At 60.5% G+C, this 57,417-nt stretch carries 51 protein-coding genes (2 of these 51 running past the window's edge); 25 read left to right on the top strand and 26 right to left on the bottom strand.

Features of this window, described 5'->3' with window-relative positions; genetic code table 11:
• The 7 genes from IB238_RS17985 to IB238_RS17955 form a co-directional block, all read right to left on the bottom strand.
• Positions 1-707 carry the 5' portion of a hypothetical protein gene (locus IB238_RS17985; RefSeq protein ID WP_192250059.1) on the bottom strand. It extends 445 nt beyond the left edge of the window, so only the first 707 of its 1,152 coding nucleotides appear in the window; its start codon is at positions 705-707; its stop codon lies beyond the left edge, outside the window.
• 21 nt (positions 708-728) lie between these two features.
• Complete coding sequence (locus tag IB238_RS17980; protein ID WP_192250056.1) at positions 729-2,486, bottom strand: hypothetical protein; 1,758 nt, start codon at positions 2,484-2,486, stop codon at positions 729-731.
• A 5-nt stretch (positions 2,487-2,491) separates the two neighbouring features.
• Positions 2,492-3,817: a hypothetical protein gene (locus IB238_RS17975; protein WP_192250053.1), complete on the bottom strand. Its 1,326-nt coding sequence runs from the start codon at positions 3,815-3,817 to the stop codon at positions 2,492-2,494.
• Positions 3,818-4,135: 318 nt separating this feature from the next.
• Entirely contained in the window at positions 4,136-5,026 is an 891-nt protein-coding gene (locus IB238_RS17970) for a hypothetical protein (protein WP_192250050.1), read from the bottom strand.
• Between the two features lie 501 nt (positions 5,027-5,527).
• Positions 5,528-7,186 (bottom strand): FMN-binding glutamate synthase family protein, encoded by a 1,659-nt coding sequence (locus IB238_RS17965; protein WP_192250047.1) that lies wholly within the window; start codon positions 7,184-7,186, stop codon positions 5,528-5,530.
• 150 nt (positions 7,187-7,336) lie between these two features.
• Positions 7,337-7,543 carry a hypothetical protein gene (locus tag IB238_RS17960; RefSeq protein ID WP_192250045.1) on the bottom strand — a complete coding sequence of 69 codons (207 nt, stop codon included), beginning with the start codon at positions 7,541-7,543 and terminating at the stop codon, positions 7,337-7,339.
• A 213-nt stretch (positions 7,544-7,756) separates the two neighbouring features.
• Positions 7,757-8,299 (bottom strand): NUDIX hydrolase, encoded by a 543-nt coding sequence (locus tag IB238_RS17955; protein WP_246723719.1) that lies wholly within the window; start codon positions 8,297-8,299, stop codon positions 7,757-7,759.
• Positions 8,300-8,822: 523 nt separating this feature from the next.
• Here IB238_RS17955 and IB238_RS17950 point away from each other — a divergent pair.
• Both IB238_RS17950 and abc-f read left to right on the top strand, forming a co-directional pair.
• Complete coding sequence (locus IB238_RS17950) at positions 8,823-10,106, top strand: cystathionine gamma-synthase family protein (protein WP_192250042.1); 1,284 nt, start codon at positions 8,823-8,825, stop codon at positions 10,104-10,106.
• Between the two features lie 110 nt (positions 10,107-10,216).
• Positions 10,217-11,839, top strand: coding sequence for a ribosomal protection-like ABC-F family protein (gene abc-f, locus IB238_RS17945; protein ID WP_192250040.1), 1,623 nt, complete (start codon positions 10,217-10,219; stop codon positions 11,837-11,839).
• A gap of 213 nt (positions 11,840-12,052) precedes the next feature.
• On the opposite strand, the gene purH is transcribed toward abc-f, so the two are convergent.
• The 4 genes from purH to htpX all read right to left on the bottom strand — a co-directional run bounded on the left by purH (position 12,053) and on the right by htpX (position 17,991).
• Positions 12,053-13,663 (bottom strand): bifunctional phosphoribosylaminoimidazolecarboxamide formyltransferase/IMP cyclohydrolase, encoded by a 1,611-nt coding sequence (purH, locus tag IB238_RS17940; RefSeq protein ID WP_192250037.1) that lies wholly within the window; start codon positions 13,661-13,663, stop codon positions 12,053-12,055.
• Between the two features lie 107 nt (positions 13,664-13,770).
• Complete coding sequence (locus IB238_RS17935) at positions 13,771-15,456, bottom strand: heparinase II/III family protein (protein WP_192250034.1); 1,686 nt, start codon at positions 15,454-15,456, stop codon at positions 13,771-13,773.
• Between the two features lie 154 nt (positions 15,457-15,610).
• Positions 15,611-16,930: an RsmB/NOP family class I SAM-dependent RNA methyltransferase gene (locus IB238_RS17930; RefSeq protein ID WP_192250031.1), complete on the bottom strand. Its 1,320-nt coding sequence runs from the start codon at positions 16,928-16,930 to the stop codon at positions 15,611-15,613.
• Between the two features lie 95 nt (positions 16,931-17,025).
• On the bottom strand, positions 17,026-17,991 hold the full coding sequence (gene htpX / locus IB238_RS17925; protein WP_192250028.1) for a zinc metalloprotease HtpX: 966 nt from the start codon (positions 17,989-17,991) through the stop codon (positions 17,026-17,028).
• 133 nt (positions 17,992-18,124) lie between these two features.
• Here htpX and IB238_RS17920 point away from each other — a divergent pair, with 133 nt between their 5' ends.
• Complete coding sequence (locus IB238_RS17920; RefSeq protein ID WP_192251270.1) at positions 18,125-18,322, top strand: DUF1674 domain-containing protein; 198 nt, start codon at positions 18,125-18,127, stop codon at positions 18,320-18,322.
• 51 nt (positions 18,323-18,373) lie between these two features.
• Positions 18,374-18,838 carry a thermonuclease family protein gene (locus IB238_RS17915; protein ID WP_192250026.1) on the top strand — a complete coding sequence of 155 codons (465 nt, stop codon included), beginning with the start codon at positions 18,374-18,376 and terminating at the stop codon, positions 18,836-18,838.
• A gap of 62 nt (positions 18,839-18,900) precedes the next feature.
• Here the strand turns inward: IB238_RS17915 and acs are convergent, their stop codons facing one another.
• Complete coding sequence (gene acs, locus IB238_RS17910) at positions 18,901-20,856, bottom strand: acetate--CoA ligase (RefSeq protein WP_192250023.1); 1,956 nt, start codon at positions 20,854-20,856, stop codon at positions 18,901-18,903.
• A 222-nt stretch (positions 20,857-21,078) separates the two neighbouring features.
• On the opposite strand from acs, the gene IB238_RS17905 reads away from it, so the two are divergent.
• Positions 21,079-21,780 (top strand): DUF1013 domain-containing protein, encoded by a 702-nt coding sequence (locus IB238_RS17905; protein ID WP_192250021.1) that lies wholly within the window; start codon positions 21,079-21,081, stop codon positions 21,778-21,780.
• A gap of 134 nt (positions 21,781-21,914) precedes the next feature.
• Here the strand turns inward: IB238_RS17905 and IB238_RS17900 are convergent, their stop codons facing one another.
• The gene (locus tag IB238_RS17900; protein ID WP_192250019.1) at positions 21,915-23,822 is read right to left on the bottom strand and encodes a propionyl-CoA synthetase; all 1,908 of its coding nucleotides are present in this window, start codon (positions 23,820-23,822) and stop codon (positions 21,915-21,917) included.
• 215 nt (positions 23,823-24,037) lie between these two features.
• A complete protein-coding gene (locus IB238_RS17895; protein WP_192250017.1) occupies positions 24,038-24,697 on the bottom strand; it encodes a YggS family pyridoxal phosphate-dependent enzyme in 660 nt (219 codons plus the stop codon).
• Positions 24,698-24,890: 193 nt separating this feature from the next.
• On the opposite strand from IB238_RS17895, the gene leuS reads away from it, so the two are divergent.
• The 3 genes from leuS to holA are packed head-to-tail and all read left to right on the top strand — an operon-like array spanning position 24,891 to position 29,061.
• Entirely contained in the window at positions 24,891-27,509 is a 2,619-nt protein-coding gene (gene leuS, locus IB238_RS17890) for a leucine--tRNA ligase (protein ID WP_192250015.1), read from the top strand.
• The gene (lptE, locus tag IB238_RS17885) at positions 27,496-28,020 is read left to right on the top strand and encodes an LPS assembly lipoprotein LptE (protein WP_192250013.1); all 525 of its coding nucleotides are present in this window, start codon (positions 27,496-27,498) and stop codon (positions 28,018-28,020) included. Before leuS ends, lptE begins: the two co-directional genes overlap by 14 nt.
• 6 nt (positions 28,021-28,026) lie before the next feature.
• Positions 28,027-29,061 carry a DNA polymerase III subunit delta gene (gene holA / locus IB238_RS17880; protein ID WP_192250011.1) on the top strand — a complete coding sequence of 345 codons (1,035 nt, stop codon included), beginning with the start codon at positions 28,027-28,029 and terminating at the stop codon, positions 29,059-29,061.
• A gap of 22 nt (positions 29,062-29,083) precedes the next feature.
• On the opposite strand, the gene IB238_RS17875 is transcribed toward holA, so the two are convergent.
• The 8 genes from IB238_RS17875 to hemE form a co-directional block, all read right to left on the bottom strand.
• On the bottom strand, positions 29,084-29,977 hold the full coding sequence (locus tag IB238_RS17875; RefSeq protein WP_192250008.1) for a ParB/RepB/Spo0J family partition protein: 894 nt from the start codon (positions 29,975-29,977) through the stop codon (positions 29,084-29,086).
• A gap of 20 nt (positions 29,978-29,997) precedes the next feature.
• Complete coding sequence (locus IB238_RS17870) at positions 29,998-30,792, bottom strand: ParA family protein (protein ID WP_192250006.1); 795 nt, start codon at positions 30,790-30,792, stop codon at positions 29,998-30,000.
• An 11-nt stretch (positions 30,793-30,803) separates the two neighbouring features.
• Positions 30,804-31,439, bottom strand: a complete 636-nt coding sequence (locus IB238_RS17865; protein WP_192250003.1) for a 16S rRNA (guanine(527)-N(7))-methyltransferase RsmG — start codon at positions 31,437-31,439, stop codon at positions 30,804-30,806.
• Complete coding sequence (mnmG, locus tag IB238_RS17860) at positions 31,436-33,319, bottom strand: tRNA uridine-5-carboxymethylaminomethyl(34) synthesis enzyme MnmG (protein ID WP_192250000.1); 1,884 nt, start codon at positions 33,317-33,319, stop codon at positions 31,436-31,438. Before mnmG ends, IB238_RS17865 begins: the two co-directional genes overlap by 4 nt.
• Before the next feature lie 95 nt (positions 33,320-33,414).
• Positions 33,415-34,740, bottom strand: coding sequence for a tRNA uridine-5-carboxymethylaminomethyl(34) synthesis GTPase MnmE (gene mnmE, locus IB238_RS17855; RefSeq protein WP_246723718.1), 1,326 nt, complete (start codon positions 34,738-34,740; stop codon positions 33,415-33,417).
• Positions 34,741-34,938: 198 nt separating this feature from the next.
• Positions 34,939-36,204: a transcription termination factor Rho gene (gene rho / locus IB238_RS17850; RefSeq protein ID WP_192249995.1), complete on the bottom strand. Its 1,266-nt coding sequence runs from the start codon at positions 36,202-36,204 to the stop codon at positions 34,939-34,941.
• A 190-nt stretch (positions 36,205-36,394) separates the two neighbouring features.
• Positions 36,395-36,886, bottom strand: a complete 492-nt coding sequence (hemJ, locus tag IB238_RS17845; RefSeq protein ID WP_192249992.1) for a protoporphyrinogen oxidase HemJ — start codon at positions 36,884-36,886, stop codon at positions 36,395-36,397.
• Positions 36,887-36,936: 50 nt separating this feature from the next.
• On the bottom strand, positions 36,937-37,971 hold the full coding sequence (hemE, locus tag IB238_RS17840; RefSeq protein ID WP_192249989.1) for a uroporphyrinogen decarboxylase: 1,035 nt from the start codon (positions 37,969-37,971) through the stop codon (positions 36,937-36,939).
• Positions 37,972-38,374: 403 nt separating this feature from the next.
• Between hemE and IB238_RS17835 the strand changes: the two genes are divergently transcribed.
• Genes IB238_RS17835 through dnaQ form a run of 5 tightly spaced genes read left to right on the top strand, consistent with a single transcriptional unit; the run spans position 38,375 to position 41,977 of the window.
• The gene (locus IB238_RS17835; RefSeq protein ID WP_192249986.1) at positions 38,375-39,196 is read left to right on the top strand and encodes a pyruvate, water dikinase regulatory protein; all 822 of its coding nucleotides are present in this window, start codon (positions 38,375-38,377) and stop codon (positions 39,194-39,196) included.
• A 29-nt stretch (positions 39,197-39,225) separates the two neighbouring features.
• Positions 39,226-39,825 carry a Maf-like protein gene (locus IB238_RS17830; RefSeq protein ID WP_192249983.1) on the top strand — a complete coding sequence of 200 codons (600 nt, stop codon included), beginning with the start codon at positions 39,226-39,228 and terminating at the stop codon, positions 39,823-39,825.
• Positions 39,818-40,678 (top strand): shikimate dehydrogenase, encoded by an 861-nt coding sequence (locus tag IB238_RS17825; RefSeq protein ID WP_192249980.1) that lies wholly within the window; start codon positions 39,818-39,820, stop codon positions 40,676-40,678. The genes IB238_RS17830 and IB238_RS17825 overlap by 8 nt, the downstream gene beginning before the upstream one ends.
• Positions 40,675-41,274, top strand: coding sequence for a dephospho-CoA kinase (gene coaE / locus IB238_RS17820; RefSeq protein ID WP_192249978.1), 600 nt, complete (start codon positions 40,675-40,677; stop codon positions 41,272-41,274). The genes IB238_RS17825 and coaE overlap by 4 nt, the downstream gene beginning before the upstream one ends.
• Positions 41,267-41,977 (top strand): DNA polymerase III subunit epsilon, encoded by a 711-nt coding sequence (dnaQ, locus tag IB238_RS17815; RefSeq protein WP_192249975.1) that lies wholly within the window; start codon positions 41,267-41,269, stop codon positions 41,975-41,977. The genes coaE and dnaQ overlap by 8 nt, the downstream gene beginning before the upstream one ends.
• A gap of 63 nt (positions 41,978-42,040) precedes the next feature.
• Here the strand turns inward: dnaQ and secB are convergent, their stop codons facing one another.
• Both secB and IB238_RS17805 read right to left on the bottom strand, forming a co-directional pair.
• Entirely contained in the window at positions 42,041-42,526 is a 486-nt protein-coding gene (gene secB, locus IB238_RS17810) for a protein-export chaperone SecB (RefSeq protein WP_192249972.1), read from the bottom strand.
• Positions 42,527-42,616: 90 nt separating this feature from the next.
• Entirely contained in the window at positions 42,617-43,075 is a 459-nt protein-coding gene (locus IB238_RS17805; RefSeq protein WP_192249969.1) for an FxsA family protein, read from the bottom strand.
• Positions 43,076-43,243: 168 nt separating this feature from the next.
• Between IB238_RS17805 and IB238_RS17800 the strand changes: the two genes are divergently transcribed.
• From IB238_RS17800 to IB238_RS17775, 6 genes are all read left to right on the top strand, one after another.
• Entirely contained in the window at positions 43,244-43,945 is a 702-nt protein-coding gene (locus IB238_RS17800) for a Tim44/TimA family putative adaptor protein (protein WP_192249966.1), read from the top strand.
• A gap of 11 nt (positions 43,946-43,956) precedes the next feature.
• On the top strand, positions 43,957-45,072 hold the full coding sequence (locus tag IB238_RS17795) for a murein transglycosylase A (RefSeq protein ID WP_192249963.1): 1,116 nt from the start codon (positions 43,957-43,959) through the stop codon (positions 45,070-45,072).
• Positions 45,059-45,625: a Smr/MutS family protein gene (locus IB238_RS17790; RefSeq protein WP_192249960.1), complete on the top strand. Its 567-nt coding sequence runs from the start codon at positions 45,059-45,061 to the stop codon at positions 45,623-45,625. The genes IB238_RS17795 and IB238_RS17790 overlap by 14 nt, the downstream gene beginning before the upstream one ends.
• The gene (locus tag IB238_RS17785; RefSeq protein ID WP_192249957.1) at positions 45,622-46,002 is read left to right on the top strand and encodes a helix-turn-helix domain-containing protein; all 381 of its coding nucleotides are present in this window, start codon (positions 45,622-45,624) and stop codon (positions 46,000-46,002) included. The genes IB238_RS17790 and IB238_RS17785 overlap by 4 nt, the downstream gene beginning before the upstream one ends.
• A 132-nt stretch (positions 46,003-46,134) precedes the next feature.
• Positions 46,135-48,570: a DNA topoisomerase (ATP-hydrolyzing) subunit B gene (gene gyrB / locus IB238_RS17780; RefSeq protein WP_192249954.1), complete on the top strand. Its 2,436-nt coding sequence runs from the start codon at positions 46,135-46,137 to the stop codon at positions 48,568-48,570.
• 210 nt (positions 48,571-48,780) lie between these two features.
• Positions 48,781-49,734 carry a glutathione S-transferase family protein gene (locus IB238_RS17775; protein WP_192249952.1) on the top strand — a complete coding sequence of 318 codons (954 nt, stop codon included), beginning with the start codon at positions 48,781-48,783 and terminating at the stop codon, positions 49,732-49,734.
• A gap of 21 nt (positions 49,735-49,755) precedes the next feature.
• Here IB238_RS17775 and IB238_RS17770 read toward each other — a convergent pair whose 3' ends face one another.
• The gene (locus IB238_RS17770; protein WP_192249950.1) at positions 49,756-50,361 is read right to left on the bottom strand and encodes a nitroreductase family protein; all 606 of its coding nucleotides are present in this window, start codon (positions 50,359-50,361) and stop codon (positions 49,756-49,758) included.
• Positions 50,362-50,503: 142 nt separating this feature from the next.
• On the opposite strand from IB238_RS17770, the gene IB238_RS17765 reads away from it, so the two are divergent.
• From IB238_RS17765 to IB238_RS17755, 3 genes are all read left to right on the top strand, one after another.
• Positions 50,504-51,910 carry a pyridoxal-dependent decarboxylase gene (locus tag IB238_RS17765; protein WP_192249948.1) on the top strand — a complete coding sequence of 469 codons (1,407 nt, stop codon included), beginning with the start codon at positions 50,504-50,506 and terminating at the stop codon, positions 51,908-51,910.
• Between the two features lie 35 nt (positions 51,911-51,945).
• Positions 51,946-53,400 carry an NADP-dependent succinate-semialdehyde dehydrogenase gene (gene gabD / locus IB238_RS17760; protein WP_192249946.1) on the top strand — a complete coding sequence of 485 codons (1,455 nt, stop codon included), beginning with the start codon at positions 51,946-51,948 and terminating at the stop codon, positions 53,398-53,400.
• 75 nt (positions 53,401-53,475) lie between these two features.
• Complete coding sequence (locus IB238_RS17755) at positions 53,476-54,279, top strand: HpcH/HpaI aldolase/citrate lyase family protein (RefSeq protein WP_192249944.1); 804 nt, start codon at positions 53,476-53,478, stop codon at positions 54,277-54,279.
• 31 nt (positions 54,280-54,310) lie between these two features.
• Here IB238_RS17755 and IB238_RS17750 read toward each other — a convergent pair whose 3' ends face one another.
• Positions 54,311-55,189, bottom strand: coding sequence for a GntR family transcriptional regulator (locus IB238_RS17750; RefSeq protein ID WP_192249942.1), 879 nt, complete (start codon positions 55,187-55,189; stop codon positions 54,311-54,313).
• Between the two features lie 257 nt (positions 55,190-55,446).
• Here IB238_RS17750 and IB238_RS17745 point away from each other — a divergent pair, with 257 nt between their 5' ends.
• From IB238_RS17745 to IB238_RS17735, 3 genes are all read left to right on the top strand, one after another.
• Positions 55,447-56,466 (top strand): aldo/keto reductase, encoded by a 1,020-nt coding sequence (locus IB238_RS17745; RefSeq protein ID WP_192249938.1) that lies wholly within the window; start codon positions 55,447-55,449, stop codon positions 56,464-56,466.
• A 23-nt stretch (positions 56,467-56,489) separates the two neighbouring features.
• Positions 56,490-56,936, top strand: coding sequence for an RbsD/FucU domain-containing protein (locus tag IB238_RS17740; RefSeq protein WP_192249935.1), 447 nt, complete (start codon positions 56,490-56,492; stop codon positions 56,934-56,936).
• Positions 56,937-57,256: 320 nt separating this feature from the next.
• Positions 57,257-57,417, top strand: the start of a protein-coding gene (locus IB238_RS17735) for an ABC transporter substrate-binding protein (protein ID WP_192249932.1). Its footprint extends 829 nt past the window's final position; only the first 161 of its 990 coding nucleotides appear in the window; its start codon is at positions 57,257-57,259; its stop codon lies beyond the right edge, outside the window.

The raw sequence follows: 57,417 nt of genomic DNA, 5'->3' as shown, positions 1-57,417 counted from the left end.
TCGAGCCCGGAGCGCCGCACGACGGCCATACTACCGAAGGTCTCGCGAATGCCGTCCGGACGCAGAACTTCCGACACGCGCTTGTCCTCGAAGAACCGAGAGACATGCTGGCAGAAATTGCTGAGAAGAGCGTGGAATGCGATGTTCGGCTCGGCGCCGGAAGGTGGCGCAGCCTCGGTGTAACCGAAGACCTTGCGATAGGCCGAGCGCCGCTCCCGCTGCGTGTATCGCAGCACACGCTTGCGGTCATACTGGTAAAGGGCCAGGGCACCGCGACCGTCGGAAAGGCGGATTTCGCCCGACTGGAACAATTGCTGCAGCCTCAGAATGGCCCGGAACACGCCCGCGCGCTCGTGCTGGTAGATGTAATAGAGGTCGCCAACAGCCGTCAGCCGTTCGCGGCTGATTTGGTCGTCATAGGCAGGAACCAGCGAGGCTGGGCGAACCTCGTTCAGGGTGGACGCGACCTGGTCTCCGAGACCGATCATGCGGCCGAGGCCGCCGTCGTTGGTCGGTTGGCCGGGCGCGCCCTTGAGCGCATCAAAGATCGCCTCCTCGGCCTCCGTGATGTACTGGTTGATTAGCTCGGCTTGCGCGGGTGTTTTCGCCAGTTCGTCCCGCGCGTCGCGAACCATTTGCGACCGCAGACGCTGCAGCCGGCCAAGCAGATCGTTGAGACCACCCAAATTCGTCAGATCGGTTGCCATCTCGCGTCCTCCCAGGCCCTCTCAAGCACTTGCCGAAGCCATCGCATCGGCAGCTTGGAAAGCCTTGTCCAGCAGGTATTTCAGCTCGATCAACTGCCGCAATGGCCCGGGCAACAACCGGACCGAGAAGCGCAGGACATTGGCATCGGATACAAACAGACCGGCCGCCTCTTTGAGGGAAAGAAGCTCGCCACGGAGTATTTTCAGGTCTTCCGAGTACAGGTTGGCGGCGCTGTTTTCGGGGCGTGCAAACGGTTCGGCGACCGCACGCACCCAGCCAAGAAACTGTCCCAGGGACAGACCGACGGTCCCCGACGATCCTTCCTGAGCCGGAACGAACTGAAGGTCCTGTTCGATCGCGTCAGTACCGGTGCGTTCGAGCTGATCCTCGAGCGCGATGGCCGCACCGAGCGTCGCCGTCAGCGCCAGTTCAAGGCGAGCCGCATTGACGCCACGCTGGGCTCCCTCCTGAACCAAAAGGACCCTGCTGCCGATCGAGCAAAGAAGGCGGAAGATGGCCCGCAGTTCGGCGGTGACCTCCTCCTCCCGGACCGCCGAAACAGGCGGCGCCATGAGGTCGCTGTCGATCACACCGGCAAGTTCCCCAATGAGGTCGTGCGGGTTGTTGCTCTCGAAGCGGCTGGGCCAGTTCGCAACCGTATGGATCTCGCCGAGCTCCAGATATTCGAGGATGGTCCTGACCACCCGACGAAACTGAAAATTGGCCCTCGCCCGATTGATCCCGAGCGGATCACGCGCCGTCTCGACCAGGCTGTCGAGCTCATCCTTTATCCGCCGGCGCATCGCTGCGGGGTCGAAGAGCCCCCGAACCGTCTCGAAGCGGTTCATTGCCGGCAGCCGCGCGATCGTCGCAACCAACGCATCCGCATCCGAACGCAGCATGGTGGCACTGACGAGAGCATCGCCTCTCAGGAGTTGCGATGGCTCCGCCGTACTATGCGCCGGCACCGCATCGGTCCGGTAGTAGACGCGGAAACCATCGCGCTCCTTCCATGCAAAGTTGCGCATCAGGCCGTCGATCAGCCGGTTGCGCGCCACCTCGACCTTGTCTTCGTGACCGAACTGGACGCCGTCGTGCGGCAGGCTGAAAGCATCGAGAGTCGCCATCATCTGGTCGCTGACCGTCTCAAAGCGTCCGCTCGCCCGGCCGGTCTCCGTCGGTCGGGCGGAAACCGTCTGGAAGCTCGCCATCATCACGGCCAGGTCACGGATGGCTTCGGCAGCAGGTTGCTCGTTCGTCTCGCGCGACACCGGACGAGCCGAGCCGGTCAGGTCCGGCACGAGTTTGATGACAGTATCGAGGAGATCGCCAACCGCCTCCGACAACTCGGACAACACATTGTCCAGGTCATCGACCGCTTTATCCAGTTCACTTCCCGGCCCATGCCGCGATTTGGGATCTGCGATAAGTCTTTTCAGATCCCCTGTGATGTTGTCCTGGATTTCGGGTGTCGTGATATCGGAATGGACTGTACGGATCAGCGCCAGGACGCTCTGGAGAGCAGAGGCGGCACGCTCGTCTCCAATTGCAACCTGAGCATTTCGTGCATGATCGAGGGCTTCCGGCGTGCGGCGCGCCAGTTGGTCGAAGGATACCGAAAGGTCCTTCGGATCAAACGACGTCCTCACGGGCTCAATGAACGCATCAAGGTTGCCCAGGCACACACCCACCTTGTCCAAGGCCTCAGCAAACGTTCGCAAGGCGCCACGCGGCTCGTAAGTCTCGCCCTCGATTGTCTTCGTTTCGATCCCGGCCATTGCGGTCACCTCCCCAACGTCTTATAGAAGTTGCGATGGATGATCTCCGGTGCGACGTTCTTGCGGATCAGCGCAATGCGCGCTGCCGCGATCAAGAACCGTTCCGGAAGTATCCCTGTATCGGTCCCTGACTCGAGCCGCGTCGCGGCCTCCCGCACGAGCGTTGCGTGCGTCGGCTGAAAGCGTACCACGTCCGCGAGCGCTCGTCCTCCATATTCCTTGAAGGTCGTGAAGCACATCGCGTCGAGCGCCGCGTCTATCTGTTTCGGCAGCTTCGCGCGCACCCATCCCGGCACCAGCTTCCAGATGGAGGCGGGATAGAGCATGTCCCAGGCACGTCGGAATGCCTGTGCGTCCTCGCCAAAGCCGATGCGTTCCAGCAGGCGGATGTTGAGCGGTACCCTGATGATCGGCGTCGGATGTACAGCTTCGTCGGAGTAGGCCGCGGTCTGCTGGCGGGAGCGTCCGACAACGTCCATGAGCGAGCCGACATAGGCCGGCCCGATCAGCAGCACGCCCGCGAGGTCCGCATAGGCCTCCTTGTGCCATCGCGCCCAAACCTCCGCGTTTTGCTCCGGCAGCTTGTGTTGCTGGAACGCGAGCTTGATGCGATAGGGCATGACCTCCCAGAGCTCAAGATCGTTCTGCAGATTGTGCGCGACCTCATGCGGCACTGCTCCCAGCGACCAGGGGTTGACCAGCCGGTGAAAAGGGACCTTGACCAGCGGAAACGGGTTTTGCCGTTGGCCGAGTTTGGACAACTTGACACCGCGCCGGAATGTCGCCGGGCCGAAACCCGCCTCCATGTAGGCAAAGGGAACCGGAGAGGGAATCGAGCGCGGCTTGCCGAGGCCGAGATAGACGGCCTGATAGCAATCGAGCGCAATCCGGTCGATCCCGCGAAGCCAATGCCGGAATGGCCCGGTACGCTGGCCGAACAGATTGAGATAGAACTCCCAGATCTTTTCCGTCTCGCTGGCTAGCGCCTGGTTGCGCTCCTTCAGTTGGAGCAGAAGGGCGCGGCCGGCATCGCCCGCTTTCGAGATATTGCCGGCGACCGCCGCAAGCCGAGCATCCTCGACCATCTGCCGCTTGCGGGCTTCCTCGATGAGGTGGTTGACGGCTTGAATGTGCGCACAGCTCGGCGATTCAGGACCGGAGCCGAACTCGTCCTCCCGGAATGCCCTCAGACCCGTAACGAACCGCCGGGCATTGACCGCCGTCCGTGTGGCGAAGAAAGGCAGTGCATTGCCGGCCGCGGTCGCTCCCAGGCAGGGCTGGCTCTTCGATCTTGCCGCTTCCGGTATTGCCGCCACGATATTCATAGCCATACCTCTGGGTCGAGACTTCGTTGAAACGGCTCTTGCGGCAAAGCTGGCAGCGATGATGGCAAGCTTTGCAAAGGCCGGATGCGCCGTGGCCGGTATACGCGTCCGGCAGACGCCGCAGCAGGAGAGGATTCGCGCACCTTTCAGCGGCCACGACGAGCTTTCTCACGAGCTCGGAGCGTATCCCAGGTGCGCTGGCCAGGCGACCTGGATGACCCCGGCCAGGCCGTGCCGCCTGTTCACCGCGTCGACTGCAAAGGCCGGAGGCGCATGGCTCGTTGCGTACATCGTCGTTCTCGCCAGCCTTTGCGGCTCCGGAGTTCAGTAGAAGCGTTCGGCCCGGGCAACCGCGCGGCGATCGATCTGCCGCTTCTTTGCGGCATTGCCTGCAAGCGCCTTCGCGATGGTGTTCGGGTTGGTCAGCGTGCGGTTTGCTTGCTTGGCCATGACGCGAAGGGCCGTTCGCGGCGTCACGGGTTTTCCCGTTTGCGCCTTGCGGGTGAGTGTCGCAATGGTTCGACGTTGGATCGTCGGTAGTGTCCGGATCAGTGTTCGGGCCCGCGGATCGTTCGTGGCGGCCAGTCGCCGAGCCACGTCCGCACTTGCCTTTGCCAGAACAGGCGTCACGGTCTTGACGGCGAGTGGCGCCCGGCTGGAGATCGTTATTGTGATCGCTGAACCCAGTGCGAGTGCATCGCTGACGGGAGCTTTCGACGCAGCGACAGCCATTGCCTCGGACAGTTGGTCATCGATTGCCGGAACGCGGATCATCGCATTCATCTCCTCCTCCGTCTCGATCTCGTTGTCAGCTTCCAGTGAGCGCACCACGGAACCGAGCTTGCCGCCGATGGCTGCGCCGGCTGGTCCGCCGAGCGCCCCGCCGATCATGGTTCCGATCTGCGGGGCGAACTTCTTGGCAATTGGCGCGACGACCTTGGCCGCCTTCTTCGCCGCCTTCCACACAGCGCCCAGAAACTGGTCGCCATCTGCCTCCATGGCATATTCTTCCTCGAAATCATGTCCGTCGGCTGAGAACTCTTCGAAGCTTTCGACGTCGAAGAAGTTACCTTCGGTTACGCCGATATCTTCCTGGTCAAAGGCTTCGAAGTCGCTGAGGGCGTCACCGGCCTCGGCGCTGAGGAAGCCTCCCTCATAGCTATCAGCCTCGAGGAATTCACCAAGACCGTCGATCGAGCCCACACCCTGTGCCATTTCAACCTCCTTCGAATGTGGGCCGCTGCGACCCGAAAAGAGACGGAGGAAAGTGATACTCCCTTTGCGGGAGTGGCGTTAGAGACAAGCATTCAGTAGCCAACTTGAGGTAGTGCAAAATCGACGGAGCACACCAACCCACGCGAGCATTTGTTTGCGCGGGACATTCTAGCCCATGCTGCAACCGAGACGCAGCTTTGTGTCCCACAATCGCGTCTAAATCGTGCCGTGCAGGATGTCCTGAAGGCGCTCTGCTAATGCGCAGCCCTCCGTCAAATTGCTATAAGAACGTTGCTGCACGTCAGCCGCCTGTCGATCCGCTGAAGCGACTTTGCCTTGAAGGGCAGAACACGGCATGTCCTTGCGCCGTGTCTAGGGTGTGCGCAAGGTTTTGCGGCATTGTAGTGTAGAGGCTTCGATGTAGCCCACTGCAATGCGCTCGGCTCATGAGAGCGTTGCCCTCAGTTGCAGGGGATGTACGTTCGCCCATCGCTGGGAACCTCACGCGGCCTTGCGCTTTCGAAACGGCCCATGCGGGATTTCGGGCGGCGCGAAGCTGTCAGCGCCGGCGCGGTCCCAACGATCGTACCAGTCGGCCAGTTCGGGGACTTCATTGCCGGACACGAGGAACCCTTGGGGCAGATAGGGGTAGGCTTCGTTGCCGTCGAGGAACTCGTTGTCCTTCTGCCGGAACATGAAATGGTATGGCATGAAGTCGCTGGGATTGCTCAGGCCGGCGGCACCCGCGATCTCGCCCAACGCCCGCATGGTGTTGCGATGGAAGCGGGCAACACGGTCACTCTTGTCGCCGAGGTCGATCGCGCGCTGGCGCACGGGGTCCTGAGTGGCGATCCCCACCGGACACTTGTTGGTGTGACAGGACTGCGCCTGGATGCAGCCGATGGCGAACATGAAACCACGCGCCGCATTGCACCAGTCCGCGCCAAGCGCCAGCGTGCGGGCGATGTCGAAGGCGGACACGATCTTTCCGGCAGCACCGATCTTGACCTGATCGCGAATACCCGCGCCGCGCAGCGTGTTGTGAACGAAGGTGAGGCCTTCGAGCATCGGCATGCCGACTCGGTTGGCGAATTCGACCGGGGCAGCGCCCGTGCCGCCTTCCGCGCCGTCGACGACGATAAAATCGGGAACGATGCCTGTCTTGAGCATGGCCTTGACCATGCTCATGAATTCCCGGCGGTGCCCGATGCACAGCTTGAAACCGACCGGCTTGCCGCCCGAAAGCTCTCGCAGCTGACCGACGAACTGCATCAGGCCGATCGGCGTGGAGAACGTGCTGTGCGCGGCGGGCGACGTGCAGTCGATTCCCATTGGAATGCCGCGCGCCTCGGCGATCTCGGGGGAAATCTTCGAGGCTGGCAACATGCCGCCATGACCCGGTTTCGCACCCTGGCTTAGCTTGATCTCGATCATCTTGACCTGGGGATCGGCAGAAAGCTCAGCGAATTTTTCCGGAGAAAACTTCCCGTCCTCATCGCGGCAGCCGAAGTAGCCGGATGCGACCTGATAGATCAGATCGCCACCGCCTTGCCGGTGGTAGCGGCTGATGCTGCCTTCACCGGTATCATGGGCGAAACCACCCTTTTTTGCCCCGGTATTCAGCGCAAGGATGGCATTGGCCGAGAGCGAGCCGAAGCTCATGGCCGAGATATTGTAGAGGCTGGCGTCGTAGGGTTGCTTGCAGGCCGGACCGCCGACGCGCACCCGGAAGTCCGTATCGGCGATGGTGACCGGTATCGCCGAATGGGTAAGCCAGGCATATCCGGAGCCGTAGACATTCTCGATGGTGCCGAAGGGCCGCTTGTCTTCCACGCCCTTGGCGCGCTGGTAGACGAGGCCGCGATCCTGTCGGTTGAATGGAACGGCGTCGTTATCGCTTTCAATGATGTACTGGCGAATCTCCGGCCGGATGCTTTCCAAGAGGAAGCGCAGGTGCCCGACGACCGGATAGTTGCGCAGGATCGCGTGCTTGTGCTGGCGCAGATCGTGAATGCCGAGAAGGAACAATGCACCGCAGATCGCAGCGGCGATGAACAGCCAGCCGCTATACAGCAAGCCACCGCCAAGCGACGCGAGCGCGGCCGTCCCGACGCCGATGAACACTGCATAACGCTGATTGGAAACGAGAGCCTTTACCATGATGTCTGGTCCGAAAAATCGCTGGTATCGAGGGAAATTCACGTGCAAGGCACGACGGCGAACGACACGACCGCTCCCTATAAACATCGTTTGTAACCGAAATGCTTATGGGATGGTGAAACACTGTTCGTTCGCCGCCGTCTCAGGTCCTTAGAAGCTGACGCCTTCCAGTTTCCCGATCAGCGTGTTGCGGTCTTCGATGGACTTCAGCCGTACCGTCAGGGCCGTGCTCTTGACCGGCACCTGGGGTGGCAGGGACACGGCGACGCCCGGCATGTTCTGTTCCGCCCATTGCTTGAAGCGGGGCAGCTTGTTTGGGCCGCTGATGGGGAAACTATGGGTGTATCTGAAGCTCATTGCTGGCTCTTTCTGGAAATGGGCAACGGGCCGATGCATGGCCGGCGTTGCTCTGCAGATATCAATATCGGTTCGGAGCAATATCCTGACGCCACTCTTGCCGTCGCAGTTAGTGGCGCCAGGCAATCAGCGTTCGACGCTGACCCTGCGAATGGGGATGGGAGAGATCCGCCGGCGGCGGCGTGCGAAACCTGTCAGAAACATCGGCGCCTCTCAGCTCCCAACATTGTGCTGTTGGTTGAGCTGCAGCCTCCGCCTACCAGACCGGCTGGATGGCTCCAGCCGCTCCGGCGCGGCATCGAGTACCCTCACAAACTCGGCGAGCTCGACATCGTCGAGCTTGTCTGCTGCGGCGCCTAAGGAAAACCACCGCCGCTGCCTTTGCCCCTTCTCGCGCCAATGGCTCAACGTGCCCCGCACGTTCATGCCAAACACCGCAACACGGCAGGGGACCTCCGAGCCGTCGTCCAGGGCTTTCATGTATCGATATGTGGTCACCGGTTCAGGCGAGATGTCACCGATGACGCCCGCCTCCTCGAAGGCTTCCCGCGATGCTGCGACGAGGGGCGGGTATCCCTTCAACGGCCAACCCTTGGGCACGATCCATCGACCTCGCCTGCGCGACGTGATGAGCAATATCTTCGGCTCGCCATCACGCCGGATGCGCCAGGGAAGAACCCCGACCTGCTGCAATTCGTCCATGCCCATGCCGCCGGATCTGGCGTCGCGATCGCTGGTTCTCGTCGTTGGATTCATTGTCCGGCTCCTTCGCCGAACCGCGAAGAAACCGGCGGATGCACGGCTCGCTCGCGAACAACGCCGGAAGCGCGACGGGCGGCAATGGCGTGGACTGGCGTCTTGCACCAGGGGCAGCGGATGGCTGCGCCCGGAAGGTGACGGTTACAGGTGACGCAGATCAGGCGGGACCGAAATAACGACATGGATACGCTCCATCAGTGCGCCGTATAGACGGCGCGAAATGAACCGCACTGTTCGAAAGCGTGGTTCCCGGAGCGGCGGGGTCTGTGGCGGCGTTACAGGTTCAAGGCTGCCAGCTCCGGGTAAGGGAGCGTGCTTGATCGATGAGCCTCGAAATCCTGACAAACGTATCCATATGCATGGACTGCACATGGCCGTTGAATGCGGCAATTTCAAGAGGCATTCTCGGTATCTGCTGACGTCGCAGACGCGATGCTGTTGTGGAACGACATCGAGCATCTTCAGGCCGTGGCTCTGCGTCCGAGATGCACGAAACGCGAAATACAAAGGAGACGTTGCAATGACCGCACCCCGCCCGTCCAAGACGCGCATCGGAAACCACGACCTGCATCCTGAAACGCAGATGCTGAATTACGGTTACGATCCGGAATTGTCCGAAGGCGCGGTGAAGCCTCCCGTGTTCCTGACGTCGACCTTTGTATTCCGTTCGGCCGAGGAGGGGCGGGATTTCTTCGACTATACCGCCGGACGCCGCGAACCGCCGGCCGGCACCACCGGCGGTCTGGTATATTCCCGCTTCAACCACCCCAACAGCGAAATCGTCGAGGACCGGCTTGCAATCTATGAGCGGACCGAAAGCGGCGCGCTCTTTTCCTCCGGAATGTCCGCAATCGCGACCACGCTGCTGGCCTTTGCCCGTCCGGGTGACGTGATCCTGCATTCTCAGCCGCTCTACGGTGGAACGGAAACACTGCTCAGCAGGACCATGCTCAACCTTGGCGTCCAAGCCGTCGGGTTCGCAGACGGCCTCAACGAGACAGCGTTGCAGTCTGCTGCCGAAGAGGCGATGACGAAGGGTCGCGTTTCGGTCATTCTTATCGAAACACCGGCCAATCCCACCAACAGCCTGGTCGATATAGCCTTGGTTCGCGGCATTGCAGAGGCCATCGGCCAAAAACAGGGAGGACGGCCGATCATTGCCTGCGACAACACGCTGCTCGGCCCCGTCTTCCAGCAGCCGATTGAACATGGTGCCGATATCTCACTCTACTCGCTGACCAAGTATGTGGGTGGCCATTCCGATCTGATCGCCGGAGCGGCGCTTGGCCCCAGATCAGTCATGAAGCCCGTGAAAGCACTGCGCGGCGCGATCGGCACGCAGCTTGATCCGCATTCCTGCTGGATGCTCGGCCGCTCGCTCGAAACGCTCTCGATCCGCATGGAAAAGGCCAACGGCAATGCACGTGCAATCGCCGACTTCTTGCATGACCATGCAAAGGTGGAGACGATCCACTATCTGGGCTACCACGACCCCGAAAGCCCGGTCGGCAAGGTTTTCTCCCGCCAGTGCACCGGAGCAGGCTCCACCTTCTCCTTCGACATCCGCGGTGGCCAGCCCGCCTCGTTTCGCTTCCTGAATGCCCTGCAGATATTCAAGTTGGCTGTCAGCCTCGGGGGCACGGAGTCGCTGGCAAGTCACCCAGCAAGTACAACGCATTCGGGCGTGCCGGTGGAGGTGCGTCAACGCATCGGGATTTTCGATTCGACAATTCGGCTGTCGATCGGGATCGAGCATTCAGACGATCTGATCGCTGATCTGGCGCAGGCACTCGAAAACGCGTGATGGTGATGTCACATTGACTGCGGTGTGAGCGGTATCAACGCGCTTGTCCGCGTGACAGCGCCGCCGGCCCGTGGCATAGGTGCCCCGCAACCCACCAGGCCGTCTCTCCAATGATCCGTATCGACAATATCAGCAAGTCCAGCAGCCACCGCATTCTCTACATCGAAGCCTCCGCGGCATTGAACCGTGGCGAAAAGATCGGGCTTGTCGGCCCGAACGGCGCCGGAAAAACGACGCTCTTCCGGATGATCACCGGCGAGGAACTGCCCGACGAGGGGCAGGTCTCGGTCGAGAAGGGTATGACGATCGGCTATTTCGACCAGGATGTCGGAGAAATGAGCGGTCGTTCAGCCGTTGCCGAGGTGATGGAAGGGGCGGGCCCTGTGAGCGTCGTGGCAGCGGAGCTGCGGGAACTGGAAGCAGCCATGTCGGATCCCGACCGCATGGACGAAATGGATGCGATCATCGAACGCTACGGCGAGGTGCAGGCGCGCTACGAGGAACTCGATGGCTATGCCTTGGAGGGACGCGCGCGCGAGGTTCTGGCCGGGCTCAGCTTCAGCCAGGAGATGATGGACAGCGACGTCTCAAAGCTCTCAGGTGGCTGGAAAATGCGCGTGGCGCTTGCCCGCATTCTCCTGATGCGACCGGATGTCATGCTGCTCGACGAGCCGAGCAACCACCTCGACCTCGAAAGCCTGATCTGGCTGGAAGACTTCCTGAAGGGTTACGACGGCGCGCTGCTGATGACGTCGCACGACCGCGAATTCATGAACCGGATTGTCACCAAGATCATCGAGATCGATGCGGGTGCGCTGACGACCTATTCCGGCGACTATGGTTTCTATGAGGAGCAGCGGGCGCTGAACGAGAAGCAGCAGCAGGCCCAGTTCGAACGCCAGCAGGCAATGCTCGCCAAGGAGATCAAGTTCATCGAGCGGTTCAAGGCGCGGGCATCCCACGCCTCGCAGGTCCAGAGCCGGGTCAAGAAGCTGGAGAAGATCGACCGCGTCGAGCCACCGCGCCGACGCCAGACCATTGCCTTCGACTTCCTGCCGGCGCCGCGCTCCGGCGAAGACGTCGTCAATCTCAAGAGCGTCCACAAGGCATATGGCAGCCGCACGATCTATGACGGTCTCGACTTCATGGTGCGCCGGCGCGAACGCTGGTGCATCATGGGCATCAACGGCGCCGGCAAGTCGACCTTGCTCAAGCTGGTCACCGGTACCACCATACCGGACAAGGGGAGCGTCTCGCTCGGCGCCAGCGTCAAGCTCGGCTACTTTGCCCAGCATTCGATGGACGTTCTCGATGGCGACAGCACCATTTTGCAATGGCTTGAGGAGCGTTTTCCTAAGGCAGGCCAGGCACCGCTGCGCGCTCTGGCCGGCTGTTTCGGCTTTTCCGGCGATGACGTCGAGAAGCGATGCCGCGTGCTTTCCGGCGGCGAGAAGGCACGGCTGGTGATGGCGGCAATGCTGTTTGATCCGCCGAACTTCCTCGTTCTCGACGAACCGACCAACCACCTTGACCTCGACACGAAGGAAATGCTGATCAAGGCGCTATCGGCCTACGAGGGCACCATGCTTTTCGTCTCGCACGATCGCCATTTCCTCGCTGCGCTTTCGAACCGGGTGCTCGAATTGACGCCGGACGGGATTCATCAGTATGGCGGCGGCTATACCGAGTATGTCGAGCGCACGGGACAAGAAGCGCCCGGCCTGCGTGGGTGATATATGCGCTTCCGTCATGCGGAAGCGCAGCGCCGGCTCCCAAGCAGTCGGTGTGGCGGTACGATGGCGTACCACGATCTAACGGACGCGCTCTGCGCGCCCTATCTCATTGTTTTTGCGCATGCCTGTGTCCCGAAGCCGGTTCCTGCTTTCGGGAGAGACATCTGAGACCTCCGGCGCAATTGAGCGCCGGAGTCACGCTTTCCGCTGCGCTTAGTGGCGGAAGTGGCGCATGCCGGTGAAGACCATCGCAACGCCGGCTTCGTCGGCAGCGGCAATAACCTCGGCATCGCGCATGGAGCCGCCTGGCTGGATGACCGCCGTGGCGCCGGCTGCAATGGCTGACAGAAGCCCGTCCGCGAATGGCAGGAAGGCCTCGGAGGCCACGGCCGAACCGCGCGTCAGCGGCTCCGCCAGTCCCATCGCCTTCGCCGCTTCTTCCGCCTTGAGCGCGGCGATGCGGGCCGAATCGACGCGGCTCATCTGACCGGCGCCGATGCCTGCCGACTGACCATCCTTGGCGTAGACGACCGCGTTCGACTTGACGTGCTTGGCGACCTTGAACGCGAACTTCATGTCCTCGAGTTCCTGTGCCGTCGGTGCTCGCTTGGTGACGACCTTCAGGTCCAGATCTTCCACCATGCCGTTGTCACGACTCTGCACCAGAAGGCCACCCGAGACCGTCTTTGCCGAAAGGCCAGGGGTTCGCGGATCCGGCAAGCCGCCGGTGATGAGGAGGCGCAGGTTCGGCTTACTTGCAATCACGGCACGCGCGGCCTCATCGGCGTCCGGCGCGATGATGACCTCGGTGAAGAGCTTGACGATCTCCTCGGCCGTTTCGCCATCAAGCGTGCTGTTCAGCGCGATGATGCCGCCGAAGGCAGAAACTGGGTCGCAGGCAAGCGCCCGCTTGTAGGCTTCCTTCAGGGTCGGAGCCGTCGCAACGCCGCAGGGGTTGGCGTGCTTGATGATGGCACAGGCCGGACCGTTCTGCGGCAGGAACTCGGCAACGAGCTCGAATGCCGCGTCGGTGTCGTTGATGTTGTTGTAGGAAAGCTGCTTGCCCTGCAGCAGCGTGGCTGTCGCAACCCCGGGGCGATTTTCGCCGGTGACATAAAATGCCGCCTTCTGGTGCGGGTTTTCGCCGTAGCGCATCTCTTCCTTCAGGACGCCACCAATCGTGCGGTATGCCGGCGTGCCGATATCGAGCGCTTCGGCAAACCAGTTGGAGATGGCGGTATCATAGGCTGCGGTGCGCGCGTACGCCTTGGCCGCCTGACGCTGGCGGAAGGCGTACGAGGTCGCACCCGTCGCAAGCTCCCCGATCAGCGCCGAATAGTCGGCAGGATCGGTCACGATCGTCACATAGGCATGGTTCTTGGCCGCGGCGCGGATCATCGCCGGGCCGCCAATGTCGATATTTTCGACCGTCGTCGGGTAGTCGCCGCCCTTGGCGCGAACCTCTTCGAACGGATAGAGATTGATGATAGCGAGGTCGATTGCGCCGATGCCGTGCGTCTTCATGGCTTCGACGTGCTCCGCATCGTCCCGGATCGCCAGCAAGCCGCCATGGACATTGGGGTGAAGCGTCTTGACGCGACCGTCCATGATCTCCGGAAAGCCGGTGATCTCGGAAACGTCGGTGACGGTCAGGCCTGCGTCGGCCAGGGTCTTGTGGGTTCCACCAGTGGAAAGAAGGCGGATACCCTCTTTTGCCAGCGCGGCTGCAAGTTCAACGATCCCGGTCTTGTCGGAAACAGACAAAAGCGCGGTCTTGATCTGCACGCGATCGGGTGCTGGGATTTTCTTGGAAGCAACGGCCATGGGGTATCTCCGGGAGTAGGGGGCCGACGTCCGAGCAAGCCGCCGGCGGAGTGCATGTGCCCCGTTAACACACGAGCGCAGGCGAGGAAACCGCCAATCTTGAGGCTTCAGCGGCGATCCCGTCGCATGAGCCATTGCAGCTCCGGAACACTTGCGAGCGGCATGGTGAGCGTCAGCTGTCGCGCGGCGCGCACACCCGTCGGATCGGCGAGAAAGACATCCTCTTCTTCCACGACGGCTACGTCGAGGCAGGTGAATACCCAGCTATCGCCATCATGGGCGACCAGCCGAACTTCATGTTCGCCCACGGGGACGATGCGGATCGATGGATGAACATGAAAGCGTACGACCGCGACGCTCTTGCCGCCGGCGGGCACGGTCCCATCGGGCTTCATGAACCGTTCGCGTCCGCGAATTTCCGTTCCCGCTGCGTTCAGATAGATATCCCGCTCGTAAAGCAGGCCGAAGTTCGCCAGGTATCCGTCATGGCTGGCCTTCAGCCCCTCGGCGCCGTCACCTCCCTCGTAACGCGCCGCGTCAATTTTCGATATGCCACCGAAAATGACCGGACCGAGATAGCGCGAGGCAGAGATTCGGGCCGAGGATGTATCATTCAAGGTGGCCACGGAATGGGCGGCCGTTGCGCGCGACAATTGCCGGATCGCTTCCCCGGCAAAGCGCGGCAGGCCGGAGTTCACGAAATAGCGGTTCCGTCCTGACGACATTTCCAACGAAAGGCAACCGGCGGTCGCCGAGGTCGAAAGGGGGACCGAGAGTGGCTTTCCGGCATCGACGATGATCGTGGTGTCACCGGCTTCGATCCTTTCGTAGCCGGTCTGCGGCAGGCCGCGAAACGGCGCGCCTGAGGTCTCGTCGTATCGAAGGACCGACAAAAGTTCGTTTGCAAGCGTGTAGGTCGCCCCATTGAACAATGCGAGTTCGCCGCCCTGATGTCGGAAAAAACGCAGCGCCGGATAGATACGATCGATACAGGGGATGAGCCGCTGGGGAACGTGGTGGCCCAGATTGACGTAGGTCTGCCGGAGCGGCAACAGATCGAACAGCAAATCCAGGCCGACGCGCGGATTGCGCGACACATGGCCACCATCGGCCAGGATCTGCCGGTCCAGTTCCCGGTCGAGATGCCGGGCGGCGCGACGGACGGCCGCGCCCGAATTGGGCATGGCGATCGACGCCATGGCGAGCGCAATCCGGACGTGCAGCTTCGTCTCCCCTTCACGCGTTGTGTCGGCAATGTGGCGCAGGTAGCGAACCTGGAAAGCAAGGCTCTTCAAGAAGCGGCGATAGAAGGAATAGTCGGCGTCGCGCAGGACGACGGGAGAATGGGACAACCAGGCGATGATGCGCTCGGCGATCACCTCCGGTCGCCAGGCGATCCCGGCGAGAACCCGCCCGTGTATCTCGATCCAGTCGCCGATAACCGCGCGAACGACAGGCGAAGCATCTTCCTTTTCGGCCACGCGCATGTGACGAAGCCAGGCAAAGGCATGCAGTCGCCGGGCAAACTCTTCTGAGGGGAGTTCTAGCGAAAAGGGCGTTTCGCCCTCGCAATCGAGCATCCGACCCGCCAGCGGAATTCGGCCGGCGATGATTTCCTCCGCGGTGAATGCGTCTGCAGGCCGCAAATCGGTCGGCGCGACCAGCAGCCTGTCTGGAGTGCGGCCGGCAAAGCGCAGCGCCGAGACGCGCCCCACAGCCAGTCGCCGCGAAAAGCGCCTCCACGTCTCACGTCCATACAAGTAGACGAGCCGTTGCTGGTCCGAAAGCCGCATTCTTAACAAACTCTTTCCCGCATCCTATTGGTAGGCACAGGATTCCGCTGCGTCAATTCGCAGACCAATGCCGGTTGTTGATGGCCAAACCGTCGAGTCGAGTATTTTGCAGCCCGGTAATCGACTTCTGCGCTGCAATGCAGCGCAGTTTTCTTCAAGCATCCCGCTTTAGCAGAACAGCATAAAAGCCGTCCAGCCCGCCCGCGATCGCCTGGTCCCCCGGCAACATCGCCGGCGTCGTGCGAAACTCGCCGAGTGGCGAAACGGCCTCTTCCAATCCGGGCCATGGGGCGGGGTCGATGGCAACGCGCGACCAGCCGGGCACGTCGGCTAGGACGCTCGCGGTCACCTCCTCACCCTCGAGCGGATCGAGCGAGCAGTTGGAGAAGACGAGATGGCCGCCGGGCTTTACCAGCGTCAGCGCGTGCCGCAGAAGTTTTTCCTGCAGTTGCGCCAGCTTTTCGATATCCTTCGGGCCCTTCGTCCAGAGCACGTCCGGATGACGCCGGATCGTGCCGGTCGAGGAGCAGGGCGCATCGAGGAGAACGGCATCGAAGAGATCCGTTGGGCGGAAATCCAGCAGGTTCGTCTCGACCGTCGTGGCCGACAGGCCAAGGCGGTCGAGATTGGCATCGAGGCGCTTCATTCGATTGGCGGATTGGTCGAGGGCAGTGACCCGAGCACCGGCGAGCGCGAGCTGCGCCGTCTTGCCGCCTGGAGCGGCGCAGAGATCTGCCACTCTTTGACCGTTCAGAATTGGAAATAGCTTCGCTGGTATCGAGGCTGCGGTGTCCTGCACCCACCATTCCCCCTCCGCAAAGCCGTCGAGATCGGGAATCCGGCCAGCGAACGCCGAAAGGCGTACCGAACCGGTCGACAAAACTTGTCCACCGAGTCTCGTTGCCCACGTCTGCGGATCCGATTTGACGGTGAGATCGATCGCCGCCGGCGCGAGCAGCGATTCTGAGATCCGCGCCGCATGCTCGTGCCTGTAAACCTGCACCAGGCGGTCGAAAAACCAGGACGGCACGACCGGAACGGCCTGCGTGGCCGTCAATTGCTGCGCCTTCTCACGGGCGAGCCGCCGGAGCACGGCATTCACCAGACTTGCGAATCGACTGCTGCGCGGATCGCTCCGTGCCTGCTCCACTGCCAGATCAACGGCGGAATGATCAGGCACGTCCAGGTAGAGTATTTGCGCAGACGCTACCGTTAGGACATGGTAGAGATTGCGAGCGCCGTCCGGGAGCGGTGTTTCGACCAGCGAATGTATGATGGCCTGAATCCGCGGCAGGTGCCGGAGGGCAGAATTGAGTATCGCCCGAACGAGCGCGCGGTCAGCCTCGTTCAGCGCCCGGTAGCCGGGATTGCCGTTCTCTGCGTCGAGCATCCCGTCGAGCGAAGTTTGCCGGTCGACGACCGCTGCAAGCAATTTGGCGGCAACCTGGCGCGGCCTGAGACCGGCCTTTTCCATTTCCGGCAGTTGGCTGTCGGCCCCACTCTTGCTCCGTGGACGCGTGTTGCGTGATTTTTGTTTCGGTTGCGAATCGTTTCTGCGGTGATCGGATGTCAAGACCAGGGACCTTTTGGTGGTTGTGAACCACCGCGTCCCCAGCCGGTCGACGGAACGGAACGCGATTTGCGCTCGGCCTTAGCAGGCGAGGCCTGCGGCGTCGAGGTCTGCTGCATTTCTGTCGCCAGCGCTTCGAGCGCGGCAATGCGGTTGCCAGTATCCGGATGGGTCGAAAACAGGTTGTCCATCCGCGCGCCCGACAGCGGGTTGATGATGAACATGTGCGCCGTCGCCGGATTGTGTTCGGCTTCCTCATTCGAAATGCGGCCTGCAGCCATTGCAATCTTTCGAAGCGCGGATGCGAGCCACAGCGGATTGCCGCAGATTTCGGCGCCGCGGCGATCCGCTGAGTATTCGCGCGTCCGGCTGATTGCCATCTGCACCAGCATCGCGGCGAAGGGAGCGACGATCATCGCGACCAGTACACCGACGAAGCCCAGTGGGTTGTTGTTGTTGTTCTCGCGATTGCCGCCGAAGAACATGGCAAAATTGGCAAGCATGGAGATCGCACCGGCAATTGTTGCCGTGATCGTCATCGTCAGCGTGTCACGGTTCTGGACGTGGGCAAGCTCATGCGCCATGACGCCCGCAACTTCCTCATAGGAAAGCGCCTGGAGAAGGCCGGTGGATGCGGCAACCGCTGCATTCTGCGGGTTGCGCCCGGTCGCAAATGCGTTTGGCTGTTCGCTGTTGATTACATAGACGCGGGGCATTGGGAGGCCGGCGCGTGCGGCAAGGTCACGGACCATGCCGTAGTACTCGGGCGCGCTGCGCTCGTCGACCTCCTTGGCGCCGTACATCGACAGCACCATCTTGTCGGCATTCCAGTACGAAAAGAGGTTCGTGGCCGCAGCAATAACAAGCGCAATCATCATGCCGCTCTTGCCACCGATCAGGAAGCCGACGGCCATGAAGAGGGCCGTCAGAAAGGCCAACAGCATCGCCGTGCGGACGAGGTTCATAGGACGTCTCCGGTGTGTGGTGCGGCTGCGGCGATGTTTCACGTGAATCAAAGCTTTGCCGCTATTGGTATTGTGCCTATATGATGGGGAACCAGGGGCCTTTCTTCAATATGGCCGGACACGAGTGAGCAAGATGCACGGCGATAACGACAATTCCAGCGGCGGCAACCGCGTTCTCCCCCCCGCGGCCATCCGTGCATTGAGGGAGGCAGAAGAACGCCGGGCTACGGAGAAGGCTCAGGTGATGCCGCCGGAGATCGGTGGGCGGGGCGGTCTCGACCCAGCACGCTTCGGCGACTGGGAAATCAATGGCCGTGCCATCGATTTCTGATAGGTCTACAATCCTATTGTCATCGAACGGGAAGCGGAATATATTCCTTTCATGGAATCGTTTCGCCACCTCGTAGCTCCTATTGTCCTTGCGACCTGCCTGATAGGCGGAACGGAGATAGCGCTTGCTGCAGAAGGCGTGGCTGGCCCTGTTATCGCGGACGTCATCCGCGTCGTGGATGGTGACACTATTCTGGTTTCCGCTCGCCCGTGGCCGCAACAGACCGTCGAAGTATTGGTTCGGTTGCGCGGCATCGACGCTCCGGAACTGAAGGCCAAGTGCAGCGAGATCCGCCGTGCCGCGAGAACGGCGAAGGATCGCCTCGACCAGCTGGTGGGAGAGGGCCGATCCGTGCTGCTTACGAACGTCTCCGGCGACAAATACTTTGGCCGCGTCGTGGCGGACGTTCGCCTCGCAGACGGGACGAATCCGGCTCAGGACCTGGTCGCCGCCGGCCTGGCCACCGCTTATCACGGTGGCCGCAAGCTTCCCCCGCACTGCCAGCGGCCCGTATGATACTTAATGCGAGAACGGCGACCCTGAGGTCGCTGTTCCATGCAAAAATGTTGGCCTGTTCCTTAGCCGGCAGCCTTGTTCTGACGATTGGCAATAAGATCATCCACGACCGCCGGATCGGCAAGGGTAGACGTATCCCCCAATGCGCCGAAATCGTCCTCGGCGATCTTGCGCAAGATGCGGCGCATTATCTTGCCGGAGCGGGTCTTGGGCAGGCCGGGCGCAAACTGGATCTTGTCCGGCGTTGCAATCGGCCCGATCTCCTTTCGGACGTGCTTGATCAGATCCTGGCGAAGCGTGTCCGTACCTTCCTCGCCCGCCATCAGCGAGACGTAGCAGTAGATGCCTTGCCCCTTCAGACCGTGCGGATAGCCGACGACGGCAGCTTCAGAAACCAGGTGGTGCGAGACAAGCGCAGATTCGACTTCCGCCGTGCCGAGCCGGTGGCCGGACACGTTCAGCACGTCGTCGACGCGGCCGGTGATCCAATAATAGCCGTCCTCATCGCGTCGGCAGCCGTCACCCGTGAAGTACTTGCCCTTGTAGGTCGAGAAGTAGGTCTGGATGAAGCGCTGATGGTCACCATAGACAGTGCGCATCTGACCCGGCCAACTGTCGGTGATGCACAGATTGCCGTCCGCTGCACCCTCGAGCACATTCCCCTCGTTGTCGACGAGTTGCGGTTTGATGCCGAAGAACGGCCGCGTCGCCGAACCCGGCTTCAACTCGGTCGCCCCGGGGAGGGGGGATATCAGAATGCCGCCGGTCTCGGTCTGCCACCAGGTATCGACGATCGGCGAACGGCCTTCGCCGACTGTGTGGTAGTACCATTCCCAAGCTTCCGGGTTGATCGGCTCGCCGACGGAGCCGAGCAGGCGCAGAGACGAACGCGAGGAGCGCTTGACGAAGGCGTCGCCCGCGCCCATCAGCGCGCGGATTGCCGTAGGCGCCGTGTAAAAGATGTTGACCTTGTGCTTGTCGACCACTTCCCAGAAGCGGCCCGCATCGGGGAAGTTCGGCACCCCCTCGAACATCAATGTCGTCGCGCGGTTCGCCAGCGGACCGTAGACGATATAGGAATGCCCCGTCACCCAGCCGACGTCAGCGGTACACCAATAGATGTCACCATCCTGGTAGTCGAAGACGTACTTGTGGGTCATCGAGGCGTAGACAAGGTAGCCGGCGGTGGTGTGCAGCACACCCTTGGGCTTTCCGGTCGAGCCTGACGTGTAGAGGATGAATAGCGGATCCTCAGCCTTCATTTTCGCCGGCGGGCAGTCACGCGGGACGCTCGCAACTTCCTCATGGTACCAGAGGTCGCGGCCCGGCGCCCAGCCGGTCTTGCCGCCCGTACGGCGAACGACCAGCACCTTATTGACGATCACGAACTGCTTGGCGGCGATATCGATCGCCGTGTCAGTGTTTTCTTTCAGCGGGATCGGCTTGCCCCCGCGCACGCCCTCGTCGCAGGTAATGACGAAGGTCGATTCGCAGTCAACGATACGTCCGGCAAGGGCATCGGGCGAAAAGCCGCCGAACACCACCGAGTGGATGGCGCCGATTCGCGCGCAGGCGAGCATCGCATACGCCGCTTCCGGGATCATCGGCATGTAGATCGTGACGCGGTCGCCCTTCTTGACGCCGTGCTTTTTCATCACGTTTGCCAGCCGGCACACGTGCTCATGGAGCTCGTTATAGGTAATCTTCTTGTCGATGTAGGGGTTGTCGCCTTCCCAGATGATCGCCACCTGGTCGCCATGCGCCTTCAGGTGCCGGTCGATGCAATTGTAGGAGACGTTGGTGATGCCATCCTCGAACCACTTGATCGGAACCTTACCTGTGAAGGACGTGTTCTTCACTTTCGTATAAGGCTTGAACCAGTCGATCCGCATTCCGTGCTTGTCCCAGAAGCGCTCCGGATTCTCGACACTTTCACGATACCATTTCTGATAGGTATCGTTGTCGATCAGCGCGCGGTTTTTCGCGGATTTCAGGACCGGATAGGTCTTGGCAGACATGAATTCCTCCTCATACGCGTGGTCGGGCAGACTCCTCCAGCCCGATCGATCAAGGCATACATATCAGGTCAAACCCTTACGGCAATTAGACAAAGGTCATTTGTCATTTGAAGAATTGCATTTCCGCGACAACGACGCTATAGAGGTGCACAATTCCCGGAAATCAGTGGTTTATACCCACGGCCCGCGACCCCGGCGCGGACGTACAGAAGGATTGTATCCATGGCTCAACAACTGCTCATGCCAAAGGCGACTGCCGTCTGGCTGGTCGACAACACGGCGCTGTCGTTCGACCAGATCGCCCAGTTCTGCAAACTGCACCCGCTCGAAGTCAAGGCGATCGCCGACGGCGAATCGGCTCAAGGCATCAAAGGTCTCGACCCGATCGCCACCGGCCAGCTCTCCCGCGACGAGATCGCCCGCGCCGAATCCAATCCGAATCACAAGCTCAAGCTTTCCGAGCCGAAGGTCCGCGTGCCGGAATCGAAGCGCAAGGGACCCCGCTACACGCCCGTCTCCAAGCGCCAGGACCGCCCCAATGCAATTCTCTGGCTGGTGCGTAATCACCCCGAATTGAAGGATGCCCAGATCTCGCGTCTCGTCGGCACCACCAAGTCGACGATCGAACAGATCCGCGAACGCACCCACTGGAACTCGGCCAACCTGACGCCGATGGATCCAGTCACCCTCGGCCTCTGCTCGCAGATCGACCTCGACCTTGAAGTCGAACGCGCCTCGAAGGGCCGGCCGCTGCCGACCGCCGCCGAACTCGGTGCAACGCTCGAATCCGCGCATGAAACGGAAAAGCTGCCCTATAGCGAACACGAGCGCGAAGAAGAGAAGGAAATCGACGCAGACGCCGTCTTCGCCAAGCTGAAATCGCTGAAGTCCTCACGCACCGAGGACGAAGACGAAGACCTCTGAGTTATCGTTTTCCTCATGCAAAAAGCCCGGCCGCAAGGACCGGGCTTTTCTTTTGGGGAAGGGCGTGAAGGGTGACAGCGACGCAAATGCCCGCCGACCGTGGTGCGCCTCGTCCAGAGGGCGAGTGACGCCCACTAGACCCCAATGCCATGCGCGTGCAGCGCCTCGCGGATCTCGTCGAGAATGGCCGGATCGTCGATCGTCGCAGGCATCTTCCAATCCTCGCGATCAGCGATCTTCTGCATCGTTCCACGCAGGACTTTGCCGGAGCGCGTTTTCGGCAGACGCTTGACGCAGACAACCGTCTTGAGGGCAGCGACCGGGCCGATCCGGTCGCGCACGAGCGCAACAACCTCGCCCTCGATGAGCGATGATTCACGTGAAACACCGTTGTTAAGTACGAGGAAGCCGGCTGGGATCTGTCCTTTCAAGGCATCGGCAATACCGATGACGGCGCATTCGGCAACGTCCGGGTGGCTGGCGCAGACTTCTTCCATTGCGCCGGTGGAGAGGCGGTGACCCGCAACGTTGATGATGTCGTCTGTGCGCGCCATGATGAAGACGTAGCCGTCGTCATCGATATAGCCTGCGTCCGAGGTCTTGTAGTAGCCGGGAAATTCGGCAAGGCAGGCGGCGCGGAAGCGCTCGTCGGCGTTCCAGAAGGAGGGGAGGCAGCCCGGGGGCAGGGGAAGCTTGACGACAATGTTGCCGAGCGTACCTGGATCGACCGTGTGGCCGGCATCGTCGAGCACATCGATCGAGTAGCCGGGGAGGGGAACCGTCGGCGAGCCATGCTTCACCGGCAGAAGCCCCAGGCCGCGCGGGTTACCAGCCATCGGCCAACCTGTTTCCGTCTGCCACCAATGATCGATCACCGGCACTTGCAAAACCTTTTCCGCCCATTGCAGCGTGTCCGGATCGGCCCGCTCTCCGGCAAGGAAGAGGGCGCGCAGCGAGCTCAGGTCGTACTGCGCGATCAAGGCCGCCGACGGGTCTTCCTTGCGGATGGCGCGAAACGCTGTCGGCGCAGTAAAGAGGATGCTAACGCTGTGCTCCTGGATTACGCGCCAGTAAGCACCGGCGTCCGGCGTGCCGACCGGCTTGCCCTCGTAAAGCACGGTGGTGCTTCCGTTCAGCAGGGGTCCATAGACAATATAGGAATGGCCGACCACCCAGCCGATATCCGACGCTGCCCAGAACACCTCACCGGGCTCGGCGCCATAGAAATGCTTCATGCTCCACGCAAGCGCCACCATATGCCCACCATTATCGCGCAATACGCCCTTTGGCTGGCCCGTGGTCCCGGAGGTGTAGAGGACATAGAGCGGATCTGTCGCGCGCAGCGAAGCGCAAGGCACAGCCCGGCCGCTTTGTCTCGCTTGAGCGACGGTCGTCGTGAAGTCGACATCGCGTCCCTCGACAAGCGAAGCCGCCAATTCAGGGCGCTGGAGAACCAGGCAACGCTGCGGTTTGTGGCCGGCCATCTCGATTGCCGCATCAAGCAGCGGCTTGTAGGCGACGACGCGGCCGGGTTCGATGCCGCAGCTCGCCGTCACCACAAGCTTCGCCTTGCAATCGTCGATGCGGGTCGCGAGTTCATTCGCCGCAAACCCACCGAAGACGATCGAATGGACCGCGCCGATGCGGGCGCAGGCGAGCATGGTGAAGACTGCCTCGGGAACCATGGGCATATAGATGATGACACGATCGCCGCGCTCGATCCCCAAATCGATCAGCACCGCCGCGATGGCCTGGACTTCGGCCAGCATCTCACCATATGTGAAACGACGCCTCTGGCCGCTGACGGGGCTGTCATAGATCAGCGCAGCCTGGTCGCCCCGGCCGGCCGCGACATGGCGGTCGACGCTATTGTAGCAGGTATTGACCTCTCCATCGGGAAACCAGTGTCCGTAGACGCCCCGCTCGCCATCAAATGCAATGGACGGCGTCTTGAACCAGTCGATAGCGCCGGCGGCGTCCGCCCAGAATCGGGACGGCTCGGCCTTCCATTGCGCGTAGGTGGCTGCGTAGGTGCTCGCCATGATCATGCTCCTCCGGAATACACTTGGCCGTCGATGACGGCCCCTCCGGAGGAAAGAATAGGGAACTGCCTCCACGCAGGGAAGTCAGACCAATGGGCTAGAAATGCCGCGGATTTCCCGTTCTTATTGGTCAAGCATCATGGCACAGCCGCCCACCGGTTGCGCAGATGTGGGCCGCGGGGCGCGTGCAATACGGTAGCGCCCGGAACGCGTGACTACCGCGAACCGAAAATGGCGGATCCCACGCGCACGCTCGTCGCGCCAAAGGCGATGGCCGTCTCATAGTCCCCCGACATTCCCATCGACAGTCGCTCGACGCCTGCTTCCTTTGCAAGCTTGGCAAGAAGAGCGAAATGGGGACCCGGATTTTCGTCGACGGGCGGGATACACATCAGCCCCTCAATCTCGAGCCCGAGCTCCGACCGGCAAAACGCAACGAACAAAGCGGCATCGTCAGGCGCAATTCCGGCTTTTTGCTCTTCTAGCCCGGTGTTGACCTGAACGTAGAGGCGCGGGCGACGGCCCTGGCGCTCAATCTCCGCAGCAATTGCTCTGGCGATCTTCTCCCGATCGACTGTTTCGATGACGTCGAACAGCGCCACTGCCTCCGCCGCCTTGTTGGATTGCAACGGACCGATCAGGTGGAGCTTCAGGTCAGGCGTTTCGTCGCGAAGCCCAGGCCACTTGCCCTGTGCCTCCTGGACGCGGTTTTCGCCAAAGACCCTCTGACCCGCCGCAATCGCCGGGCGTATTGCATCCGCATCGAAAGTCTTCGACACGGCAACGAGCGTGACCGCGTCCGCATCACGTCCGGTGGCCAGAGCGGCCTTGCGGATACGATCGCGAACCTCGTTGAGACGCTCTTCCAATTCCATGCCCGGGCCTCCAATATTTGAACCGGTATCGGACCTAGCGAAATCGTGACGGCTTGCCAAGACAGCGAGATCACCGATCGGACTCTACCGCGCGAAGGGCCGTCAAAACTTGACGCTCTCGCGGTTTCATGGTGAAGGTCTCGGCACAAATTTTCATGGGCTTTGCCCACAGCTTTCCGGACATATCGAAGACATGGCAACTGAACGTTACAACCCCCGCGATGCCGAGCCCCGTTGGCAGGCAAAATGGAACGAAGAGAACGTCTTCCTGACGAAGAACGACGATCCGCGGGAGAAGTACTATGTCCTCGAAATGTTCCCGTATCCGTCCGGGCGCATTCACATGGGCCATGTTCGCAACTATGCGATGGGCGACGTGGTTGCCCGCTACAAGCGCGCCCGCGGCTTCAACGTGCTGCACCCGATGGGTTGGGATGCCTTCGGCATGCCGGCCGAGAACGCAGCCATGGAGCGAGGCGTTCATCCCGCGACCTGGACCTACCAGAACATCGCCTCGATGAAAGCCCAACTGAAAGCCATGGGGCTTTCTCTTGACTGGTCGCGCGAGTTCGCGACCTGCGACGTCGAGTATTACCAGCACCAGCAAAGCCTGTTCCTGGATTTCCTGGAGAAGGGGCTCGTCTACCGCAAGCAGTCGAAGGTCAACTGGGACCCCGTCGACAATACGGTACTGGCCAACGAACAGGTGATCGATGGACGCGGCTGGCGTTCCGGCGCTCTGGTGGAGCAGCGGGAATTGACGCAATGGTTCTTCCGCATCACCGATTTTTCGGACGACCTGCTGCAGGCGCTCGAGACACTCGACCAATGGCCGGAAAAAGTCCGTCTGATGCAGAAGAACTGGATCGGCCGCTCGGACGGCATGCTGATTCGCTGGGAGATCGCCGATCGAGCCGGCCTCACCGATGCGAGCGAGGTGACAGTCTACACGACACGTCCCGATACATTGTTCGGCGCTTCGTTCCTCGCCATCTCCGCCGATCATCCGTTGGCGAAGGACGCCGCAAGCCGGAACCCCGCTATCGCGTCCTTCTGCGAGGAGTGCCGCCGCGCGGGAACCTCGCTTGCTGCACTCGAGACAGCCGAGAAAATGGGAATGGACACCGGCATCCGGGTCCGCCATCCGCTCGACCCGAACTGGGATTTGCCCGTCTATGTCGCCAATTTCGTGCTGATGGACTACGGCACCGGCGCCATCTTCGGCTGCCCCTCGGGCGACCAGCGCGATCTCGATTTTGCGCGCAAGTACGGCCTGCCGGTCGTGCCAGTCGTGATGCCTGAAGGCGCAGATCCGGCCGCATTTGCAATTGACGACGAGGCCTATGTCGGCGATGGGGTGATGATCAATTCCCGCTTCCTGGACGGCCTCTCGACCCAGGCTGCCTTCGAAACCGTGGCAAAGCGCTTGGGCGAAACAATCATCGGCAATGCCCCTCAAGGCGAGCGCAAGGTGAACTTCCGTCTGCGCGACTGGGGCATCTCGCGCCAGCGCTATTGGGGCTGCCCGATTCCGATCATTCATTGCGAAGACTGCGGCGTGGTGCCCGTGCCGAAAAAGGATCTGCCGGTTAAGCTGCCGGACGACGTCTCCTTCGACAGCCCCGGCAATCCGCTCGACCGTCATGCCACGTGGCGGCACGTCAACTGCCCGCAATGCGGTAAGGACGCGAGGCGTGAGACGGATACGATGGACACGTTCGTCGACTCGTCCTGGTACTTCGCCCGTTTCACCGCGCCCTGGGAGAGCCGGCCGACCGATCCGGCTGCTGCCGACTCCTGGCTGCCGGTCGACCAATATATCGGCGGCATCGAGCACGCGATCCTGCACCTGCTCTATTCCCGTTTCTTCACCCGCGCGATGCAGGTGGCCGGTCATCTCGACGTGAAAGAACCCTTCAAGGGTCTTTTCACCCAGGGCATGGTCGTGCACGAGACCTACAAGCGGGGCCGTGAATGGGTGACGCCGGCGGAAATTCGCATCGAGGAACTCGACGGCAAGCGCCGCGCAGTTCACATCGAATCCGGCGAAGAAATTACGATCGGCTCGATCGAGAAGATGTCGAAGTCGAAGAAGAATGTCGTCGATCCGGACGATATCATCGCCTCCTACGGTGCAGACACCGCCCGGTTCTTCGTCCTGTCCGATTCCCCGCCCGACCGTGACGTCATCTGGTCCGAGGCCGGTGTTGAGGGCGCGCACAGGTTCGTCCAGCGCGTCTGGCGCTTGATCTCCGAGGCGTCGGCCGCGTTGAAAGCTTCGCCATCCCGAGCGGGCGTCGACGGCGAAGCATTGGCGGTGTCGCGTGCTGCCAACAGGACCTTGAAGGCAGTCCAGTTGGACTACGACAAGCTGGCGTTCAACAAGGCCGTCGCCCGGATCTATGAGTTCGTCAATGTCCTCGCTGCGCCGCTGACATCGGTTGCCGAGGGCAAGGCGAACGACGACATGATCGGCGCCGTGCGCAACGCTGCCGAAATTCTGATCGCGATGGTGGCGCCGATGATGCCGCATCTGGCTGAGGAATGCTGGAAGGTAATTGGCGGAGAGGGCCTCGTCGCCAGCACCGCATGGCCGGCTTACATCGAGGCGCTGGTTGCCGAGAACGATGTTACCCTCCCGGTACAGATCAACGGCAAGAAGCGCGCCGATTTGACAATTGCGCGCGATGCAGATCAGATGGCCGTCGAAGCAGCTGTGCTGGGGCTGGAACAGGTTCAGGCCGCGCTTGGCGGTAAAACACCGAAGAAGATCATCGTCGTTCCGCAGAGGATCGTGAATGTTGTTGTCTGACGGAAGGCGCATGAGAAGACTCGCGATTTCAGCATTCAGCCTCGTCGTTCTCGCAGCTTCTGCTGGTTGTCAGGTTCGGCCGTTGCATTCGGCTGGATCGTCCACCAATGGGACAACTGCTTCGGTGTCGATTTCCGAGGCTGAGGACCGAGTCGAGCAACGAGTCCGCAACGAACTGGTGTTCCTTCTGAACGGCGGTGCGGGCGAGCCGACCACGGCGGCTTATCAGCTGGAATTGAACGTCGCCTCGCGTGACATCGACGTTCTCGTGTCTTCGTCAGACGACGTCGCGCGCGCCGGCCGCGTCGTGATGACTGGCGACTACAATCTTGCCCGCTCCGACTCCGGCGAAACTATTCGCTCCGGGCGACGGCAAGTCGTGGCGCTCGTCGATTTTCCGGTCCAGGAATTCGCCAAACTTCGCGCCATTCGCGATGCTGAGAACCGGGCGGCGCGCGAGTTGGCTGAACTGCTGCGGGCGGATATCACTGCAACGCTTGCCACGCGTTAGCCGGCTATGACTGAGATCAAGTCGCACGAGTTCGAGGGGTTTCTGAAAAGAGCGCCTCGATCTGGCGGAATTTTTCTGGTCTATGGCCCGGATAGAGGGCTAGTCTCCGAACGGGCAGCGCATCTGGCCCGCTCAACTGGCGTTGCGCTCGACGATGCGTTCTCGACCATCCGGATGACGGCCGGCGATCTTATCGGCCAGCCAGGGCGATTGCTCGACGAAATGAACTCAATCGGACTTTTCGGCGGGGACCGTCTTGTCTGGATCAAGGACGCCAGCAACGAGCGACCCCTCGTGGAAGCGATTGATCTCCTCGGCAAGGAGGCGCCAAAGGGTTGCACGTTGATCATTGAGGGCGGGGATCTGAAGAAAGGTGCCGGCCTGCGCAAGTCTGTCGAAACATCGCGTATTGCAGTCGCGATTCCCTGCTATGCCGATGACACACGCGCCTTGAACAGCCTGATCGACGGTGAGCTTGAAGAAGCGGGATTGCGCATTTCGCCAGTTGCCCGACAACGGCTGATGGAATCGATCGGGGGAGACCGAATCGCTTCGCGCAACGAGATACGAAAGCTTGCTCTCTACTGTCACGGACGCGAAACCGTCGAGGAGGGGGACGTCCTTGCAGCGATTGGTGACGCGAGCGCAATTTCCGTCGATGACGCGGTCGATGCGATCCTGAAAGGCGAGCAGGCCTCGTTTCTCAATGCCATGCAGAAGATCATGGCCTCCAAGACGCCGGTATTTCTCGTCCTTCAGGCCTGCCTTAAGCAGTTCCAGCTTCTCGAGTTGATGCGGGCGGAAATGGACGAGAAGCGCGCCGACGCTTCACTGGTCGTCGGAACGCTCGGCCGTCAGCTCCATTTCCGACGCAAACCAGTTATCGAGTTGGCACTCAGAAGATGGAAAATCGAAGCGATCCGCCGCGAGATGGGAAGGCTTCAGGCTGCTATTCTTCAAAGCCGCCAGCGACCCTCGCTGGAAGGGACGGTCGCATTGCAGACACTGCTATCAACCGTTCTCCAGTCTGCGCGCGGCTGAACGCGCGCAGAGATTCCGGCAGTTACCGGCGCTCCAAAAGTCGGCAAATTTCTTCAAGCTGTTCGAGCGTCTTGTAATTGATGCGCAAGTATCCGCCGCCCGCCTTGTGGCTTACCGACACGTCGAGGCCGAGACTGTCGGACAGCGTCCGCTCCAACGCCAGCGTGTCGGCGTCCTTTTCTTCCTTGTGCGACGGCTTGCGTGTGTGGTCCGGATCGGACTGTGCCTTGATGTCGTTCTGCGCCAAGCGCTCGGCGTCGCGGACGGACATGCCTTTTGCTACGATCGATTTTGCGAGCGCCACGGGATCCGACGTGGGGACCAGCGCGCGCGCATGGCCGGCAGAAAGCGCACCAGAGGCCAGCATGTCACGCACCGGCTCGGGCAGCTTCAGGAGGCGCAGGCTATTTGCCACGTGGCTGCGGCTCTTGCCGATAATTTCGCCGAGATCGTTCTGCGTATAGCCGTGCTCAGCAATCAACTGATCGTATCCGAGCGCCTCTTCAAGAGGGTTCAGATCCGAACGCTGAACGTTTTCGACGATCGCAATCTCCAAAGCAGTACGATCATCCACATCCCGGACGATCACCGGAATCTCAACGAAGCCAGCAAGCTGCGCTGCACGCCAGCGCCGCTCGCCGGCAATTATCTCAAATCGTTCCTGGCCGATCGTACGCACAACGACAGGCTGCACAATGCCATGCTGACGGATCGAGGCGGCCAAATCGTGCAACTCGGCTTCGTCAAAATAACGGCGCGGATTGCGCGGATTTCTACCAACGAATTCGATCGGCGCCAGGCGATCTGGATTGATCGGCGCCGACGGAGCGGCCCCCGTCGGCATCGGCTGATCCATCTCGCCGATCAGCGCGGCCAGACCACGGCCGAGACGGCGCTTCGAATTGTCGTCACTCATGGGTCTACTCTCAACAAAATTTACGCAGCTTTCCGCTGCCGTTCGCGCTGGATGACTTCGGACGCAAGCTGCAGATAGGCCTGGCTGCCGGCGCATTTCAGATCATAAAGGATAGCCGGCTTCCCATATGATGGGGCCTCAGACACGCGGACATTCCGGGGAATAAGGGTGTGATACACCTTCTCTCCGAGATGAGAGCGGACATCATTAACCACCTGTAAAGCAAGATTATTCCGCGAATCGTACATTGTCAGCACGATACCCTGGATATCCAGGGACGGGTTCACCGAACGCCTGATCTGGTCGACAGTCTCAAGCAATTGGCTCAAACCCTCAAGCGCAAAGAACTCGCATTGCAGCGGCACGAGCACTGAATGGGCTGCTGTCATCGCATTCATCGTCAGCAGATTAAACGAGGGCGGGCAATCAACGAGGATGTAGGAGTATGCCGCCGCATCGTCGGAAAACAGCGCACGCCGAAGGCGAAACACCCGATCGCTCTCACCGGCAATTTCCATTTCGATGCCAAGCAGATCCATTGTTGACGGTAGAATGGACAGGTTCGGCACAGCTGTTTGCTGGGCGATCTCAGAGATCCCATGCGTGCCGACCAACAGGTCGTAAGAAGAGAGCTTGCGGTCGCGACGGTCGATACCGAGCCCTGTGCTGGCATTGCCCTGCGGGTCGAGATCAACGATCAGCACACGCTCGCCAATCGCTGCAAGGGCGGTCGCCAAATTGATCGCGGTAGTGGTTTTACCAACCCCGCCCTTTTGGTTCGCAATGGTAATGATCCGGTTGGATAAGCTGGCCATATGATCCGCCGTCACTGAATGATCCGCGAAAGGTTCGTTATTTCCAGCACGACAGAATCGCGCTCAACGACACTTTGATGTTGTACCAGATCAAAACTCCAGCGACCAACGGCTTTATCCACTTCAACCTGGTAATCCCGGCCTTTGTGGAAATAGGCGCGACAGTTTGGATTGTTTATCATCCAGGGTTCGCTGAACTGCAGCAACAATGATAGATCAGCAAGGGCGCGAGCCGAGATTGCATCGCATTGTGGTATTAGGGCGGGCGCGCTTTCGATTCGAATCGGATGAACGCTGGCCCGGGCGCCAGTTTCGGCGATCGCTGTTCGCAGGAAGGCCGCCTTTTTATTGTTGCTCTCGATGAGATGGACCCAGCCGCCATCCGATTCATTCAGCAGGATCGCCGTAATCATGCCCGGGAAGCCGCCGCCACTTCCGAGGTCAACCCAAATCTGTGGGTTCGGATTGAGCTGGAAGATCTGCGCACTGTCCTGAATGTGGCGCGCGCCAAAGTCACCCAAGGTTGAAGGTGCTACGAGATTGATTGAACGCGCCCATTTTTCGAACAGGGCGATGAACCTCTCCAGGCGATTTTTTGTTTCACGTGAAACATGCAAGGATTCTAAAGCAAGAACTGTATCGGTCATCTGGCCGAGGCCCTTCCGTTGGAACGCTCGGTAACCAGTTCGTCTCGGCGCAAGGCATTGAGCAGCAGCGAAATCGCCGCAGGCGTCATTCCGTCTATGCGCGCAGCCTGTGCGACGTTCGCTGGACGGTCCCGCATTAGCTTGGTGCGCAACTCATTCGAAAGACCCGGCAGGTCGTCAAAGCTAAAGTCGAGCGGAATGACCCGCTGCTCCTCGCGCCGTACATCGGCAATGTCAGCTGCCTGTCGATCCATGTAGACGGCATAGCCGGCCTCGATCTCAAGGGCCTCACGCGTGCGAGAGGGCATCTCTGCTAACTCCGGCCAGATCGCCTGCAGAGATTGAACAGAATGTTCTGCGTAGGACAATAATTCATAAGCGCTGCGACGCTGCCCATCCTGGTTAAGCCGCAGGCCATGTTGCATGGCCTGGCTGGGTGTGAGCGATAGTGACCGCAATACATTCCGGAACCTGTCGAGCTCGGTTTGCCAACGCTGAAATCTATCCCGTCTAGATGCGCCCACGATGCCCAACTCGACAGCGAGGGGGGTGAGGCGAACATCGGCATTGTCCGCCCGCAGCGACAGACGGTATTCCGCCCGCGAGGTGAACATGCGATACGGCTCGGTCACGCCGCGGGAGGTCAGGTCATCAATCATGACACCGATGTAGCTCTGCGTGCGGCTAAAATAGTAGGGCGTCAGGCCACCGACCTTTCGAGCCGCGTTGAGCCCTGCCACAAGTCCTTGCGCGGCTGCTTCTTCGTATCCCGTCGTTCCATTGATCTGTCCCGCCAAAAACAGGCCAGGCATCTTGATGAGTTCCAACCCCTGCGTCAGTTCACGCGGATCGACGTGGTCATACTCAATCGCGTAACCGGACTGAAGGATTTCCACATGCTCCAAACCGGGAATGGTGCGAATGAACGCCTCCTGCACGGAAGCGGGGAGGGAGGTCGAGATACCGTTCGGATAGACGGTGTCGTCATCGAGGCCCTCGGGTTCTAGAAAGATCTGGTGCCCATCGCGCTCTCCGAAGCGAACGATCTTGTCCTCGATCGACGGGCAATAGCGAGGACCCACGCCCTTGATCTGACCAGAATACATCGCGGACTGGCCGATGTTCTCCTCGATGATTCTGTGGGTCTCACTCGTCGTCCGGGTAACGCCGCATTCGATTTGCGGATTCACGATACGGTCGGTCATGAAGGAGAACGGAACCGGATCTTCGTCCGCAGCCTGCCGACCGACTTGATCCCAGGCTATGGTTTTTCCCGATAACCTCGCCGGTGTACCCGTTTTTAGTCGGCCTAACCGCAAACCAAGGCGTGAGAGTGTCTCTGATAGACCCAGCGACGGCTGTTCGCCGACCCGACCAGCGGGTACGGTCTCTTTTCCAATATGAATTAGCCCGCGCAGGAAGGTGCCGGTGGTCAGGACGACAGCCCGGCAGCCGATACGCCGGCCATCAGCAGTGACAACGGCTCGTATCTCGTCCTTCTCAATCTCGATATCAAACGCATCACCCTCGATTACATCGAGATTCGCAGTCGACGCGATCGCTGATTGCATGGCTTCACGATAAAGCCGGCGATCGGCCTGCGTGCGAGGGCCACGAACCGCCGGACCCTTACGGCGGTTGAGCATGCGAAACTGGATGCCTGCCTGGTCGGCGATGCGCCCCATGAGGCCATCGAGAGCGTCCACCTCGCGAACGAGATGCCCCTTGCCCAGCCCACCGATGGCCGGATTGCACGACATGACGCCAATGGTCTGTCGAGAATGGGTGAGGAGCGCTGTGCGCGCTCCCGCGCGAGCGGACGCGGTTGCAGCTTCACAGCCGGCATGGCCCCCGCCAATAACTACAACATCGTAGGTCATGCGTCCTTCCTACCTGGTGTACCGATAACACCGGAATCGTTTCACGTGAAACACTACAGGAGACTCGCCTGCGTTGCATCCTTGTTTCACGTGAATCATTTGCCGATACAAAATTCCGAAAAAATGACGTCGAGTAGGCCTTCGACATCAATACGCCCAGTAATGTAACCGATCGCGTTGGCCGCCAGACGCAGGCTTTCTGCCTGTAGTTCCAGAACGTCCGCATCCTGCGATAGCGCGTCTTCAATAGAGCGGAGCGCAGAGCGGAGCGCCTCATTGTGCCGTTCCCGCGACGGCACCGCAAAGGCGGAACCGTCGGTTATCAACGGCAGATGCCGGCGGATTAGGTCAAGCAACGCGTCCATACCTTCGCCGGTGCGGATCGAGACCGCGATGACGCCGCTGTCGAGGTCGGTTCTACGCGCCATGTCCGCCTTAGGCGCAATGTAAATCGTCGGTGCGCCAGTTTCTTCCGTCATTTCAGGAACAGTCTCGGCACTGTCCAGAAGCCGCAGGACGAGATCGGCGCGGGCGACTGCCGACTTGGCGCGTCGAATTCCCTCCAGTTCGACAACTTCGGCCGTATCACGGATACCCGCAGTATCAAGAATTCGGACAGCAAAGCCGTCGAGGTCAAGATCAACCGAGACAATGTCGCGCGTTGTTCCAGGTATGTCGGTGACGATCGCGACATCACGCTTCGCTAAATAATTGATGAGGCTGGATTTTCCGGCATTTGGCGGTCCGGTTATGACCACCGTCAACCCGTCGCGAATGATCTCGCCGGCCCGCGCACCCTTCAGATGGGCCCCGATCTCAGTGCATAGTGCTTGAAGATCCGCCCGAATTGTTTGCCCAACCGAGCCCGGCACATCCTCCTCGTCGGCAAAGTCCAGCTCGGCTTCGATCATCGCCCGCGCATGCGTCAAGCGGCGCGTCCAGTCATCATAAAGTTTCGATACGCCGCCGGCGGCGTGCTCCAGCGCCAGGCGACGCTGCATCTCGGTTTGCGCTGCAACGATATCCGCCAAGCCCTCGATTTCGACGAGATCGAGTTTTCCGTTGTGAAAAGCCCGTCGGCTGAATTCACCCGCTTCTGCCGGTCGCAGGCCGGGGACCTCAGCCAACGCGTCCAAGACGGCTCGCACCGTGGCTCGTCCCCCATGGATATGAAGCTCAGCGGATTCCTCTCCGGTAAACGAAGCAGTTCCAGGAAAGTAGAGAACCAATCCCTGATCCAGGACCTCATTGTTTCGAGAACGAATCGATCGAAGCACAGCCCGGCGTGGCGCGGGAACGCTTCCGACCATCGATGTGAGGGCCTCAATGCAAGCGGGACCACTAATCCTGACAATCGCAACGCCGGAGGGAAGTCCGCCGCTCGAAAGCGCGAAAATGGTATCGGTACCAATCATTGCCATCACAGGAACGGGAAAGGAGTTCTTGGGTGCAGCGGCCGGGTAGCAGCTCGATCTGTCGCCATTTTTCAGCCGTTCGATACACTATGTGACGCTGGAGGTCCAGCATGAGACTCCGACACGAGGACCAGGCCCAAAAACAAAAAATGGTGGGCTCGATAGAGCGCCCACCATTGGATAGTATCCGGCTTCGAATCCGGCTCAGGTATTCATCGAGTCGAAGAAGTCGCCGTTGTTCTTCGTCTGCTTGAGTTTGTCGATGAGGAATTCGATGGCATCCGTCGTGCCCATCGGTGCCAAGATTCGACGCAGGACGAAGATCTTCTGCAGGTCCTGACGCGGAACAAGCAGGTCTTCCTTGCGGGTGCCGGACTTAAGAATGTCCATCGCCGGAAAGATACGCTTGTCGGCGACCTTGCGATCCAGCACAATTTCGGAGTTGCCGGTACCCTTGAACTCTTCAAAGATGACTTCGTCCATGCGGCTGCCCGTATCGATGAGGGCCGTCGCAATGATGGTCAGTGAACCACCTTCCTCGATATTGCGTGCTGCGCCGAAGAAGCGCTTCGGACGCTGCAAGGCATTCGCGTCGACGCCGCCCGTCAAGACCTTGCCCGAGGATGGCACGACCGTGTTGTAGGCGCGGCCAAGGCGGGTGATCGAATCAAGAAGAATAACCACATCACGGCCGTGTTCAACGAGGCGCTTGGCCTTCTCGATGACCATCTCCGCCACCTGCACGTGACGCGTCGCCGGCTCATCGAACGTCGAGGAAACGACTTCGCCCTTCACCGAGCGCTGCATGTCGGTTACTTCTTCGGGCCGCTCGTCGATCAGGAGCACGATGAGATAGCATTCCGGATGGTTTGCTGTGATCGAATGCGCAATGTTCTGCAGCAGCACGGTCTTGCCGGTGCGCGGCGGTGCCACAATCAGGCCTCGCTGACCCTTGCCGAGCGGCGCCACCAGATCGATGACGCGGGGAGAAAGATCCTTTGACGTCGGAACGTCCAGTTCCATCTTGAAGCGCTCATTCGGATAGAGCGGCGTCAGGTTGTCGAAATGGACCTTGTGGCGGATCTTCTCCGGATCATCGAAGTTAATCGTGTTGACCTTCAAAAGCGCAAAATAGCGCTCACCTTCCTTCGGTCCACGGATCGGACCCTCGACCGTGTCGCCCGTCTTCAACGAGAAACGCCGGATCTGCGAGGGCGAGATGTAGATATCATCCGGACCCGGCAGGTAGTTCGCGTTGGCCGAACGAAGGAAGCCAAAGCCGTCCTGCAGTACTTCGACCACGCCCTCGCCGATGATCTCGGTATCCTGCGTCGCAAGCATCTTGAGGATCGCGAACATCAGTTCCTGCTTGCGCATCGTGCTTGCGTTCTCGACCTCGAGCGACTCGGCAAAAGCCAGCAGATCGGTCGGCGTTTTGTTTTTCAGTTCTTGTAGCTTCATTTCAGCCATGAAGGGGGACCATGCGTGATATCGGGATGGAAAACTGGCGTGCGGGTCAAGACTGAACTGCTGGGGGAGTGCAGTTCACGAAGCGGATACACATGCCACGAAAGATGAGATGAGCGGAAAATAGCGATTCACGTGAAACCCCGCAAGGGCCTCAGGCGATTTCCGGACAGGAATCGACACCCGGCGATCTTTAACCCGAGAACGGCTTCACGACAACCATTATTACGATCAGCACCATCAGAAGCGCCGGCATTTCGTTCAGGAACCGCCATTGGCGTGCACTGAAGCGATTAGCATCTTGAGCGAAGGCCACGATGCATCGTCCGAAAAAGACATGAACGGCCGTCAACACTACCACGAAGGCAAGCTTCGCGTGCAACCAGCCACCTTGGAAACGGTAGACTGACCATGCGAGATAGAGACCGAGCACCCAACTCAGCATCATTGCCGGGTTCATGATCACCCGGTAGAGCCGCCTCTCCATCGTCATGAAGGTTTCCGACAGCTCAGAGCCCTTCGCAGCATCCGTGTGATAGATGAAAAGCCGCGGCAGGTAGAGCAATCCCGCCATCCAGGAAATCACTGCAACGATGTGGAGCGCCTTGACCCACAGGTAGAGATCATCAGGCGGGTAGGCGACTATGGCCGCCGCAACGAGGGCAAAGAATACCAGGACAATCATGGCACGGCGCGTAGCGCGCCGTCCGACTGACTGTCCCGTCTGCCCCTCGCTCACCGCGCACCGCCTCTAACGCGCTCGACCAGCGCGGCAACGTTTACAGGATCTGCCTGGGGGGTGATCCCATGGCCAAGATTGAAGATCAGCGGCCCGTTTCCAAGAGCGTCCAGGATTGCGTCGATACCATCGCGCAACGCATTGCCGCCCGCGACGACGCGCTGCGGATCGAGGTTGCCCTGAACGGGCCCATCCTTTTGCAGTTCAGCCGCAAGAGACAGCGGGACCGTCCAATCGAGCCCGATTGCGTCCGCGCCAGTGCCCTGGCGATAGTCCTTCAAAAACAGGCCAGCGCCCTTGGCAAAAGCAATGATCTTCGCCTGCGGCCGGCGCGCCTTCACCAGATCAACGATCCGCCGGACGGGCTTCACCGCATAGTCCGCAAACTCCTTCTCGCCGAGAACCCCAGCCCAGGAATCGAAAATCTGCACCGCATCCGCGCCTGCATCGATCTGCGCGACCAGATAGTCGGCGGATTTTTCCGCAAGGATATCCAGCAACTGCGAGAAAGCTCTTGGTTCCTTGTAGGCGAAAAGGCGTGTTGGCGCCTGATCGGGCGTTCCCTGGCCGGCGATCATATAGGTCGCAACCGTCCAGGGCGCCCCACAGAAGCCGAGCAGCGTCGTTTCATGCGGCAGCTCCGCACGCAGTCGACGCACCGTCTCCAGTACCGGTTCGAGGTGGCCAAGAACAGGCATCGGAGCCAGGGCAGGGATTTCATCAACGCTTAGCGGCTGCATCCGAGGTCCATGGCCCTCGTCGAAACGAACCTGCCGTTTCAAAGCATCCGGTATCACCAGAATGTCGGAGAATAGGATCGCTGCATCGAAGCCATAGCGCCGTATCGGCTGCAAGGTCACTTCGACTGCATGCTCCGGCGAATAGCACAGATCGAGAAAGCTACCGGCCTTGGCTCGCGTCTCCCGGTACTCCGGAAGGTATCGCCCGGCCTGCCGCATCAGCCAGATCGGTGGTGGAGAGACAGCTTTTCCGTTCAGGACTTCGACGATCTTTCGCGTTCCGCTCGCCAACTTTGCAGTGCTCCCTCTAACAAAGAAATTCATATTGAAGAGGTTTCTATTTCTTAGAGTCGGTGACTATCAAGGATTAAATTCCCTCCACACGCTGCCAGCAAAAGCCAGGAAGCAGAAAAGCGAACGAAAAAGTTGCTGCTGAATCTGATGCTCATTTGGACATCGCAGAAAAGCGATCTGAGTCAGTGGGTTACGCGCAATGTCTTTCATAAGAGCCTGTGGACAGACGTTGAATTCGCGTGACACAATGTCGCCCGGTTTCGGTTTTCCACAAACAGCCTGGAAAGGCGTCCAAGGAAATTCGAATTGTGGAAAAACCGGCAGTTTTCCAAGCGCCTGGGTCGCGCTGGCCCGAGACAGCGTTTTTATCCCGCCTTATCAACAGCGCCCGGAGGATCGTGTGGAGAACCCGAAAAACTACTTTCATCTGCATCTGATCTCCGATTCGACAGGCGAAACACTGATCGCCGCCGGACGCGCCGCCGCTGCGCAATTCCAGGCTTCACAGGCGCTGGAGCACGTCTATCCGCTCATCCGCAATCGCAAGCAGCTGACACCGGTGCTGGACGCCATCGATGGCGCCCCAGGCATCGTGCTTTACACGATCGTCGACCGCGAGCTTTCAGCCGTCATCGACCAGCGTTGTCGGGAAATGGGGTTGCCTTGCGTTTCCGTGCTCGAACCGATCATCGACGTGTTCCAGTCCTATCTCGGCGCAACATCGCGTCGGCGCGTCGGTGCGCAGCACGTGATGGATGCGGAATACTTCGCCCGGATCGAGGCGCTCAATTTCACGATGGATCACGATGATGGGCAGTTGCCGGCCGACCTCGAGGAGGCCGATGTCATCCTCGTCGGCATCAGCCGAACCTCGAAGACGCCGACAAGCATCTATCTCGCCAACCGCGGCATTAAGACGGCCAACATCCCAATTGTCCTTGGCGTTCCCTTGCCGGAACGGCTGTCGCATGTCAGGCGGCCGTTGGTCGTCGGGTTGATCGCGACGAGCGACCGGATCGCGCAAATCCGCCAGAACCGCGTCCTCGGATCGGCCAAGGACTTCAAGGGCGAGGACTATACGGACAGGGCGCAGATCGCAGAGGAACTGAAATATGCACGCTCGCTTTGCGCGCGCCACAATTGGCCGCTGATCGACGTCACCCGTCGGTCGATCGAAGAGACGGCCGCCGCAATTGTTGCCCTGCGGCCCAAGCTTCGCTAAGCGATGGGCACGTTCCCAAGAGTACGCCCATGACCTACCCCTTGATTCTCGCCTCCCAAAGCCCCTTTCGCCGCATGCTGATGGAGAATGCCGGACTCTCTTTCCAGGCAATTCCCGCTGAGATCGATGAAAGAGTGGTGGAGGAGGAACTCAGCCATCGTGCGCCTTCGCCATCCGGGGTCGCACTTCATCTGGCAGAAGCCAAGGCGCAGGATGTGGCGCAGCGCCACCCGGGACATCTCGTTATCGGCTCCGATCAGACGTTGTCATTGGATGATCGGATATTTCACAAGCCGCGCGAACTGGACGATGCACGTGAGCATCTGCTGACCCTTTCCGGCAAGACGCACGCGCTCAACAGCGCGATCGTGATTTCCCTCGACGGCGAGACACAATGGCGGCATGTCTCGACGGCGCGACTGACCATGCGCCCCCTTTCCAAGGGCTTCATCGATCGCCATCTCGCCCGGGTCGGCGACAAGGTGCTCGGCAGCGTGGGCGCCTATCAACTGGAGGGCGAGGGTATCCAATTGTTCGAAAAGATTGAGGGTGATTACTTCACGATCATCGGCTTGCCGATGCTTCCTCTGCTTGCGCAGCTGAGAACGATGGGTGCGATCGATGCGTGATTCACGTGAAACATTTGTTAACCATGCCTTTGTCGTCGGGCATCCAATCAAGCATTCGCGTTCGCCGCTGATACACGGCTACTGGCTGGAAACGCTAGGAATTGAAGGAAGTTACACGCGCCAGGACGTGGCACCGGGAGCTTTTCCTGCTTTCATCGCCGACCTGAAGAGTGCAGACCGCCGCTTTGCCGGCGGCAATGTCACGATACCGCACAAGGAAGCCGCCTTCCGGTTGGCCGACCGGCCAGACGCGCTAAGTGAGGAACTCGGGGCGTCGAACACCCTCTGGGTGGCGGAGGGGCTTGTCCATGCGACCAACACCGATGGACGCGGCTTTGTCGCCAATCTCGATGAACGAGCACCCGGCTGGGACCGCACAGGGCGCGCCGTGGTGTTCGGGGCCGGCGGTGCGAGCCGGGCGATCCTGCAGGCACTCCGCGATCGCGGCATTGCCGAAATCCATGTCGTCAACCGGACGCTCGGCCGCGCCCAGGAACTTGCCGACCGCTTCGGGCCGAAGATACACGCCCATCCGGTCGCGGCGCTCACCGAGGTGATGGCTGGGGCAGGGCTCTTCGTCAACACGACATCGCTGGGCATGGATGGCGACACGGCGCCGACCTTGGATTTCGGTGGGCTCGACAGCCAGGCGGTTGTCACTGACATCGTCTACGTCCCGCTGAAGACGCCATTCTTGCTTCAGGCCGAACAGCAGGGCCTTGCGACGGTCGACGGCCTGGGCATGTTGCTGCACCAGGCGGTGCCTGGTTTCGAAAAATGGTTCGGTCAGCGGCCCGTGGTCGATGTCGCGCTCCGTCAACGCATCATTGACGACATGGAGCGCCACGGATGATCGTTCTTGGCCTCACCGGATCGATCGGCACGGGAAAATCGACCACGGCCGCGATGTTTCGTTCGCTTGGAGTACCCGTCCATGACGCCGATGCCACCGTACACGAACTGTACGGCAATGAGGCTGTCGGCCCGGTTGGCGAGGCATTCCCCGGCGTGATCGAAAATGGGGTGGTCGACCGTAAGGCGCTCGCGGCGCAACTTGCGGATCACCCGGAAGGATTCAGGCGGCTGGAAGCGATCATCCATCCTCTGGTACGTCAGAAGGAGGTCGCGTTTCTGGATGCGCAGCGTGCAGCCGGTGCGCCAATCGTCGTCCTGGACATCCCCCTCCTGTTCGAAACGAGCGGGGAAAATCGCGTCGACAAGATCGCCGTAGTCACCTGCGCACCGGAGACGCAGCGCCAGCGCGTGCTGGCGAGGCCGGGCATGACGGAAGAGAAATTCGAGATGTTGTTGTCGCGCCAGGTTCCCGATGCGGAGAAGCGAGCCCGGGCGGATTTTGTGGTCAACACCGACAACGGGCTTGAAGCCGCGCGCGAACAGGTGAAACAGATAGTGGAGACCTTGAGCAACGAAAGCGGCGCCGATGCGTGAAATCATCTTCGACACGGAAACGACCGGGCTCGATAATCGGGCCGACCGTGTGATCGAAATTGGCGGTATCGAGCTCGAAAATCACTTCCCGACGGGGCGCACCTTTCACGTCTACATCAACCCGGGCGATCGCAAGGTGCATCCGGACGCACTTGCGGTTCACGGCATCTCCGATGACTTCTTGAAAGACAAGCCGGCCTTTGCCGAGATTGTCGAGGATCTGCAGGCCTTCTTTGGCGAGGCGCGCTGGGTCGCGCACAACGCCACCTTCGACATGGGCTTCATCAATGCGGAGTACGAGCGCCTCGGCATCCCGCCGGTGCCAGTGGATCGGGTAACGGACACGCTAGCGCTGGCACGGCGCAAGCATCCGATGGGCCCAAATTCGCTCGATGCGCTCTGCCGGCGCTACGGTATCGACAACTCGTACCGCACCAAGCACGGCGCACTTCTCGACTCCGAACTGCTCGCCGAGGTCTACATCGAGATGATCGGTGGGCGTCAGGCGGCACTTGGGTTGGGTGTTTCAAAACAGCGCGAGACGTTTGATGCGGCTGATGGCGAGGAAATCGTGCTGCCGATCGTGCAGCGACCCCGGCTGCTTCCGCAACGGATCAGCGCGGACGAAATTGCCGCCCATGCCGCGATGGTCGGGAAGATGGGCGCCAAGGCGATCTGGCTGAAATACCAGAAACAGCATTGACAGCCTGAAACGCAAAACGCCCGGCCGAGCCGGGCGCTTTCCTAAAATTGTATGCCAAACCGATCAGTTGGTCGTGCTTGCAACCTTCGCCTTCAGTTGCTCCTCAGCCATGCGCTGCTGGAACATCTGCGCGAAATCGATCGGGTCGATCATGAGCGGCGGGAAGCCGCCGTTGCGGGTCGCATCGGCGATGATCTGGCGGGCGAACGGGAACAACAGGCGCGGGCACTCGATGAAAAGAACCGGAAGCATGTGCTCCTGCGGGAAGCCGGCGATGCGGAAGACGCCGCCATAAGAGAGTTCGGCATTGAACAGGACCTTGGTGTCGTCCTTGGCTTCGGCGTTCAGCGACAGCACCACGTCGAATTCGGTTTCCGACAGCGGATTGGCGTTCACGTTGACGTTGATGTTGATCGACGGAGCCTTGTCGCGCGCCTGCAGCGAGCGCGGCGCGCCCGGGTTTTCAAAGGAAAGGTCCTTCACATATTGGGCCAGGATATTGATGGAAGGGCTGGCCGCGCTGTTGGCGGCGTCGTTTTCGGTTGCCATTGGTCTTTCCTCGGGACAAAAATTAGTGGGCAGCGATCTAGCATTTCGCCGAAAGGCTTACAACCCTGCGAAACTCCGCGTCACCGCGGACTAGCGACGGTCGTTCCGGGTGAAATCGCCCTCATCAAGGTCGATCGTGCGCGGTTGCGCAGGTCTGGCGGGCTGCGGATCATCTGCGGCGTTGAAGTTCACCACGACAAGCCGGCTGGCAAGGCGGTTCGCCAGGACTTTTCTGACGAAAGGCAGAAGCAATATCAGGGCGATCGCGTCCGTGACAAAGCCAGGGACAATCAGGAGAAGCCCGGCAAACAGCACCATGGCGGTATCAAAGAAGCGCTCGGCGGGCAGGTCCTGTGGGAGGCTTCTCTGTCGCAGCCTCGTCAAAGTTTGAAGTCCCTGGCGTCGCAGGATCGTCAAACCGATCACCGCCGAGACGACGACAAGAACAAGCGTCGGTCCCAGACCGATGCGCCGACCGATCACGATGAAGCCTGCGATCTCCAGGAGTGGGAGCGACAGGACGAAGAGGGTAATGAGCAGTCTTGCCATTTGGATGCCTGATTGAAGCTGCGTTCCGGTTCTTTCCATGTCGACCGGAGACTTCTGCGCCACGACATGCCACAATCGAGTGAATGACCGCGACGACATTTGAAGAATGGGTTTTTGCGGATTATATGGGAGTAAGTCAAAAAAGGTGAACGGTGGTTCTGGATCGATATGGGCTCATTCGACTTTGTAACAATTTTATTCCTCGTGGCTGCAGTGGTGATCTTTCTGCAACTGCGCAATGTTCTTGGTCGGCGCACGGGGAATGAAAAACCGCCTTTCGATCCCTATTCCCGTCGCGAAACCACAGAGCCGGTCCCAGGCCCTGACCGCGGCAAGGTCGTTACCCTGCCGCGCCGGGATGGATCGGAAGGGGATGAAGGGCCTTACGCAGAGGTCGATGCCTTCGCACCGGCGGGATCGCTTAACCAAGCGCTTCGTCGTGTGGTTGACGTCGATCCGTCCTTCAATCCCAAGGAATTCGTCAACGGCGCCAAGCTCGCCTATGAGATGATCGTCGTCGCCTTCGCCGATGGTGATCGCAAGGCCTTGAAGAACCTCCTGTCGCGGGAAGTCTACGAGGGCTTCGATGCCGCGATCGCCGAGCGCGAGAGCAAGGGCGAAGTCGTGAAATCGAACTTCGTCGGCATTGAAAAGGCTGATGTCATCTCGGCCGAGGTCAAGGACCAGGAGGTCAACATCACGCTGCGCATCATCAGCCAGCTGATCTCCGCAACCTACGACAAGGCAGGCAACCTGATTGAAGGTGACGCAGAATCCGTGGCCGAGGTAAACGATCTGTGGACCTTTGCCCGCGATACGCGCTCGCGCGATCCGAACTGGAAGCTGATCGCGACCGAATCGGAAGGTTGATCGGCTAGACCATGGATTTCCGTCTGAAACCGGTCGCTTTCTCGGATCTACCCGGATGGACGGAGGATGATCCGACAGCGCTCCTCGAAGCGATGGGGCGTTGTCGCGCGCATATTGTGGCAGCGAAGCCCTATCGCACCGGCTCGCTCGGCATCGCAGCAGACGAACTGCTGCCAGCGCTCGCGGCTGCCACTGAATATTCGCCAGCCGGTCCCGCCCAGGCAAGGGTTTTCTTCGAGAACTGGTTCAAACCATTCCTGATTGTTAAATCAGACGGAGCAAAGGGATTCGTTACGGCCTATTATGAGCCGGAAGTCCAGGTCCGGGCGGAGCCCGACGCGGAATTCCGCTTTCCATTCTATCGCCGGCCGGACGATATGATCGATATCGACGACACGACGCGGCCGACGGGTTTCGATCCATATTTCGCATTCGGCCGTGTTCGGGAGGGCAAGATCGAGGAATATCCTGACCGTTCGGCGATCGATCAGGGGCTCCTGGAAGGACGCGGACTGGAAATTGCCTATGCTCGCTCGAAGGTCGATGTCTTCTTCATACACGTTCAGGGGGCAGCGCGCCTGCTTTACGCCGACGGCAGCGTGCGGCGCATCACCTATGCCGCGAAAACCGGCCATCGGTTCTCGCCGATCGGCAAGCTTTTGATCGAGCGTGGCGAGATCGATGCCGCATCCGTCTCCATGGGCTCGATTCGGGATTGGCTTTCTCGCCATCCCGAGCAAGTCGATGAAGTACTCTGGCACAACCGGTCTTACATTTTCTTCCGTGACGCACCCGTGGACGACTTGTGGTTGGGTCCGGTCGCAGCGGCCAAGGTGCCGATCGTCGCGGGGCGCTCGCTCGCCGTCGACCGCCTCACCCACACGTTTGGCACACCGTTCTTCATCCGGAGCGAAGGCCTCACACACCTCGATGGCGGCAAGCCCTTTGCCCGGGCAATGCTGGCGCTGGATACGGGCTCGGCGATTGTCGGGCCGAACCGCGGCGATATCTTCACCGGATCGGGCGATACTGCCGGTGCCCTCGCGGGTCATGTCCGCAACGCTGCCGATTTCTACGTCTTCGTGCCGAGGGCAATTGCGCAGAGATTTGAGCATGGCGAGGGATAAGCCACTCAGCACCGAGGATCGCATTCTTTGGGGCAAGGTCGCACGCAGCGCCCGGGCGATGCCAGGTCGCATGCAGGAACTGGAAGCACTGGAGGCTTTTCTGGCACCGGAGGAGGCGAGTTCGCCGCCTGTCGAGAAACCGAGTGCCCGGCGGAATGTGGTGGAGAGCGGGGGAATCCGGATAACGACCGATGCGCCCGGCAAAGGGAGGCTCCCCCCCCTGGAGCGGCCTGTCAAGCGCAAGATTGCAAAGGGCCGACTGGCGCTGGAGGCGCGTATCGATCTGCATGGAATGATCCAGAGCGAGGCGCATGGCCTTCTCCTTAGCTTTTTGATCAAGGCGCACACGCGCGGCATGCGGCATGTTTTGGTGATCACGGGCAAGGGAACGTCCATCGGCAGCGACGGGGCGCTGAAGCGCGCGGTACCGCTCTGGTTTGCGCTGCCGGAGTTTCGTCCGCTGATTTCCTCTTATGAGCCGGCAGCGCGCAATCACGGGGGCGACGGCGCCATCTATGTCCGTCTCGCCCGCGACAAGGCAGACCGCCTATGACGACCCCTTTCGGCGTCGCAGTTCGACACCTTCGGGAGAAGAAGGGGGTCTCACAAAAAGAGATGGCGAAGGCCTTGAACGTTTCGCCGGCTTATCTCTCGGCGCTGGAACATGGTCGACGCGGTACGCCGAGCTTCGAGTTTCTTCAGCGCGTTGCCGGCTACTTCAACATCATCTGGGACGAGGCGGAGGAGCTGTTTCGCATTGCCCGGATCTCTGATCCAAAAATCACAGTCGACACGGCCGGGCTGCCGCCGGAATACACCGCCTTCGCCAACCGGCTTTCGGCCGAAATTCGCGATCTGCCGCCGGAAACCATCAGGCGGCTGGCCGGTATTCTCGAAAAGGCCTGCAATGCACGCCGTAAATCGACGTGATCCCCTGATTTCTGCCGCTATTGGCGGCCACAAGGTTTGGAAAACCGGGCTAAAATCCCTATATTCGCTGGGCTGGAAGAGCGGTGATTCGCCGTTTCCGTGCTCCTCAGGAACCCTGGAAAGACACCCCGCATGACTGATACGCATGAGACCGAAAATGGCGGCCCCGCCGAGTATGGCGCAGATTCCATCAAGGTGCTGAAGGGTCTCGATGCCGTGCGCAAGCGGCCCGGCATGTATATCGGCGACACGGACGACGGTTCGGGGTTGCATCATATGATCTACGAAGTGGTCGACAACGCGATCGACGAGGCGCTGGCCGGACACGCTGACATCGTCACCGTGACGCTGAACGCCGACGGATCGGTGACCGTGACCGACAATGGTCGCGGAATTCCGACCGACATCCACAAGGAGGAGGGCGTTTCAGCTGCCGAGGTCATCATGACTCAGCTGCATGCCGGCGGGAAATTCGACCAGAACTCCTACAAGGTTTCCGGCGGACTGCACGGCGTGGGCGTTTCCGTCGTGAACGCGCTGTCGGTCTCGCTGAAGCTCAAGATCCGCCGCAGCGGTAACATCCACGAGATGAGCTTCACCCACGGTGTTGCCGACGGACCGCTCACGGTAACCGGGCAGTGTGGCAATGAAACCGGTACGGAAGTTACCTTCCTGCCGAGCCCCGACACCTTCTCCAACATCGAATTCAATTACCAGACGCTCGAACATCGTCTGCGTGAACTGGCCTTTCTGAATTCCGGCGTGCGCATCCTTTTGACCGACCGGCGCCATTCCGACGTCAAGCAGGACGAGTTGATGTATGACGGCGGCCTGGAGGCCTTTGTTGCTTTTCTCGATCGGGCCAAGAAGCCGCTGGTCGCCAAGCCCGTCTCGATCCGCGGCGAGCGCGACGGCATCACCGTTGAAGTGGCGATGTGGTGGAACGACAGCTATCACGAGAACGTGCTCTGCTTCACCAACAACATTCCCCAGCGGGACGGCGGCACCCATCTTGCCGGCTTCCGCGGCGCATTGACCCGCCAGGTCGTATCCTACGCTGAGACCTCGGGCATCCTGAAGAAGGAAAAAGTGTCACTGACCGGCGACGACTGCCGCGAAGGTCTGACCGCGGTCCTCTCGGTAAAGGTTCCCGATCCGAAGTTTTCGTCGCAGACTAAGGACAAGCTCGTCTCCTCCGAGGTCCGTCCGGTCGTCGAAAGCCTCGTCAACGAAGCGCTCAGCCACTGGCTGGAGGAGCATCCTTCCGATGCGAAGGTGCTTGTCGGCAAGGTGGTCGAGGCAGCCGCCGCCCGCGAAGCTGCCCGCAAGGCGCGCGAGCTGACGCGGCGAAAGGGTGCGCTCGACATTTCCTCGCTTCCGGGCAAGCTCGCCGATTGCTCCGAGCGTGATCCGGCCAAATCCGAAGTCTTCCTCGTGGAGGGTGATTCGGCGGGCGGATCGGCCAAACAGGGCCGCTCGCGCGAAAACCAGGCGATCCTCCCGCTGCGCGGCAAGATCCTCAATGTTGAGCGCGCACGCTTCGACAAGATGCTGTCGAGCCAGGAAATCGGCACGCTGATCACCGCACTGGGAACCTCGATCGGCAAGGACGAGTTCAATCCGGAGAAGCTGCGCTACCACAAGATCATCATTATGACGGACGCGGACGTCGACGGTGCCCACATCCGCACGCTGCTTCTGACTTTCTTCTTCCGCCAGATGCCTGAACTGATCGAGCGCGGCCACCTCTATATTGCGCAGCCGCCGCTTTACAAGGTCGCGCGCGGCAAATCGGCCCAGTACCTGAAGGACGAAAAGGCGCTAGACGACTACCTGATCACAGCCGGCATTGAAGATGCGGCGCTTGAACTCGGATCGGGGGAAGTTCGCGCAGGCCAGGACATGCGCGAGGTGATCCAGGACGCGTTGCGGCTGCGCTTGCTGCTTGACGGTCTGCATTCGCGATACAACCGCGCGATTGTTGAACAGGCGGCAATCTGCGGAGCACTCAATTTGGAGCTCAGCCACAACCGCGAGGCCTATGCCGAGATGGCGGAAGAAGTTGCACGCCGGCTGGACCTGATCGCCGAGGAGACCGAGCGCGGTTGGACCGGCGTGGTTGCTTCAGACGGTGGTCTGAAATTTGAGCGCATAGTAAGGGGCGTCAAGGAATTCGCCCATCTTGATATGGCGCTGATCGGCTCATCCGATGCACGTCACATTGATCAGATGGCTGTTCGCCTGAAGGACATCTATGCCATTCCACCAAAGCTGAGGCGCAAGGATTCCGAAACCGAGATCAGCGGACCCCGGGCGCTTCTCGACGCGATCTTCGCGGCGGGTCGCAAGGGTCTGAGCCTGCAGCGCTACAAGGGGCTCGGCGAGATGAATGCCGAGCAACTCTGGGAGACGACGCTCGATCCGAACGTTCGCTCGTTGCTGCAGGTCCGCGTTTCGGATGCGACCGATGCAGACGGCCTGTTCTCCCGTCTCATGGGCGACGAGGTGGAGCCGCGCCGCGAATTCATCCAGGAAAACGCGCTCAGCGTTGCAAACCTGGACATCTGATCGCCGACATCGTTCGCGGAACGTGAATCCGGATAAGGAAGCCCCTGCGCGCTCGGGTGGGGGCTTTTTGCTATCCCTGTTGGGCGTGTCCCGGTACGGTGCCGCAACAACCCGTTAAATTGACACGGCTGATGTTTTGATTCGTGATGGACGTCGTGGCCGGACCGCGCGCAGCGAAAGGCGTAAGAACCCGCGACTGGAGGAAACGTCATGCTGGTGGATGGAAAATGGACGGCCGACTGGCATCCCGTGCAGGCAAAGGATGAAAAGGGAGGCTTCATCCGGCAGATATCCGGTTTTCGCAACTGGATAACCCCCGGCGGCGAGCCAGACCCTACGGGTGAGGGCGGCTATCCCGCCGAGGCAGGGCGCTATCACCTCTATGTCGCCTACATTTGTCCCTGGGCGTCCCGGACCTTGATCGGCCGAAACCTCAAGGGGCTGCAAGATATTATAAGCCTCTCCGTTGTTGAGCCAGCGTTGACGAAGGAAGGGTGGCGTTTCGGATCCTATCCCGGTTCGACAGCGGACACAGTGAATGGTGCCACCTACATGCACGAGATCTATACGCGTGCAGACCCGCACTATACCGGACGCGCCACGGTTCCGGTGCTCTGGGACAAGAAGCGCGGTACGATCGTTAACAACGAATCGGCCGATATCCTGCGGATGATGAACGACGGGTTCGGTGAGCTTGCGACCGGCACCATTGACCTCTATCCCCGCGAGCATCGAGAGGCGATCGATGCTTTCAGTGAGCGCATTTATCCGGGATTGAACAACGGCGTCTATCGCGCCGGCTTCGCCACGACACAGCTTGCCTATGAAGAGGCGTTTCTCGATGTGTTCGCGACGCTTGACTGGGTCGACGGCGAGCTCGGCGAGAGGCGTTTCCTCTTTACAGACCATCCGACGGAGGCTGACATCCGCCTGTTCGTTACGCTGGTTCGTTTCGACGTAGCCTATCATGGCCTATTCAAATGCAACCTGCGTCGGCTTGCTGACTATCCTCGGCTGCGCGGTTTCGTTCGTAGCATGTACGATTGGCCCGGCGTGGCCGAAACGGTCAATCTCGACCACATCAAGCGTGGCTACTATTCGATCGCCTCACTCAACCCGGCGGGTATCGTGCCAATTGGTCCTGCGCAGGAAATGTTGTTTTGAGAATGCGCCGGTAACTGGCGCCTAAGAGCATTCTCCGTTGAAGACACCGTCAAACGCAAAATCTTCAACCGCGTTACGCTGGCTCGGTATTTCCCTTGCCTGCAGGTCCTCGGGGAGGGTTTCTTTTGGTGCAACCTTTCCGATGGCAAGGCCCGCCTCGACACGATAGCCTTCAGGCACATTCAGTACGGCCATGACCTTGTCCCGATCGATTCCCGCCATTGCATGAACGTTGTAGCCGGCGAAGGTTGCTTGTAGTGCCAGGGCACACCACGCCGCGCCCGTGTCGAACGCATGAGTGTAGGCGGGGCGCAATTCGCCGGTCGCTGGCGAGCGATTGTGGGTCTTCGACAGGATCGCGGCAAGAACGGAGGCATTTTCGGCCCAGCGCTGATTGCCCTCGTCAAGGGTTGCCAGCAGTTGAACGAACTTCTCCGTGCCGCGATGGGCATAGACGAATCGCCAGGGCTGGCGATTACTGGCCGAAGGTGCCCAGCGCGCCGCCTCGAAGAGCCGCAGCAGATCCTCCTGCGGCATCGCCTCTCCGGTGAAGGCACGCGGCGACCAGCGCTCGAGGAAGATCGGGTGAATGTCATGGCCGGCCTTGCGACCGTTGATCTCTGGCATGGTGGAATCCGCTGGTTTTGATTTCATCCGCCAGGGAAGATGACTTCCCGGGCGACGGATGTCGACTGTGAAAAAGCCGCGAGACTTGCTCGCCGGCTGATATGTTTTTTATGTTAATTACGCAGCTGGAGAGAGGTGTGCAATGGATTCAAATGCATTCAGGGAGTGGTCAACCAAAGCGGCCGAATGGGGGGCGGACTACCGTGCAACCATTCGCGAACGTCCCGTGAGACCTGCCATGACGCCGGGTGAAACCGCGGCCAGGATTCCGGGGGCGCCGCCCGAAGCTGGCGAACCCATGGAACGGATCTTCGCGGACTTCGAAGACGTGATCGTGCCGGGAATGACCCACTGGCAGCACCCGCGGTTCTTCGCCTATTTTCCAGCCAATGCGGCGCCGGTTTCCGTCGTCGCTGAATACCTCGTCAGTGCAATGGCTGCGCAATGCATGCTCTGGCAGACCTCACCTGCGGCGACAGAACTCGAGACGAAGGTACTGGACTGGCTGCGTCAGGCGATTGGCCTACCAGATAGCTTTGCCGGCGTGATCCAGGACTCCGCCTCCTCGGCGACACTCGCCGCTGTGCTCGTCATGCGAGAAAGAGCGCTGCATTGGAACGGCAACAAGATCGGCTTGTCGGGGGGAGACCGTGTTCGGGTCTATGCCTCTGGGCAGGTCCACACCTCGATCGACCGCGCCATCTGGGTATCCGGTATCGGCGAGGAGAACCTGGTGCGGATTCCGGTGAAGGGGCCGCTGCGCGGCATGGACGTCGAAGCGCTGGACACCGCTATCGTTAGCGATCTGGAATCCGGCTATCGGCCGGCCGGCATCGTTGCATGCACGGGCGGCACCAGTACAGGTGCCTGTGATGATGTTGCCGCTGTCGTTGAGGTTGCGCGACGCTATGGTCTCTATGTCCATGTCGACGCCGCCTGGGCGGGGGCCGCTATGATCTGTGAGGAATTCCGGACGCTGTGGAGGGGGGTTGAAGTTGCCGATTCGGTCGTCTTCAATCCACACAAGTGGCTGGGCGCCCAGTTTGACTGCTCGGCGCATTTTCTTCGCAATCCGGAGGATCTCGTGCGTACGCTGGCGATTCAGCCGGAGTATCTGAAGACGCACGGCAAGGACGGCTTCATCAACTATTCTGAATGGTCGGTACCGCTCGGCCGGCGTTTTCGAGCGCTGAAACTCTGGTTCCTTATCCGCTATCACGGATTGTCCGGTTTGAAGACGACGATCCGCAATCACGTGGCCTGGTCGCAGAGCCTAGCGCAGCGCCTCGCCGCGGAGCCGGATTTCGAGATCGTCACGGACCCTGTGCTGTCCCTTTTCTCCTTCCGCCACTGGACGGATGGGGACATGGATCAGCACAATCAGGCGCTCCTAAACGCGATCAACGATGATGGTCGCATCTATCTGACGCAGACACGCGTGGACGGACGCCTCGTCATCCGTTTCCAGGCGGGACAGTTCGAGATGACGGAGACGGACGCGGAAACTGCCTTCGACGTGATTGTCGAGATGGCGCGAAAGAGCCTATAACCGCGCGAAATAAAATGAAGCGAGGAGACACCTTCATGAGCCTCAAAGATCCGACCCTTCTGCGCCAGGCAGCCCCCGTCGGTACCCGCTGGATCGACGCCGACCCGCAGACCGCAATCGCGGTAAAGAACCCCGCTACGGGCGAACTTGTGGGCTATGTACCGAAGCTCGGCGCGGCCGAGACGAAGGAAGCGATTGCTGCGGCCGAGAAGGCTCAGAAGGAGTGGGCCGCCCGTACTGCCAAGGAGCGTTCGGCGATCCTTCGGAAGTGGTTCGAACTGATTATGGCGAACCAGGACGATCTCGGCCGCATCCTGACGATGGAGCAGGGCAAGCCGCTGGCGGAAGCCAAGGGCGAGATCGCCTACGGAGCGAGCTTCGTCGAGTGGTTTGCCGAGGAAGCACGTCGTCTCTACGGCGATATCATGCCCGGCCACCAGAAGGACAAACGCATCCTGGTGATGAAGCAGCCGATCGGCGTTGTCGCCGCGATCACACCCTGGAACTTCCCGAACGCAATGATCACGCGCAAGGCCGGGCCGGCCTTTGCTGCTGGCTGCGCCATGGTCTTGAAGCCGGCGTCGCAGACGCCGTTCTCGGCGATTGCGATCGCCGTGCTCGCCGAGCGCGCCGGCCTGCCTGCAGGTCTGTTCAGCGTCATCACCGGGTCGGCCGCGGCGATCGGCGCGGAAATGACCGCAAACCCGACAGTACGCAAGCTGACCTTTACCGGCTCGACCGAGATCGGCGCGGAGCTTTACCGCCAGAGCGCGCCGACCATCAAGAAGCTCGGCCTCGAGCTTGGCGGCAATGCACCTTTCATCGTCTTCGATGATGCCGACCTAGACGCCGCCGTTGAAGGGGCCCTGATTGCGAAGTTCCGCAACAACGGCCAGACCTGCGTCTGCGCCAACCGCATTTATGCGCAGGACGGCATCTATGACGCCTTCGCCGAAAAGCTCGCAGCCGCCGTCGGCAAGTTGAAGACTGGTAACGGTTTCGATGAAGGTGTCATTCTCGGGCCGCTGATCGATCAGGCCGCGCTTGCCAAGGTCGAAGAGCACGTGTCCGACGCCGTATCGAAGGGTGGCCGCGTCGTGCAGGGCGGCAAGCGCCACGCGCTCGGCGGCACTTTTTTCGAAGCGACCGTCATTGCGGATGTGACCCCGGAAATGGCCGTCGCCCGCGAGGAAACCTTTGGTCCGGTGGCGCCGCTCTTCCGGTTCAAGGATGAGGTGGATGTGATCGCGCAGGCAAACGATACCGAATTCGGCCTTGCCTCCTACTTCTACGCCAAGGATCTTGCCCGCGTGTTCCGTGTCGCCGAAGCGTTGGAATACGGCATGGTGGGCGTCAATACGGGTCTGATCTCGACGGCGGAAGCGCCGTTCGGTGGCGTCAAGCTCTCGGGTCTCGGCCGCGAAGGTTCGAAATACGGGATCGAGGAATTCACCGAGATGAAGTATGTCTGCCTCGGCGGCATCAACTGATCGACAATGATCCTTCACCGGCCGGATCAACCCGGCCGGTGAACCGCAAGTTCTTATCGCACCAAGGATTCGCGCATGCCCGCTCCGAAGAACACCTTCAAGGCCGCCCTTCGTGAGGACCGGTTTCAGCTCGGCCTCTGGGTTGCGCTTGGCAGCGCTTACGCTGCCGAAATCGCGTCTGGTAGCGGTTACGACTGGCTCCTGCTGGATGGTGAACACGGTCCGAACGATATGCCGCTGCTGAGCGCGCAGATCGGTGCCGTGCGCGATACCGCCAGCCACCCGATCGTCCGCCCGCCCATGGGCGAGGCCTGGCTGTTGAAGCAGTTGTTGGATCAGGGCGCCCAGACCTTTCTCATCCCCATGGTCGAAACGGCCGAGCAGGCGCGTGCGCTCGTGCGCGCCGTCCGCTACCCGCCGGCCGGGATTCGCGGCGTCGGTGCGGGGCTCGGACGGGCCAGCGATTTCAACCGAACGCCCGAATATCTGACGACGGCAAACGACGAGATCTGCCTGATCGTGCAGATCGAGAGCCGTGCCGCGTTGGCTGCGCTTGACGAGATCGCCGCAATCGACGGTGTGGATGGCCTGTTCATCGGTCCGTCCGACCTCGCCGCCGACATGGGCTATCTCGGTCAGCCTTCGGCTGCGCCGGTGCGAGAGGCAATCCGCGACGCCTTCGAGCGCATTCACAAGCACGGCAAGGCGCGAGGCATCATGACCGTTGTTCCGGAACAGGCGCATGAATACCGCGCCATGGGCGCCGATTTCATGGCGATCGGCACGGACGTCAATTGCCTGGTCAAGGCGATGGACGGGTTGCGCCGGGACTTTCTCGGGATAGCCGCCGCGACTGACGGGAAGGGCAGCGGTTACTGAAGCCGATGCCCTTTATCCGGTCGATTGCCGGTTAGTTGATCGACTGCAACAAAGTCTCGCGGGCGGACTTCAGGTGCCGCCGGCAGGCTTCATCGATTCGCGCTGGGTCACGGGACTGCAGGGCCTCGATATAGGCGAGATGCTCCTCCAGCGCGCGCGCATTGCGTTGGCGCGCGTTCGTCTTGTTCCACTGGTAGTGGTAGTGAAATACGATGGCGATGATGTCATAGAAATCGATAATGAAGCGGTTCTTCGAGGCCTTGTGCACGAACAGGTGAAACCGCTCGTCCAGTTCCGAAAATTCGCGGTAGCGATTTTCGACGTCGGCGAGGATTTCGCGATGAAGGGCGGCGATTGCATCCAGCTCCGCCCAGGCCGAGTGGTTGTCCGGCAGGTTGGCGAAGGCGGCGGCGGAGCGCAGCTCGAACATTTCGCGCACCTCGGTCAGTTCCAGCGCGAACTCGGGCGTAAATCCCTTCAGTACCCAATGGCTGTTCGGCCGCTTCTCGATCAGTCCGAAACGGCTGAAGCGGATGAGGAATTCGCGTACGCTGGTGGTTCCGGTGCCGATCTCCCGGGCGAGTTCAAGCTCGTTAATCTGCATACCGGGCTCGGCGCCGCCGGCAAGGATACGCCGCATGAAGCTGCGTTCGATGATCTCCGAAAGCGAGTCGGTTTCCTCCGTCGGGAAATAGTCTGATTGCACGGGTTTGCGAAGCACGACCTTGCTGCGCTTGGACCATTCGATCAGCCCGATTTCCTCGAGCCTGGCAAGGATCGCCCGCACGGTGGTCCGGCTGACGCCGAGCTGGCTGCCGAGCTCCGGCTCCGAGGCAAGCGTGTCGTTCCCCTCGATCAGTCCGAGGCAACGATTGAAGGCGTCCTTGAACACGGTGTTTTGCTTGGCCATGGATCTCGCCGGTCGAATTGTGGTGTTGTGCTCCCATAAGCGGTGGCAGGCGCATTAGCCAGACGGATGTGACGCGGACGCACGCATACCGTTCTCCCTCGCGAAGCACTCCGGGACATAATACCCATTGACCTTAATCTGTCTATTGTAGATAAAAGACAGAAATGGATAACCTGCTATCAAGCCGGATCCTGCAAACCAAAGAAATATGCGCGCGCAACTGAGGTGTGAGCGGGGGCGGGCAATCAAGGGGAAGCATGCGGACAAAGACCATCGGCACGACAGGTCTTGCCGTTACCGAGTACAGCTTCGGCACCGCCGCGCTCGGCGGCCTCTATCGCGCCTGCCCGCGCGATGTCGCGATGGAAACGCTGCAGGCGGCTTGGGACGAGGGGATGCGCTATTTCGACACCGCACCCTGGTACGGCTTCGGCCTTGCCGAGCGCGAGACGGGAGATTTCCTGCGCAGTAAGCCGAAGGGGGAGTGGACCCTGTCCACCAAGGTCGGGCGGATCATGGTCCCGGTCGCCGACGACAAGGTGCCGAACTACGGCTATGTCGATCCACTGCCCTTCGATGTGCGCTACGACTACAGCTACGATGGCATCATGCGGTCGGTGGAGCTAAGTTATGCCCGGCTCGGCCTGAACCGGATCGACATGCTCTATGTCCACGACATTGGCGGCTATACGCACGGGGCGGAGCGCAACGCACTCCATCTCCGGGCGCTGATGGACTCGGGTCTGAAAGCGCTCGAGGAGCTGAAATCGTCCGGGACGATCAAGGCTTATGGGCTTGGGGTCAACGAGGTTCCCGTCTGTCTGGAAGTCATGAAGGGCGCATCGATCGACTGCGTTCTTCTCGCTGGACGTTACACTCTGCTGGACCGTTCGGCTGTCGAAGAACTTCTGCCACTCTGCCTGAAGAGAAACACGTCCGTTGTTGTGGGCGGCGTTTTCAATTCCGGCATCCTGGCGACGGGCGCCGTCGAAGGCGCGCATTTCGACTACATGCCGGCGACCCAGGACGTGCTTTCGCGTGTCCGTGCGCTGGAGGAGCTTGCCAATGCGAACGGCGTGCCGCTGGCCGCCGCCGCCATGCAGTTTCCGCTTCGGCATCCGGCTGTCGCCTCCGTCTTGCTCGGCACCGCCAAACCGTCAAGCCTCCATCGCAATGCCGAGTTGACTAGGTCCCGAGTGCCGGAGGAGTTTTATGTGGAGGCGAACGCCTACAGCCTGGTTGCGCCGCCGCTCGGTCCCGATGCTGTCCGCCAATAGTCCAACGGGAGGGAATGTAACGCATGTTGAAAGGTATCCACCCCCTTCTCGGACCTGATCTGTTGCATGCGCTGCGAACTATGGGGCACGGGGACGACATCGTCATTGCGGACGCAAACTTTCCAGCAGGCTCCATGGGGCCGAAAGTCATCCGGGCGGATGGTGTCGATGCGCTTGCCATGACGGAGGCCGTGCTGTCGCACATGCCTCTCGACACTTTCGTGCCGGAGGCCGCCTGGCGGATGCAGGTCGTCGACGATCCGTCCGCCGTGCCGCCGGTTTGTGTCGAGTTCCAGAAAATCGTCAGCCGGCTTGCCGGCAATTTCACGATACATTCGGTAGAGCGCTTTGCGTTCTACGAGATGGCAAAGAAGGCGTCCTATATCGTTGCCACCACCGAGTTCCGGCTCTATGGCAACATCATTCTCAAGAAGGGTGTTGTGCATCCACATGAGGTGTTCAGGGTCTAATGCTGTAGACGCGCGGCACAAATAGAACGAATGTTCCGCGTTGACAATTTAGTGGAACCGATGTTTCACTTGTCGCATGGATCAGTCCGCTCGGCGATTGGAGGGGCGGACAAACACTGGAAAAGCAACGGAGGAGGCATTCGATGAAGGCGCTCCGGATAGGCGCGAGCAGGGAGATTTGACGCGGTCCAACCGGCTTGCAAAGCGGGCTTACCTCGGCTAGCTTGCCTGCATAACTGTTTTTTATAGATAAAAATCGATCCGCCAGCGTTCAGCGGTCCGGTTTCTTGGAGGAGAACGCACCCAGAGAGGAGAACATAATGCGCATTGCCAAATCGCTTCTGTCCCGACGCGCCTTCACGGCGCTTGCCGGCGCCGCCGTTTTCGCGACGATGTCGCCGGCCGCGTCTTTCGCGCAGGACGTCACCATTCCGATCATCGTCAAGGACACGACCTCCTTCTACTGGCAGATCGTGCTCGC

The sequence above is a fragment of the Rhizobium sp. ARZ01 genome (assembly GCF_014851675.1).
In the GTDB taxonomy this organism is placed as follows: Bacteria; Pseudomonadota; Alphaproteobacteria; order Rhizobiales; family Rhizobiaceae; genus Mycoplana.
Note: the sequence above shows the minus strand (reverse complement) of the source record. Positions and strands in the feature narration are given on the sequence as shown.

Bases quoted from the DNA above. Each gene is read 5' to 3' on its own strand.
- IB238_RS17895 (WP_192250017.1), bottom strand. From the start codon at position 24,697: ATGGAATTGGAAGAGCGTCTCAACGAGGTTCGCGATCGTATCCGCAAG.
- IB238_RS17975 (WP_192250053.1), bottom strand. From the start codon at position 3,817: ATGGCTATGAATATCGTGGCGGCAATACCGGAAGCGGCAAGATCGAAG.
- IB238_RS17955 (WP_246723719.1), bottom strand. From the start codon at position 8,299: ATGAATCCAACGACGAGAACCAGCGATCGCGACGCCAGATCCGGCGGC.
- purH (WP_192250037.1), bottom strand. From the start codon at position 13,663: ATGGCCGTTGCTTCCAAGAAAATCCCAGCACCCGATCGCGTGCAGATC.
- coaE (WP_192249978.1), top strand. From the start codon at position 40,675: ATGATCGTTCTTGGCCTCACCGGATCGATCGGCACGGGAAAATCGACC.
- IB238_RS17915 (WP_192250026.1), top strand. From the start codon at position 18,374: ATGGAATCGTTTCGCCACCTCGTAGCTCCTATTGTCCTTGCGACCTGC.
- IB238_RS17905 (WP_192250021.1), top strand. From the start codon at position 21,079: ATGGCTCAACAACTGCTCATGCCAAAGGCGACTGCCGTCTGGCTGGTC.
- dnaQ (WP_192249975.1), top strand. From the start codon at position 41,267: ATGCGTGAAATCATCTTCGACACGGAAACGACCGGGCTCGATAATCGG.
- IB238_RS17870 (WP_192250006.1), bottom strand. From the start codon at position 30,792: ATGGCCAGCTTATCCAACCGGATCATTACCATTGCGAACCAAAAGGGC.
- mnmE (WP_246723718.1), bottom strand. From the start codon at position 34,740: ATGGCAATGATTGGTACCGATACCATTTTCGCGCTTTCGAGCGGCGGA.
- IB238_RS17950 (WP_192250042.1), top strand. From the start codon at position 8,823: ATGACCGCACCCCGCCCGTCCAAGACGCGCATCGGAAACCACGACCTG.
- IB238_RS17935 (WP_192250034.1), bottom strand. From the start codon at position 15,456: ATGCGGCTTTCGGACCAGCAACGGCTCGTCTACTTGTATGGACGTGAG.
- IB238_RS17980 (WP_192250056.1), bottom strand. From the start codon at position 2,486: ATGGCCGGGATCGAAACGAAGACAATCGAGGGCGAGACTTACGAGCCG.
- abc-f (WP_192250040.1), top strand. From the start codon at position 10,217: ATGATCCGTATCGACAATATCAGCAAGTCCAGCAGCCACCGCATTCTC.
- IB238_RS17750 (WP_192249942.1), bottom strand. From the start codon at position 55,189: ATGGCCAAGCAAAACACCGTGTTCAAGGACGCCTTCAATCGTTGCCTC.
- IB238_RS17875 (WP_192250008.1), bottom strand. From the start codon at position 29,977: ATGAGTGACGACAATTCGAAGCGCCGTCTCGGCCGTGGTCTGGCCGCG.
- IB238_RS17755 (WP_192249944.1), top strand. From the start codon at position 53,476: ATGCCCGCTCCGAAGAACACCTTCAAGGCCGCCCTTCGTGAGGACCGG.
- IB238_RS17830 (WP_192249983.1), top strand. From the start codon at position 39,226: ATGACCTACCCCTTGATTCTCGCCTCCCAAAGCCCCTTTCGCCGCATG.
- IB238_RS17790 (WP_192249960.1), top strand. From the start codon at position 45,059: ATGGCGAGGGATAAGCCACTCAGCACCGAGGATCGCATTCTTTGGGGC.
- IB238_RS17765 (WP_192249948.1), top strand. From the start codon at position 50,504: ATGGATTCAAATGCATTCAGGGAGTGGTCAACCAAAGCGGCCGAATGG.
- IB238_RS17920 (WP_192251270.1), top strand. From the start codon at position 18,125: ATGCACGGCGATAACGACAATTCCAGCGGCGGCAACCGCGTTCTCCCC.
- leuS (WP_192250015.1), top strand. From the start codon at position 24,891: ATGGCAACTGAACGTTACAACCCCCGCGATGCCGAGCCCCGTTGGCAG.
- rho (WP_192249995.1), bottom strand. From the start codon at position 36,204: ATGGCTGAAATGAAGCTACAAGAACTGAAAAACAAAACGCCGACCGAT.
- secB (WP_192249972.1), bottom strand. From the start codon at position 42,526: ATGGCAACCGAAAACGACGCCGCCAACAGCGCGGCCAGCCCTTCCATC.
- acs (WP_192250023.1), bottom strand. From the start codon at position 20,856: ATGTCTGCCAAGACCTATCCGGTCCTGAAATCCGCGAAAAACCGCGCG.
- mnmG (WP_192250000.1), bottom strand. From the start codon at position 33,319: ATGACCTACGATGTTGTAGTTATTGGCGGGGGCCATGCCGGCTGTGAA.
- IB238_RS17785 (WP_192249957.1), top strand. From the start codon at position 45,622: ATGACGACCCCTTTCGGCGTCGCAGTTCGACACCTTCGGGAGAAGAAG.
- IB238_RS17930 (WP_192250031.1), bottom strand. From the start codon at position 16,930: ATGGAAAAGGCCGGTCTCAGGCCGCGCCAGGTTGCCGCCAAATTGCTT.
- lptE (WP_192250013.1), top strand. From the start codon at position 27,496: ATGTTGTTGTCTGACGGAAGGCGCATGAGAAGACTCGCGATTTCAGCA.
- IB238_RS17745 (WP_192249938.1), top strand. From the start codon at position 55,447: ATGCGGACAAAGACCATCGGCACGACAGGTCTTGCCGTTACCGAGTAC.
- gabD (WP_192249946.1), top strand. From the start codon at position 51,946: ATGAGCCTCAAAGATCCGACCCTTCTGCGCCAGGCAGCCCCCGTCGGT.
- IB238_RS17865 (WP_192250003.1), bottom strand. From the start codon at position 31,439: ATGACCGATACAGTTCTTGCTTTAGAATCCTTGCATGTTTCACGTGAA.
- IB238_RS17960 (WP_192250045.1), bottom strand. From the start codon at position 7,543: ATGAGCTTCAGATACACCCATAGTTTCCCCATCAGCGGCCCAAACAAG.
- IB238_RS17900 (WP_192250019.1), bottom strand. From the start codon at position 23,822: ATGGCGAGCACCTACGCAGCCACCTACGCGCAATGGAAGGCCGAGCCG.
- IB238_RS17825 (WP_192249980.1), top strand. From the start codon at position 39,818: ATGCGTGATTCACGTGAAACATTTGTTAACCATGCCTTTGTCGTCGGG.
- htpX (WP_192250028.1), bottom strand. From the start codon at position 17,991: ATGAACCTCGTCCGCACGGCGATGCTGTTGGCCTTTCTGACGGCCCTC.
- IB238_RS17805 (WP_192249969.1), bottom strand. From the start codon at position 43,075: ATGGCAAGACTGCTCATTACCCTCTTCGTCCTGTCGCTCCCACTCCTG.
- IB238_RS17800 (WP_192249966.1), top strand. From the start codon at position 43,244: ATGGGCTCATTCGACTTTGTAACAATTTTATTCCTCGTGGCTGCAGTG.
- IB238_RS17775 (WP_192249952.1), top strand. From the start codon at position 48,781: ATGCTGGTGGATGGAAAATGGACGGCCGACTGGCATCCCGTGCAGGCA.
- IB238_RS17770 (WP_192249950.1), bottom strand. From the start codon at position 50,361: ATGCCAGAGATCAACGGTCGCAAGGCCGGCCATGACATTCACCCGATC.
- IB238_RS17965 (WP_192250047.1), bottom strand. From the start codon at position 7,186: ATGGTAAAGGCTCTCGTTTCCAATCAGCGTTATGCAGTGTTCATCGGC.
- IB238_RS17970 (WP_192250050.1), bottom strand. From the start codon at position 5,026: ATGGCACAGGGTGTGGGCTCGATCGACGGTCTTGGTGAATTCCTCGAG.
- holA (WP_192250011.1), top strand. From the start codon at position 28,027: ATGACTGAGATCAAGTCGCACGAGTTCGAGGGGTTTCTGAAAAGAGCG.
- gyrB (WP_192249954.1), top strand. From the start codon at position 46,135: ATGACTGATACGCATGAGACCGAAAATGGCGGCCCCGCCGAGTATGGC.
- IB238_RS17740 (WP_192249935.1), top strand. From the start codon at position 56,490: ATGTTGAAAGGTATCCACCCCCTTCTCGGACCTGATCTGTTGCATGCG.
- hemJ (WP_192249992.1), bottom strand. From the start codon at position 36,886: ATGATTGTCCTGGTATTCTTTGCCCTCGTTGCGGCGGCCATAGTCGCC.
- IB238_RS17795 (WP_192249963.1), top strand. From the start codon at position 43,957: ATGGATTTCCGTCTGAAACCGGTCGCTTTCTCGGATCTACCCGGATGG.